At 39.2% G+C, this 56,796-nt stretch carries 72 protein-coding genes and 2 other annotated features (1 of these 74 only partly in view); of the genes, 2 read left to right on the forward strand and 70 right to left on the reverse strand.

What is annotated here, in order from left to right; all coding sequences use genetic code 11:
* Positions 1-169 precede the first annotated feature (169 nt).
* Entirely contained in the window at positions 170-388 is a 219-nt protein-coding gene (locus tag COO03_RS20385) for a hypothetical protein (protein ID WP_097898913.1), read from the reverse strand.
* Positions 389-595: 207 nt separating this feature from the next.
* Between COO03_RS20385 and pdaB the strand changes: the two genes are divergently transcribed.
* A complete protein-coding gene (pdaB, locus tag COO03_RS20390) occupies positions 596-1,360 on the forward strand; it encodes a polysaccharide deacetylase family sporulation protein PdaB (RefSeq protein WP_097898914.1) in 765 nt (254 codons plus the stop codon).
* 154 nt (positions 1,361-1,514) lie between these two features.
* On the opposite strand, the gene COO03_RS20395 is transcribed toward pdaB, so the two are convergent.
* Positions 1,515-2,129: a KinB-signaling pathway activation protein gene (locus tag COO03_RS20395; protein ID WP_097898915.1), complete on the reverse strand. Its 615-nt coding sequence runs from the start codon at positions 2,127-2,129 to the stop codon at positions 1,515-1,517.
* 138 nt (positions 2,130-2,267) lie between these two features.
* Here COO03_RS20395 and gerD point away from each other — a divergent pair, with 138 nt between their 5' ends.
* Positions 2,268-2,879, forward strand: a complete 612-nt coding sequence (gene gerD, locus COO03_RS20400) for a spore germination lipoprotein GerD (protein WP_097898916.1) — start codon at positions 2,268-2,270, stop codon at positions 2,877-2,879.
* 194 nt (positions 2,880-3,073) lie between these two features.
* Here gerD and COO03_RS20405 read toward each other — a convergent pair whose 3' ends face one another.
* The 68 genes from COO03_RS20405 to COO03_RS20740 form a co-directional block, all read right to left on the reverse strand.
* Positions 3,074-4,141, reverse strand: coding sequence for an Mrp/NBP35 family ATP-binding protein (locus COO03_RS20405; protein WP_097898917.1), 1,068 nt, complete (start codon positions 4,139-4,141; stop codon positions 3,074-3,076).
* 149 nt (positions 4,142-4,290) lie between these two features.
* Positions 4,291-5,004 (reverse strand): N-acetylmuramoyl-L-alanine amidase CwlD, encoded by a 714-nt coding sequence (gene cwlD / locus COO03_RS20410; protein WP_097898918.1) that lies wholly within the window; start codon positions 5,002-5,004, stop codon positions 4,291-4,293.
* 66 nt (positions 5,005-5,070) lie between these two features.
* Complete coding sequence (locus tag COO03_RS20415) at positions 5,071-5,499, reverse strand: DUF2521 family protein (RefSeq protein WP_097898919.1); 429 nt, start codon at positions 5,497-5,499, stop codon at positions 5,071-5,073.
* Between the two features lie 391 nt (positions 5,500-5,890).
* Positions 5,891-6,283, reverse strand: coding sequence for a 30S ribosomal protein S9 (gene rpsI / locus COO03_RS20420; protein ID WP_000079986.1), 393 nt, complete (start codon positions 6,281-6,283; stop codon positions 5,891-5,893).
* Between the two features lie 21 nt (positions 6,284-6,304).
* On the reverse strand, positions 6,305-6,742 hold the full coding sequence (rplM, locus tag COO03_RS20425; protein WP_001260793.1) for a 50S ribosomal protein L13: 438 nt from the start codon (positions 6,740-6,742) through the stop codon (positions 6,305-6,307).
* Positions 6,743-6,894: 152 nt separating this feature from the next.
* A complete protein-coding gene (gene truA, locus COO03_RS20430; protein ID WP_097898920.1) occupies positions 6,895-7,638 on the reverse strand; it encodes a tRNA pseudouridine(38-40) synthase TruA in 744 nt (247 codons plus the stop codon).
* Between the two features lie 14 nt (positions 7,639-7,652).
* Positions 7,653-8,447, reverse strand: coding sequence for an energy-coupling factor transporter transmembrane component T family protein (locus COO03_RS20435; protein ID WP_097898921.1), 795 nt, complete (start codon positions 8,445-8,447; stop codon positions 7,653-7,655).
* The gene (locus tag COO03_RS20440; RefSeq protein ID WP_097898922.1) at positions 8,435-9,316 is read right to left on the reverse strand and encodes an energy-coupling factor ABC transporter ATP-binding protein; all 882 of its coding nucleotides are present in this window, start codon (positions 9,314-9,316) and stop codon (positions 8,435-8,437) included. Before COO03_RS20440 ends, COO03_RS20435 begins: the two co-directional genes overlap by 13 nt.
* A complete protein-coding gene (locus tag COO03_RS20445; RefSeq protein WP_097898923.1) occupies positions 9,292-10,134 on the reverse strand; it encodes an energy-coupling factor ABC transporter ATP-binding protein in 843 nt (280 codons plus the stop codon). The genes COO03_RS20440 and COO03_RS20445 overlap by 25 nt, the downstream gene beginning before the upstream one ends.
* A 110-nt stretch (positions 10,135-10,244) precedes the next feature.
* Positions 10,245-10,607, reverse strand: a complete 363-nt coding sequence (rplQ, locus tag COO03_RS20450; RefSeq protein WP_000331491.1) for a 50S ribosomal protein L17 — start codon at positions 10,605-10,607, stop codon at positions 10,245-10,247.
* Positions 10,608-10,642: 35 nt separating this feature from the next.
* Entirely contained in the window at positions 10,643-11,587 is a 945-nt protein-coding gene (locus COO03_RS20455) for a DNA-directed RNA polymerase subunit alpha (protein WP_097898924.1), read from the reverse strand.
* A gap of 180 nt (positions 11,588-11,767) precedes the next feature.
* Positions 11,768-12,157 carry a 30S ribosomal protein S11 gene (rpsK, locus tag COO03_RS20460; protein ID WP_000101799.1) on the reverse strand — a complete coding sequence of 130 codons (390 nt, stop codon included), beginning with the start codon at positions 12,155-12,157 and terminating at the stop codon, positions 11,768-11,770.
* 24 nt (positions 12,158-12,181) lie between these two features.
* Complete coding sequence (rpsM, locus tag COO03_RS20465; protein ID WP_000090789.1) at positions 12,182-12,547, reverse strand: 30S ribosomal protein S13; 366 nt, start codon at positions 12,545-12,547, stop codon at positions 12,182-12,184.
* A gap of 21 nt (positions 12,548-12,568) precedes the next feature.
* On the reverse strand, positions 12,569-12,682 hold the full coding sequence (rpmJ, locus tag COO03_RS20470; RefSeq protein ID WP_000868344.1) for a 50S ribosomal protein L36: 114 nt from the start codon (positions 12,680-12,682) through the stop codon (positions 12,569-12,571).
* A 35-nt stretch (positions 12,683-12,717) separates the two neighbouring features.
* On the reverse strand, positions 12,718-12,936 hold the full coding sequence (gene infA / locus COO03_RS20475; protein ID WP_001029884.1) for a translation initiation factor IF-1: 219 nt from the start codon (positions 12,934-12,936) through the stop codon (positions 12,718-12,720).
* Between the two features lie 68 nt (positions 12,937-13,004).
* Positions 13,005-13,751 carry a type I methionyl aminopeptidase gene (map, locus tag COO03_RS20480; protein WP_097898925.1) on the reverse strand — a complete coding sequence of 249 codons (747 nt, stop codon included), beginning with the start codon at positions 13,749-13,751 and terminating at the stop codon, positions 13,005-13,007.
* A complete protein-coding gene (locus COO03_RS20485; RefSeq protein WP_097898926.1) occupies positions 13,751-14,401 on the reverse strand; it encodes an adenylate kinase in 651 nt (216 codons plus the stop codon). The genes map and COO03_RS20485 overlap by 1 nt, the downstream gene beginning before the upstream one ends.
* A 52-nt stretch (positions 14,402-14,453) precedes the next feature.
* Positions 14,454-15,755 carry a preprotein translocase subunit SecY gene (secY, locus tag COO03_RS20490; RefSeq protein WP_097898927.1) on the reverse strand — a complete coding sequence of 434 codons (1,302 nt, stop codon included), beginning with the start codon at positions 15,753-15,755 and terminating at the stop codon, positions 14,454-14,456.
* Complete coding sequence (gene rplO, locus COO03_RS20495) at positions 15,755-16,195, reverse strand: 50S ribosomal protein L15 (RefSeq protein WP_017150138.1); 441 nt, start codon at positions 16,193-16,195, stop codon at positions 15,755-15,757. Before rplO ends, secY begins: the two co-directional genes overlap by 1 nt.
* 33 nt (positions 16,196-16,228) lie before the next feature.
* Entirely contained in the window at positions 16,229-16,411 is a 183-nt protein-coding gene (gene rpmD / locus COO03_RS20500; protein WP_001085234.1) for a 50S ribosomal protein L30, read from the reverse strand.
* 16 nt (positions 16,412-16,427) lie between these two features.
* On the reverse strand, positions 16,428-16,928 hold the full coding sequence (gene rpsE / locus COO03_RS20505; protein WP_003194373.1) for a 30S ribosomal protein S5: 501 nt from the start codon (positions 16,926-16,928) through the stop codon (positions 16,428-16,430).
* A gap of 21 nt (positions 16,929-16,949) precedes the next feature.
* A complete protein-coding gene (gene rplR / locus COO03_RS20510; RefSeq protein ID WP_000628816.1) occupies positions 16,950-17,312 on the reverse strand; it encodes a 50S ribosomal protein L18 in 363 nt (120 codons plus the stop codon).
* A 31-nt stretch (positions 17,313-17,343) separates the two neighbouring features.
* Positions 17,344-17,883: a 50S ribosomal protein L6 gene (rplF, locus tag COO03_RS20515; RefSeq protein ID WP_003194369.1), complete on the reverse strand. Its 540-nt coding sequence runs from the start codon at positions 17,881-17,883 to the stop codon at positions 17,344-17,346.
* Between the two features lie 32 nt (positions 17,884-17,915).
* Complete coding sequence (gene rpsH, locus COO03_RS20520; RefSeq protein WP_000245511.1) at positions 17,916-18,314, reverse strand: 30S ribosomal protein S8; 399 nt, start codon at positions 18,312-18,314, stop codon at positions 17,916-17,918.
* A 29-nt stretch (positions 18,315-18,343) separates the two neighbouring features.
* A complete protein-coding gene (gene rpsN / locus COO03_RS20525) occupies positions 18,344-18,529 on the reverse strand; it encodes a 30S ribosomal protein S14 (protein WP_001085700.1) in 186 nt (61 codons plus the stop codon).
* A 33-nt stretch (positions 18,530-18,562) separates the two neighbouring features.
* Complete coding sequence (gene rplE, locus COO03_RS20530; RefSeq protein ID WP_097898928.1) at positions 18,563-19,102, reverse strand: 50S ribosomal protein L5; 540 nt, start codon at positions 19,100-19,102, stop codon at positions 18,563-18,565.
* Between the two features lie 26 nt (positions 19,103-19,128).
* Positions 19,129-19,440: a 50S ribosomal protein L24 gene (rplX, locus tag COO03_RS20535; RefSeq protein WP_017150133.1), complete on the reverse strand. Its 312-nt coding sequence runs from the start codon at positions 19,438-19,440 to the stop codon at positions 19,129-19,131.
* A 38-nt stretch (positions 19,441-19,478) separates the two neighbouring features.
* Complete coding sequence (rplN, locus tag COO03_RS20540) at positions 19,479-19,847, reverse strand: 50S ribosomal protein L14 (RefSeq protein WP_061129083.1); 369 nt, start codon at positions 19,845-19,847, stop codon at positions 19,479-19,481.
* Between the two features lie 43 nt (positions 19,848-19,890).
* On the reverse strand, positions 19,891-20,154 hold the full coding sequence (gene rpsQ, locus COO03_RS20545) for a 30S ribosomal protein S17 (RefSeq protein ID WP_011983253.1): 264 nt from the start codon (positions 20,152-20,154) through the stop codon (positions 19,891-19,893).
* A 20-nt stretch (positions 20,155-20,174) separates the two neighbouring features.
* Positions 20,175-20,375, reverse strand: a complete 201-nt coding sequence (gene rpmC / locus COO03_RS20550; RefSeq protein WP_000855718.1) for a 50S ribosomal protein L29 — start codon at positions 20,373-20,375, stop codon at positions 20,175-20,177.
* On the reverse strand, positions 20,365-20,799 hold the full coding sequence (gene rplP, locus COO03_RS20555) for a 50S ribosomal protein L16 (protein WP_097898929.1): 435 nt from the start codon (positions 20,797-20,799) through the stop codon (positions 20,365-20,367). Before rplP ends, rpmC begins: the two co-directional genes overlap by 11 nt.
* 1 nt (position 20,800) lies before the next feature.
* Positions 20,801-21,460 carry a 30S ribosomal protein S3 gene (rpsC, locus tag COO03_RS20560; RefSeq protein WP_097898930.1) on the reverse strand — a complete coding sequence of 220 codons (660 nt, stop codon included), beginning with the start codon at positions 21,458-21,460 and terminating at the stop codon, positions 20,801-20,803.
* Positions 21,461-21,463: 3 nt separating this feature from the next.
* Positions 21,464-21,805: a 50S ribosomal protein L22 gene (rplV, locus tag COO03_RS20565; protein WP_097898931.1), complete on the reverse strand. Its 342-nt coding sequence runs from the start codon at positions 21,803-21,805 to the stop codon at positions 21,464-21,466.
* A gap of 17 nt (positions 21,806-21,822) precedes the next feature.
* Positions 21,823-22,101 carry a 30S ribosomal protein S19 gene (gene rpsS, locus COO03_RS20570; RefSeq protein WP_000124454.1) on the reverse strand — a complete coding sequence of 93 codons (279 nt, stop codon included), beginning with the start codon at positions 22,099-22,101 and terminating at the stop codon, positions 21,823-21,825.
* A gap of 60 nt (positions 22,102-22,161) precedes the next feature.
* Positions 22,162-22,992 carry a 50S ribosomal protein L2 gene (gene rplB / locus COO03_RS20575; protein ID WP_097898932.1) on the reverse strand — a complete coding sequence of 277 codons (831 nt, stop codon included), beginning with the start codon at positions 22,990-22,992 and terminating at the stop codon, positions 22,162-22,164.
* Between the two features lie 28 nt (positions 22,993-23,020).
* Positions 23,021-23,311, reverse strand: coding sequence for a 50S ribosomal protein L23 (gene rplW, locus COO03_RS20580; RefSeq protein WP_097898933.1), 291 nt, complete (start codon positions 23,309-23,311; stop codon positions 23,021-23,023).
* Positions 23,311-23,934, reverse strand: coding sequence for a 50S ribosomal protein L4 (gene rplD / locus COO03_RS20585; protein ID WP_097898934.1), 624 nt, complete (start codon positions 23,932-23,934; stop codon positions 23,311-23,313). Before rplD ends, rplW begins: the two co-directional genes overlap by 1 nt.
* Before the next feature lie 25 nt (positions 23,935-23,959).
* A complete protein-coding gene (rplC, locus tag COO03_RS20590) occupies positions 23,960-24,592 on the reverse strand; it encodes a 50S ribosomal protein L3 (protein WP_097898935.1) in 633 nt (210 codons plus the stop codon).
* Positions 24,593-24,626: 34 nt separating this feature from the next.
* Positions 24,627-24,935 (reverse strand): 30S ribosomal protein S10, encoded by a 309-nt coding sequence (rpsJ, locus tag COO03_RS20595; RefSeq protein ID WP_001040596.1) that lies wholly within the window; start codon positions 24,933-24,935, stop codon positions 24,627-24,629.
* A 394-nt stretch (positions 24,936-25,329) separates the two neighbouring features.
* On the reverse strand, positions 25,330-26,517 hold the full coding sequence (gene tuf, locus COO03_RS20600; RefSeq protein WP_097898936.1) for an elongation factor Tu: 1,188 nt from the start codon (positions 26,515-26,517) through the stop codon (positions 25,330-25,332).
* Between the two features lie 117 nt (positions 26,518-26,634).
* A complete protein-coding gene (gene fusA / locus COO03_RS20605; protein ID WP_097898937.1) occupies positions 26,635-28,713 on the reverse strand; it encodes an elongation factor G in 2,079 nt (692 codons plus the stop codon).
* Between the two features lie 210 nt (positions 28,714-28,923).
* On the reverse strand, positions 28,924-29,394 hold the full coding sequence (gene rpsG, locus COO03_RS20610; RefSeq protein ID WP_003194344.1) for a 30S ribosomal protein S7: 471 nt from the start codon (positions 29,392-29,394) through the stop codon (positions 28,924-28,926).
* Between the two features lie 29 nt (positions 29,395-29,423).
* A complete protein-coding gene (rpsL, locus tag COO03_RS20615) occupies positions 29,424-29,846 on the reverse strand; it encodes a 30S ribosomal protein S12 (protein WP_001142341.1) in 423 nt (140 codons plus the stop codon).
* Between the two features lie 115 nt (positions 29,847-29,961).
* Entirely contained in the window at positions 29,962-30,210 is a 249-nt protein-coding gene (locus COO03_RS20620; RefSeq protein WP_097898938.1) for a ribosomal L7Ae/L30e/S12e/Gadd45 family protein, read from the reverse strand.
* Positions 30,211-30,323: 113 nt separating this feature from the next.
* Positions 30,324-33,938, reverse strand: coding sequence for a DNA-directed RNA polymerase subunit beta' (gene rpoC / locus COO03_RS20625; protein WP_097898939.1), 3,615 nt, complete (start codon positions 33,936-33,938; stop codon positions 30,324-30,326).
* Positions 33,939-33,975: 37 nt separating this feature from the next.
* A complete protein-coding gene (rpoB, locus tag COO03_RS20630; RefSeq protein WP_097898940.1) occupies positions 33,976-37,506 on the reverse strand; it encodes a DNA-directed RNA polymerase subunit beta in 3,531 nt (1,176 codons plus the stop codon).
* A 289-nt stretch (positions 37,507-37,795) separates the two neighbouring features.
* On the reverse strand, positions 37,796-38,395 hold the full coding sequence (locus COO03_RS20635) for a class I SAM-dependent methyltransferase (protein ID WP_097898941.1): 600 nt from the start codon (positions 38,393-38,395) through the stop codon (positions 37,796-37,798).
* 76 nt (positions 38,396-38,471) lie between these two features.
* Positions 38,472-38,831, reverse strand: coding sequence for a 50S ribosomal protein L7/L12 (gene rplL / locus COO03_RS20640; RefSeq protein WP_000159736.1), 360 nt, complete (start codon positions 38,829-38,831; stop codon positions 38,472-38,474).
* Between the two features lie 67 nt (positions 38,832-38,898).
* Entirely contained in the window at positions 38,899-39,399 is a 501-nt protein-coding gene (rplJ, locus tag COO03_RS20645) for a 50S ribosomal protein L10 (protein ID WP_097898942.1), read from the reverse strand.
* Between the two features lie 40 nt (positions 39,400-39,439).
* Positions 39,440-39,583, reverse strand: a sequence feature (ribosomal protein L10 leader region).
* Between the two features lie 49 nt (positions 39,584-39,632).
* On the reverse strand, positions 39,633-40,325 hold the full coding sequence (gene rplA, locus COO03_RS20650; RefSeq protein ID WP_003205496.1) for a 50S ribosomal protein L1: 693 nt from the start codon (positions 40,323-40,325) through the stop codon (positions 39,633-39,635).
* 181 nt (positions 40,326-40,506) lie between these two features.
* Positions 40,507-40,932, reverse strand: a complete 426-nt coding sequence (gene rplK / locus COO03_RS20655) for a 50S ribosomal protein L11 (protein WP_001085872.1) — start codon at positions 40,930-40,932, stop codon at positions 40,507-40,509.
* Between the two features lie 169 nt (positions 40,933-41,101).
* Positions 41,102-41,635 (reverse strand): transcription termination/antitermination protein NusG, encoded by a 534-nt coding sequence (nusG, locus tag COO03_RS20660; protein WP_000415795.1) that lies wholly within the window; start codon positions 41,633-41,635, stop codon positions 41,102-41,104.
* Positions 41,636-41,755: 120 nt separating this feature from the next.
* Positions 41,756-41,935 carry a preprotein translocase subunit SecE gene (secE, locus tag COO03_RS20665; protein WP_097898943.1) on the reverse strand — a complete coding sequence of 60 codons (180 nt, stop codon included), beginning with the start codon at positions 41,933-41,935 and terminating at the stop codon, positions 41,756-41,758.
* A 32-nt stretch (positions 41,936-41,967) separates the two neighbouring features.
* Entirely contained in the window at positions 41,968-42,114 is a 147-nt protein-coding gene (gene rpmG, locus COO03_RS20670) for a 50S ribosomal protein L33 (protein WP_002070160.1), read from the reverse strand.
* A 129-nt stretch (positions 42,115-42,243) separates the two neighbouring features.
* Positions 42,244-42,903, reverse strand: coding sequence for an RNA polymerase factor sigma-70 (locus COO03_RS20675; protein WP_097898944.1), 660 nt, complete (start codon positions 42,901-42,903; stop codon positions 42,244-42,246).
* A gap of 67 nt (positions 42,904-42,970) precedes the next feature.
* On the reverse strand, positions 42,971-43,483 hold the full coding sequence (locus tag COO03_RS20680) for an NYN domain-containing protein (RefSeq protein WP_097898945.1): 513 nt from the start codon (positions 43,481-43,483) through the stop codon (positions 42,971-42,973).
* A 2-nt stretch (positions 43,484-43,485) separates the two neighbouring features.
* Entirely contained in the window at positions 43,486-44,229 is a 744-nt protein-coding gene (gene rlmB, locus COO03_RS20685) for a 23S rRNA (guanosine(2251)-2'-O)-methyltransferase RlmB (protein ID WP_097898946.1), read from the reverse strand.
* Entirely contained in the window at positions 44,226-44,633 is a 408-nt protein-coding gene (locus tag COO03_RS20690; RefSeq protein WP_097898947.1) for a Mini-ribonuclease 3, read from the reverse strand. The genes rlmB and COO03_RS20690 overlap by 4 nt, the downstream gene beginning before the upstream one ends.
* Positions 44,634-44,635: 2 nt before the next feature.
* Positions 44,636-46,033: a cysteine--tRNA ligase gene (cysS, locus tag COO03_RS20695; protein WP_097898948.1), complete on the reverse strand. Its 1,398-nt coding sequence runs from the start codon at positions 46,031-46,033 to the stop codon at positions 44,636-44,638.
* Positions 46,014-46,679: a serine O-acetyltransferase gene (cysE, locus tag COO03_RS20700; RefSeq protein WP_097898949.1), complete on the reverse strand. Its 666-nt coding sequence runs from the start codon at positions 46,677-46,679 to the stop codon at positions 46,014-46,016. The genes cysS and cysE overlap by 20 nt, the downstream gene beginning before the upstream one ends.
* Before the next feature lie 135 nt (positions 46,680-46,814).
* Positions 46,815-47,061: a binding site (T-box leader), on the reverse strand.
* Between the two features lie 47 nt (positions 47,062-47,108).
* On the reverse strand, positions 47,109-48,566 hold the full coding sequence (gltX, locus tag COO03_RS20705) for a glutamate--tRNA ligase (protein WP_097898950.1): 1,458 nt from the start codon (positions 48,564-48,566) through the stop codon (positions 47,109-47,111).
* A 79-nt stretch (positions 48,567-48,645) separates the two neighbouring features.
* The gene (gene ispF / locus COO03_RS20710) at positions 48,646-49,131 is read right to left on the reverse strand and encodes a 2-C-methyl-D-erythritol 2,4-cyclodiphosphate synthase (protein WP_097898951.1); all 486 of its coding nucleotides are present in this window, start codon (positions 49,129-49,131) and stop codon (positions 48,646-48,648) included.
* Between the two features lie 116 nt (positions 49,132-49,247).
* On the reverse strand, positions 49,248-49,928 hold the full coding sequence (gene ispD, locus COO03_RS20715; RefSeq protein ID WP_097898952.1) for a 2-C-methyl-D-erythritol 4-phosphate cytidylyltransferase: 681 nt from the start codon (positions 49,926-49,928) through the stop codon (positions 49,248-49,250).
* A 16-nt stretch (positions 49,929-49,944) separates the two neighbouring features.
* The gene (locus COO03_RS20720; protein WP_097898953.1) at positions 49,945-51,051 is read right to left on the reverse strand and encodes a PIN/TRAM domain-containing protein; all 1,107 of its coding nucleotides are present in this window, start codon (positions 51,049-51,051) and stop codon (positions 49,945-49,947) included.
* 160 nt (positions 51,052-51,211) lie between these two features.
* Positions 51,212-52,285 (reverse strand): DNA integrity scanning diadenylate cyclase DisA, encoded by a 1,074-nt coding sequence (disA, locus tag COO03_RS20725; protein WP_097898954.1) that lies wholly within the window; start codon positions 52,283-52,285, stop codon positions 51,212-51,214.
* 3 nt (positions 52,286-52,288) lie between these two features.
* Positions 52,289-53,665, reverse strand: a complete 1,377-nt coding sequence (radA, locus tag COO03_RS20730; protein WP_097898955.1) for a DNA repair protein RadA — start codon at positions 53,663-53,665, stop codon at positions 52,289-52,291.
* A gap of 95 nt (positions 53,666-53,760) precedes the next feature.
* Positions 53,761-56,196: an ATP-dependent protease ATP-binding subunit ClpC gene (clpC, locus tag COO03_RS20735; protein WP_097898956.1), complete on the reverse strand. Its 2,436-nt coding sequence runs from the start codon at positions 56,194-56,196 to the stop codon at positions 53,761-53,763.
* A gap of 22 nt (positions 56,197-56,218) precedes the next feature.
* Positions 56,219-56,796: the 3' portion of a protein arginine kinase gene (locus COO03_RS20740; protein WP_097898957.1), read on the reverse strand. Its footprint extends 487 nt past the window's final position; the window shows 578 of its 1,065 coding nt (coding positions 488-1,065); its start codon lies beyond the right edge, outside the window; the stop codon is at positions 56,219-56,221.

A 56,796-nucleotide genomic window follows, 5' to 3' on the forward strand; every position in this document is an offset into this window, starting at 1 on the left:
CGTTCAGTTTTCAGAGAACTCGTTTGTCGCTCATTTGCGACTTCCTTATGTTAACATTTCTATGTTTCAATGTCAACTAAGTTTTTTATTTCGTTTGTCGCGTTTTGCTTTGTTGCTATCAGCGACGTTTATTAATTTACCATACGTTAAACACTATAGTCAACACTTTTTAATAAAAAATTCTTTTTCTTACATAACTAATACATTCTTCTGCATTCGCTACTTTTCGAAACAAACAAAAAATGATTTTATATCGTTCTTCCATCGTCTTTTTCACAACATTATGTATACGTTCATCCTCAAAATCAAATAAAAGTTCATCAAGCTCTCTCTTTAATATACATTGCATTTCTTTCTGTTCTTCTCTTGTCATCATAATCCCAATCAAATAATCACCCCAACAATTACTTACATAAAAATAACACTCTCATCGATTTTAATCTTTATTATCCAAGACCGTTGAAAGCAATCTTTGTAGAATTTCAATCGTATTGTCTATTATATCCACTACTTACGATATTAATTCTTTAGTTCTCTTTTCAAATCTTCATGCATATAAGTAACTGAAAAGGATTGGACAAAGGGGCGGAATATTATGTTTTTCTTTTTTATCACGAGTAAGCGCAGATTTAAGCACATTAGTTTAATAATTGTACTTTCCTTATTTACAGCATGGTTGCTTTTCTTAAAAACGTATTCTCATGAATCTGCTTTCTCCACTGCTACTGGGCCAAAAGTTATTTATAAAGGCGATACCACTAAGAAACAAGTTGCATTAACGTTTGATATTAGTTGGGGAGACAAAAAAGCAATTCCAATCCTTGATACATTAAAAGAAAGAGAAATTAAGAACGCAACATTCTTCCTCTCTGCAGCATGGGCCGAAAGACATCCTGATATTGTCGAACGCATCCTAAAAGATGGCCATGAAATTGGCAGCATGGGCTACAATTACACATCCTACACTTCACTAGAAGCGAACGAAATGCGAAGGGATCTTTTACGTGCACAAGATGTATTCACAAAGCTTGGTGTGAAACAAGTCAAGCTCTTACGCCCTCCTAGTGGTGACTTTAATAAAACAACGCTCAAGGTGGCAGAATCTCTTGGTTACACCGTTGTTCACTGGAGCAATAATTCAAACGACTGGAAAAATCCTGGTGTAAATAAAATTGTATCAGCCATTTCTAACAATTTACGAGGCGGAGATATCGTTCTATTACACGCTTCTGACTCCGCACTTCAAACAAACAAAGCTCTACCATTGCTCCTGCAAAAATTAAAAAGCGATGGTTATGAACAGATATCCGTATCGCAACTAATCTCTAACACAAGTGCAAAGAGTAAAGATATCAATTAAACCACTCAACTCTCACTTATCCTGTATTAGCAATCATCAATAAGAACCCAAACCCATTGAATGAAGTTTCACGGTATGTTATCTAATATTTCTCTACACAAAAAGGATGTACCACCTCATATAAAAGGTGTTACATCCTTTTTTATTTTCCCCCTTAACTAGCTGCTTTACTTCTTTGTCCTATTAAACGATGTAATATAAGTAACTGATATGCATTGCACAATAAAAGTGGTATAACCATTAAATATAGCCAATCTGTATCATTAACCCGAAGCGCTGGCACCCATTCGAGAATCGTTACAACAACCATAAAGAATAAAGCAGGTATAAACGCCTTTTTATTCGTTTCTTTACTCTTTATATACGCTACAATGGCACCAAATATAAATAAAACCCCAGCCACAAGAATATTATTACCTAATGAAACATCTCCATTTGCAATAAGCACAGATCTTAAATAAACGAAGTCAAACAAGACAAACGCAATAAAAAAAAGCTGAACCGCGTTCCAAAGAGAAGACGAACGAAACATTCCTAACCCAAAACGATGAACTGTTAAATAAGCAAAGAAACCCATCTGACTTATAACACTAAAAATAAAACCGACACCCATTAACCAAAAAGAAACTGCTAAAATCTCTCTTCCGTCGAAATTTTGAAAAAATTTAGCGTACTTGTCCCAACCTAGAATAAAGCCGATAAAGATTGTGCTAATCCCACCAAGAAACAACGTCGTAAAAAATAATCGTACCCACTTTCGACTATTCACAACCCATCCCCCATTATTCATATATTTCTAATTAAATTGTATCAATGACAATTTCAAAAAGCTAGCCATGAACATGTATAAATTCCTTAAAGATATTTATATTAAAAAAGAGAACTGTGTTGAAAGGAGCTCCCACTTATGAAACGGATGCTGCTCGTTTTGGTTTCTTCGATTCTGTTTACTCTACTTGTCGCATGTGCACAAGGAAAAGAAGCGAAATCCGAATTAGATTACGATCAAACAAAAAAAATGATTGTCGATATTTTAAAAACTGATCAAGGGAAGAAAGCGATCCAAGATGTATTAACCGATGAAAAAATGAAACAAGCACTTATATTAGATGAAACTGTAGTAAAGAAAACAATTGAAGATGCAATGGTATCCGAAAAGGGACAACAGTTTTGGGGGAAATTATTTAAAGACCCTGAGTTTTCAGCGAAGTTCGCTAAAAGTATGGGGAAGGAACAAACAAGCTTAATGAAAACCCTATTAAAAGACCCTGAATACCAAGCAGGCGTTATAGAAATTATGAAAAATCCCGAAGTAGAAAAAATGATGCTGCAAACTATGAAAAGTAAAGAGTATCGCCAATATTTGCAGCAAGTATTAACCGAGACTACGGAAAGCCCACTCTTCCAAGCTAAGATGATTGATATCATTGGCAAAGGTGTTCAAAAAGCCGAAAAAGGTGGAGGTTCTGAGAAAAAAGAATCTGGTGGTGGCTCACAAGGTGGGGACAAAGGACAATAATAAGGAAAATGACTATATATTGTAAATTCCCCATCACTATATACTAGGATGGGGAATTTTCTACTTCTTTTATTTACCTCGCTATATGCAGCCAGTAATGCTCTCACCTCAAACTTCAGCGAAAATAATGAAGTTTGAGGTGAGAGTTAATAATCAGCGAGAGTTAAAAAAACTCCACTAATTAAAGTTTCACTTTATTTCTGTTTCACAGATGTTCTATCAATAACTTGTTCAGCTATTGTTCGATAGATAATTCCTGTTTTATGTGTATCTTCGTATACTGATGGTGCAAAGTCTTCTTTATTCCAATCCGGTTGCTGAAGTGGAATTCTGCCTAGCACATCAGTTTGTAGTTCTGTGGCTAATTTATCTCCTCCACCTTTTCCGAATACATATTCTTTTTCACCAGTTACTTTACTTTCGAAGTATGCCATATTTTCAATAACGCCAAGAATGCTATGTTCAGTGCGCAGTGCCATTGCACCCGCACGAGCCGCTACAAATGCAGCAGTTGGATGAGGCGTTGTTACAATAATCTCTTTACAAGATGGGAGCATTGAGTGAACATCTAATGCTACATCCCCTGTACCCGGTGGTAAATCTAATACTAAATAATCTAAATCACCCCACTCCACTTCTGTGAAAAAGTGATTTAGCATTTTACCAAGCATTGGTCCTCTCCAAATAACTGGTGCATTATCCTCAACAAAGAAGCCCATTGAAATTACTTTAACACCTAATCGCTCCACTGGGATAATTTTATCCCCTCTTACAATTGGACGTTTTTCTATGCCCATCATATCTGGCACACTAAAACCATAAATATCCGCATCAATAATACCGACTTTTTTCCCTAAACGAGCTAGTGAAATTGCAAGGTTAACCGAAACTGTTGATTTACCCACGCCGCCTTTTCCACTTGCAACCGCTAAAAATGTTGTTTTAGAATGCGAAGATAGTAGCGATTCACTTCCCTGCTCTTCTTGCGGTGGTGCAAACTGCGCTAGTTCTTCCTCCGTAAATTCAGCAAAACGTAAACCAACTGTTGCTGCTCCAAGTTCTTTTACAAGTTTAACAATAGCAGCCTGCAACTGCATTTGTTCAGCAGTCCCTGTTTTTACAATCGCAATTTTCACGCTCACATGCTCTTTCTCAGGCTTAACAGTTACCTCTTGAATTGCATTTGTTTCTTTTAATGTTTTATGTAGAAATGGATCAGTAATCCCTTCAAGTGCCTCGACCACTTGCTCTTTCGTTACCATAATTACCCCAGCCCCCTGTATGAAAAATAAAGTAATGTTAAATGAATTGGGTTTGTTCATTTTTATTTTCAAAATAAATGCGTTTACATTTCCAGTATAACATATTTTCCGAAAACTTCGTTAACGAGAGGTCCTCAAAAAAATCCTCCTTACTCAGGAGGATTTCCTTTTTCCGTAAAGTAACGCAGTATCCCCCGGTATATCGCAGCTGCAACCTTTTGCTGATACTTCTCTGAATTTAACATATATCGTTCATTTACATTCGATAAAAAGCCGGCTTCAACTAAAGCACCTGGTGTTTTTGCATACTTAAGTAAATAGACATGAGAGATTGTTTTAGCTGAACGATTTGTGTTTTCTAGACTCGTTCGCAATTCAGCTTGTATATACTTTGCTGCACGTTCATTCTCAATTAAAGAGCGATAATAAAACGTTTGTGCTCCCTTCGAGCTACTGCTAGGCAAAGCATTTAAGTGAATGCTCACAAAAAAATCTACATCAGGCTTATTAATGATCTCTACACGTTTTTTGAGATCCTCTGCTTTGCGCCTACTATATGACTTTGTGTCTTTATCAGCTAAATCATAATCTCCCTCTCGCGTTAAAATAACTAAAGCACCTTGTTCTTGTAAATAATCTTGTACCATTTTGGTAATTTCCAGTGTAATGTTTTTTTCTACAATATCTTCCCCACCAACCGCCCCTCCATCTGGTCCCCCATGCCCAGCATCTAGCACAATTACTTTCCCAGATAAGGGTAAATTCCAAGCTCGCCACGATTTTGTAATTTGAAATTCTTGTTTCACCAGGAAAAACAATACAATAGCAGCCAGCACAAAAGAGATAATTCGAATTCTCTTCATACCTTTCCTCCTCCAGCTAGTCCCTCTAATTACTTATATGGGACAAGAGGAAAGTTTATGCTTCTCTTAATGCAGCTTTAAACGATATCTTCTTTCACCCTTTTCGTATCCTTCGCGCCACCATACGCTAATAAATTGCTGGCATGATTCATAAAGTTGTTCCTCATCTTTTGATCCTATCTCTCGCGCGGTCATACTCGTTAAAAAATGAAATAACATTTCCGTTAATTGTTGCTCTTCTTCTAAAGCTCTATATTTCACATCGAAAAAAGATTCGCCATAATAGCCAAATTTACTATATCTTGCTCCTAGTAAGTACGATTCAATTCCTAGTTCAATACAATAATCTTCGTACTGACGATGCAATTCCTTCATATCAAAAGCATCACGGATATTTGAACGCAATGTTTTTAATGACAATTCACGGAGCATCTTCCGTTCATACTTCAATTGCTTTTCTTTTTGTTTTTCTTGTAAGGTGACAATGACATTCATAGTACTTATAAACCTCCCTAATACGTATTAGTCTAAACTTCTAAAGACGAAGCATACGTAAGAAGATGGCACTAAAATATTCCAAGCTATAATACAAAAAATAAAAAAAACGGTGCAAAACCTTTCTTTTTAGATGAGAGAGCGCATCCGGCCATGCAAGAAGCGGTCAGACCTTTTTTCTGCTCCATGCCGTGTGAAAACAAAAGGAATATACAGATAGATGCAGGTTGTCTTTTATTCTTCGTAGCAGCAACCTAGATAGTGAAAAGTCAAAATAGATTTATCCTGTAAACTCACGGTCGATGATGAAAGGTTTAATTTATATAGTTCCATTAATTAAGACATAATAAAAAACCCCAGCCGAGTGGCTGGGGTTTGAAGTTCGCAAAAATTAACGTTTTGAGAACTGAGGTGCACGACGTGCGCCTTTAAGACCGTATTTTTTACGCTCTTTCATACGTGCGTCACGAGTTAATAGACCTGCACGTTTTAATGTTAGACGGTATTCTGGGTCAGCTTTTAATAAAGCGCGAGAGATACCGTGACGAATAGCACCAGCTTGACCAGTGTATCCACCACCATTTACGTTTACAAGTACATCGTAGTTACCTAAAGTTTCTGTTGCAACTAGAGGTTGTTTCACTACTTCACGTAATGCAGCAAATGGGATATAGTTTTCAAAATCACGACCGTTAATGATAACGCGTCCTTCGCCTGGAACTAGGCGTACGCGTGCTACTGAACTCTTACGACGTCCAGTACCATAGTATTGTACCTGTGCCAAAGTAAGCCCTCCTTTAATTAATTATCCGCGAAGTTCGTAAACTTCTGGTTTTTGTGCTTGGTGTGGATGCTCAGCTCCAGCATACACATTTAATTTTTTAGACACTTGACGTCCTAAACGTCCTTTTGGAAGCATGCCTTTAATTGCAAGCTCTAACATTTGTACAGGGTAGTTTGTACGCATTTCTAGAGCTGTTCTTTGTTTAAGACCACCTGGGTGGTTAGTGTGACGGTAGTAAATTTTATCGTTTAATTTATTACCTGTTAAATGAATTTTCTCAGCGTTAATAATAATTACATGATCACCCGTGTCAACGTGTGGTGTAAATGTTGGTTTGTTTTTACCACGTAAAATGGATGCTACTTCACTAGCAAGGCGACCTAAAGTTTGACCTTCAGCGTCAACCACATACCATTTACGCTCAACTTCGTTAGCTTTTGCCATAAAAGTCGTACGCATTTGTTTCCCTCCTCGTTATCTTTTCCATAGAAAAAATCTATTGTTTATCTTAAACACGATTTCCTTCCGGGGCTAATCGTGGTTTTAGAAACAATACCATATGTTATGATATCCTTTTGAGATTCTAATGTCAAGCAAATGTTACACCAGGATTAGTTGTTATAGTTTACCTGCCATAAATAAAGCCCTTGCCCTGGCACCATCTTCCCAGCAAAACGACGATCTTGTTTTTCTAAAATCTCTGGAATGCTGTCAGGAGCTATCTTTCCTTGTCCTACGCTAAGTAGCGTACCGACAATAATTCTAACCATATTATATAAAAATCCATTGCCTACAAAACGAAAAATTAATTCATCATCTTGTTCAATTACATCTATTTCATAAATTGTTCGCACTTTATCTTTTTTATCAGTTTTTGCCGAACAAAATGAAGTGAAATCATGTGTTCCCATAAAATAAGGGATTGCTTTTCTTATAGATTCTATCTCTAGTGGATACGGATACTGATATACATAATTTCTACGGAATACATCAGCTGTTTTAGATAATAATACACGGTAACGATACTCTTTTCTCTCCACACCGTAGCGTGCATGAAAATCTTCTGTTTTTTTCTCTACTTGCAAGACAACAATATCATCTGGCAACATTGTATTTAAAGCATTCATCCATTGCCATTCTTCAAGAGATAACGGTGTATCAAAATGAATCACCTGTCCTCTTGCATGAACAGTAGAATCTGTTCGCCCTGATGCCTGAACACGAACAAGCTCTCCTTTATGCAATTTTTGCAGAGCTTTCTCTATTTCTTGTTGAACAGTACGATGCTGTGGTTGAATTTGATACCCACAAAAATTGATGCCATCATATGCAACTGTACATTTTATTCTTTCCATCTCTCTATTCTCCATTACGATCGCACCCATGCTAGAATACACGCTAAACAAAGTAAACTCACTATTGTTAACGTATCGCTTGTTTTCCAGCGTAGCTGCCTAAATTTAGTACGTCCTTCACCGCTTTGATACCCGCGTGCTTCCATTGCAATTGCTAAGTCCTCAGCACGCTTAAAAGCACTAATAAACAGAGGGACGAGTAAAGAGATAACAGCTTTCAGCCGATCCTTTATCGGTCCACCAGCAAAATCAATACCACGGGATGCTTGTGCTTTCATAATTTTACTTGTCTCATCCATTAATGTTGGAATAAAACGAAGAGAAATAGACATCATTAATGCGATTTCGTGAACAGGAACTTTTAAACGCTTTAATGGTTTTAATAACGTTTCCATACCATCCGTAATCTCGATTGGTGTTGTCGTTAACGTTAATAATGTTGTCATTAAAATAATGACAAAGAAGCGTATTGAAATATATATCCCTTGCTCTAATCCTTTTTCATGTATCGAAAACCAACCAAGCTGGAACAGTACATCCCCTTCTTTATTCGTAAAAATATGCAGGAAAAATGTAAAAAGGAAAATCCATAAAATTGGTTTTAAGCCCGAAAGTACATAACGAATCGGCACTTTTGCAAAAAATAAAGCAATGAGTGCATATAAAAATAAAAATCCATATGAAATCGCATTATTTGCTAAAAAGACAACAAATACATATAAAAAGACAATCAACAGCTTCGTACGAGGATCAAGTTGATGAATGAGTGACTGACCTGGAATATATCTCCCAATAATCAACTGCTGCATGATTCATGACCACCTTTTCGTAACACCTGTACAACTTCATGAGTAAGGTCCTCTAAAGATAAGGTAGCCTTTGGAATCGAAATACCAAACTTCTCTTCAATTGCACGTTTATACTTTAAAGACATTGGAAGATCCACACCGATTTGTTCTAGCTCATCCGCATGTGAAAATACTTCCTCTGCTGTTCCTTGCAAAAAGACCGTTCCTTTATGCATAACCACAATTTGATCCGCATATTTAGCAGCATCCTCCATATTATGGGTAACAAGGATTACTGTAAGCCCCTGCTCCTTATGAAGCTTATAAAACATCTCCATAAGCTCATGGTGTCCCTTTGGATCAAGCCCTGCTGTGGGTTCATCTAATACAAGCACTTCCGGTTCCATCGCAAGTACGCCTGCTATTGCAACACGTCTCATTTGTCCACCGCTTAACTCGAACGGAGAACGTGATAATAATTCTGGATCCAATCCAACAAGCCTGATTGCATCTCTCGCCTTTTGCTTTGCCTTTTCTTCAGGTACACCGAAATTCGAGGGTCCAAAACAAATATCCTTCTCAACTGTTTCTTCAAATAGCTGATGTTCTGGAAATTGAAAGACAACCCCTACCTTTTTTCGCAGCGGCTTTAACTTCTTCGCTTTCTTTTGTGCGGAAATTAAATGTTCTCCAATTTGGACTGTACCATGTGTTGGCTGCAATAAGCCATTTAAATGTTGAATCATCGTCGATTTGCCGGAACCAGTATGACCGATAATGGCATAATAGCCCCCACTTGGAAACGACACGTCTACATCATAAAGCGCGCGTCTTTCAAATGGAGTCTTATATTGATAACGATGCTCTACCTTTTGGAATGTAATCTCCAAAGTTCGTTCACCAAGCTTTCCATTGTAAGATGCGTATTTTGCAGCGGAATTTCATTTCTTTTTAATAATTCTGCTATTTTCACTGAAAAAGGTACATCTAAACCAATTTCTCTGAGCATATGAGAGGACTTAAAAATTTGCTGTGGTGTCCCTTCCTCTAATATTTCTCCCTTATTCAAAATAATGATGCGATCTGACTGCGCAGCTTCTTCTAGATCATGCGTAATTGATAAGACAGTAATCCCTTTCTTACCAACAAGCTGTCTAACTGTTTCAACTACTTCACGTCTTCCCTGTGGATCTAACATTGATGTTGCCTCATCCAATATTAAAATAGATGGTTGGAGAGCTAAAACACCCGCTATCGCAACACGTTGCTTTTGTCCACCAGATAATGAATGCGGTTCTTCATTTAAAAACTCCTCCATCCGAACAAGCTGCAACGCTTGATTCAGCCGTTCTACCATCTGTTCCCGGGGCATTCCAATATTCTCAAGCCCAAATACAACGTCGTCTTGTACTGTTGTACCTACAAATTGATTATCTGGATTTTGAAATACCATACCAATTTGCTTTCGAATATCCCATACCGTTTCCTCAGATAGAATCATTGTGTCGTTTACAGTAATCGTACCTGATTCTGGTAGAAATAAACCATTTAATAATTTTGCAAGGGTAGACTTTCCTGAACCATTTTGTCCAATAACAGATATCCACTCTCCCTCATATAAAGAGAATGATACATCTTTTAACGCATAAGAAGTTGCCCCGGGATATTGAAATGATATATTTTGTGTGCGAAGCTTCTCTTTTTTCAATACAAGGCACCCTCTCTCGTTACTTCGCCAAGTTAGCCTATTTTCTTATATTAAAAAAAAGGGCCATGACCAGTTACTTGAAAAGAACTGTCCTGCCCTTTTAATTATCATTATACTAACTCGATAATTACCATTGGTGCTGCGTCTCCGCGACGTGGACCAATTTTTGCAATACGAGTGTATCCGCCTTGACGCTCAGCATAGCGTGGAGCTACATCAGCGAATAATTTTTGAAGTGCATCTTGACCAGTCTCAGCGTTAGCAACTTCATTGCGGATGAAAGATGCTGCTTGACGACGAGCATGAAGATCTCCGCGTTTACCTAAAGTGATCATTTTTTCCACTACAGAACGAAGTTCTTTTGCACGAGTTTCTGTCGTTTGAATGCGCTCGTTGATAATTAAATCAGTAGCTAAGTCACGTAACATAGCTTTACGTTGCGCACTTGTACGGCCTAATTTTCTGTATGCCATTCGTAGTTCCCTCCTTTGTTGATGAATTTAAATCCTCAGTCGTCTTTGCGTAAACCTAAGCCTAATTCCTCAAGCTTATGTTTAACTTCTTCTAAAGATTTACGTCCTAAGTTACGAACTTTCATCATATCTTCTTCTGTTTTGTTCGCAAGCTCTTGTACAGTATTAATTCCTGCACGTTTTAAGCAATTATAAGAACGAACAGAAAGATCAAGTTCTTCAATAGTCATCTCTAGAACTTTTTCTTTTTGATCTTCTTCCTTCTCGACCATAATCTCAGCATTTTGTGCTTCATCAGTTAAACCAACGAAGATGTTTAAATGCTCAGTTAAGATTTTGGCACCCAAAGAGATAGCTTCTTTTGGCCCGATGCTTCCATCCGTCCATACATCAAGCGTAAGCTTATCATAATTTGCCACTTGTCCGACACGTGTCTTTTCCACTTGGTAAGTGACACGTGATACTGGAGTATAAATAGAATCAATAGGAATAACTCCTATTGGTTGATCCTCGCTTTTATTTGCATCAGCTGGCGTATACCCACGGCCACGCTTTGCAGTTAAACGCACGCGGAAATGCGCATCTTTTGCTAACGTCGCAATGTATAAATCTGGATTTAAGATTTCAACATCACTATCGTGAGTAATATCACCAGCTGTGACAATACCTTCGCCCTGTACATCGATTTCCAACGTCTTCTCTTCTTCAGAGTAGATTTTAAGAGCTAACTTTTTCAAGTTTAAGATGATCGTTGTAACGTCCTCTACTACGCCCTCTACTGTTGAAAATTCGTGTAATACGCCATCGATTTGGATGGCAGTTACAGCGGCACCAGGGAGTGAGGATAAAAGAATACGACGTAAGGAGTTACCCAAAGTAGTACCATATCCACGCTCAAGCGGTTCAATCACGAATTTACCATACTTAGCATCTTCGTTAAGTTCAACCGTTTCGATTTTCGGTTTTTCAATCTCAATCATTAACTAAACCCTCCTTCAAAACGTCGAAACCCCGGCTAAACAAAGGAAAAACCTCTGTCTAACCGAAAGTCCCCCTTAGGCAGTTCCCGATTGTGCACAACAAGCGATGTTTCTGTACGAAATTTCTCGATAATGCATCATATCCATTATAGACAAAAGGGAAAATTCTATACAGAAAAATTACACACGACGACGTTTTGGTGGACGACATCCATTATGAGGAACTGGAGTAACATCTCTAATTGCTGTTACTTCTAGACCTGCAGCTTGAAGAGCACGAATTGCAGCTTCACGACCAGCACCAGGACCTTTTACAGTAACCTCTAAAGTTTTTAAACCGTGCTCCATTGCAGCTTTAGCAGCAGTTTCAGCAGCCATTTGCGCAGCGAATGGAGTAGATTTACGAGATCCACGGAAACCAAGTGCACCAGCACTAGACCAAGAAAGCGCGTTACCGTGAGTATCTGTAAGTGTTACGATTGTGTTGTTGAAAGTAGAACGAATATGAGCTACACCAGCTTCAATATTCTTTTTCACACGTTTTTTACGAGTGTTTGTTTTACGTGCCATTGTTAGTTCAACCTCCTTTACTTATTATTTCTTTTTATTTGCTACTGTACGACGTGGACCTTTACGCGTACGAGCATTGTTTTTAGAGTTTTGACCACGAACTGGTAAACCACGACGGTGACGAAGACCACGGTAAGAACCGATCTCCATTAGACGTTTAATGTTAAGAGATACTTCACGACGAAGGTCTCCCTCAACTTTAATACGATCGATGATATCACGGATACGTCCTAATTCGTCTTCCGTTAAATCACGAACTCGTGTTTCTTCAGAAACACCAGCTTCAGCAAGAATTTTTTCAGCAGTAGTACGACCAATGCCGAATACGTAAGTTAAAGAAATAACAACGCGTTTGTCACGAGGAATATCTACACCTGCGATACGTGCCATTACGAATGCACCTCCTTCTGATTAACCTTGTTTTTGTTTATGTTTAGGGTTTTCACAAATAACCATTACTTTTCCACGTCTACGAATAACTTTACATTTTTCGCAGATTGGTTTAACTGACGGTCTTACTTTCATGTCTCGAACCTCCTTAAAGATTACGGAGTGCTATATTATTTAAAACGGTACGTAATACGACCACGATTTAAATCGTACGGAGATAATTCTACCGTAACTTTGTCTCCTGGTAAAATACGAATGAAGTTCATACGGATTTTACCAGAAACGTGAGCCAATACGACATGCCCATTCTCTAATTCTACTTTGAACATAGCATTTGGCAACGTTTCAAGAACGGTACCTTCGACTTCAATTACATCATCTTTAGCCATTCAATAGTTCTCCCTTCTTCAAATCAGTAACATTTTACACTGTTCTGAAATCCCGGAGAGCCAGCTACTTATAAAGTGGTAAGGATTTCGTATCCTGCTTCTGTAAGAGCAATCGTGTGCTCAAAGTGGGCACACCATTTACCATCTACCGTTACCACTGTCCAGTCATCAGATAGTGTTTTTACATATCGTCTTCCTTGGTTCACCATCGGCTCAACACAGATGACCATTCCCGGCTTTAATCTAGGACCTTTATTTGGTGGACCATAGTGCGGGATTTGTGGGTCTTCATGTAAGTCTTGCCCGATTCCGTGACCAACATACTCCCTAACGATCGAGAACCCATTATCTTCAGCATACGTTTGAACCGCATGTGAGATATTTGATAATCTCTCGCCTGGTTTTACTTGTTCTAGACCAAGATACAACGATTTTTCTGTGACATCAAGTAGCTTTTGAACAGATTCAGAAATGTTTCCTACTGGATACGTCCATGCAGAATCTCCATGGTACCCATTGTATTTCGCACCAATATCGATACTGATGATATCGCCTTCTTGGAGCTTGCGCTTTCCTGGAATCCCATGTACAAGCTCTTCATTTACAGAAGCACAGATGCTTCCCGGAAATCCGTTGTATCCTTTAAAAGATGGCGTGGCACCATATTTTCGAATCGTCTTTTCCGCTATTTGATCGAGCTCTTTCGTTGTAATTCCTGGAGCAATATGCTTTTTCAACTCTTGATGAGTTAAAGCAACGATCTTGCCAGCTTCTCGCATGATTTCTATCTCGCGAGGAGTTTTGCAAATGATCATTACGCTAAGCCTCCGATGAGAACATCGATATCAGCAAATACTTTATTGATATCTTGCTCACCATTAATGCTTTGTAAGTAACCAAGCTCCTCGTAGAAATCAAGCAAAGGTTTTGTTTGCTTAATATTTACTTCTAAACGATTTGCTACAGTCTCTTCATTGTCATCAGAGCGTTGATATAATTCGCCACCACATTTATCACACACGTCAGCTTTTGCTGGCGGATTGAATTCTAAATGGTAAGTCGCACCGCACTCTTTACAAATGCGACGGCCTGTAAGACGTTTTAATAGCAATCCTGAATCCACATTAATGTTTAAAACATAGTCGATTTTTTTGCCAAGATCTTTCATAATCTCTTCAAGCGCAGATGCTTGTGCAACTGTTCGTGGGAAACCATCTAGTAAGAAGCCTTTAACGCAGTCTTCTTGACTTAGACGTTCACGAACGATTCCGATTGTAACTTCATCTGGAACAAGCGCACCTTTATCAATAAAGGACTTAGCTTGTAAACCAAGTTCAGTTTCAGCCTTCATAGCTGCACGGAACATATCACCTGTTGAGATGTGAGGGATGTTATACTTGGCAACAATCTGCTCGGCTTGTGTACCTTTACCGGCACCAGGAAGCCCCATTAAAATTAAGTTCATCTTTGTTCCCCCTCATAATGAGCATGTAGGGAAGACACCTCTTCCCACTTACTCACTGCTTGATAAACCCTTTGTAATGGCGTTTTACCAGTTGGCTTTCTAGCTGCTTCATTGTTTCTAAAGCAACGCCGACAACGATTAACATACTCGTTCCACCAATCTGTGCAGATGGAGGAAGGTTCCCCAGCTTGGTAAATATAACTGGAAGAATTGCAATCGCTGCTAGGAAAATAGATCCTACAAAGGTCAAACGATACAAGATTTTTGTTAGATATTGTTCTGTATTCTTACCCGGACGAATACCAGGAACATATCCACCTTGTTTGTTTAGATTCTCTGCCATTTGCTCTGGATTAACCTGAACAAATGCATAGAAATATGCGAAAGCTACAATGAGCGCTACATATATAATCATTCCCACAGGGTGAGAATAGTTAAAGTTTTTGATAATCCACTGCGATATATCATGATTCGGGAAGAACTGTGCAATAGTTGGAGGTGTAATTAAGAATGAAACAGCAAAAATTACTGGAATAACACCCGCACTATTTACCTTAAGCGGTAAATGTGTGTTTTGTGCTCCAGTATAACTACCATTTCCTCCTGTTACACGCTTCGCATATTGAATTGGGATCTTTCTAACAGCTTGTTGGATGAAAATAACACCCACTACAACTGCTAGCACAGCTAGTAAAACCAATACGACTTTAACGATACTCATGAACAGTTGATCTCCGACATTTTGAAACTGTTGTAAGTATACTTGATGTAATACATTTGGGATCGCCGCGGCAATACCACCAAAGATAATAATAGAAATACCATTTCCTACACCTTTAGCGGTAATCTGTTCACCTAACCACATTAAAAATGCAGTACCAGCAGTCAGTACCGTTGCAATGTATAAATAAGTGCTCCAACCTGGATTCAAAATTAACTGGCCACCTGCCATACCGTTAAAACCGATTGACATACCAAACGCCTGAATAAACGCAAGAACAATCGTAAAGTAACGCGTGAATTGTGTTAACTTACGACGGCCCATTTCGCCTTGCTTCGACCATTCCGAAAATTTAGGAACAACATCCATCTGCAATAATTGCACGATGATGGATGCTGTAATATACGGCATGATTCCCATCGCGAAGATGGAGAAGTTTTTCAAAGCGCCACCGCCAAATGTATTTAGGATTCCTAATGCATTTAACTGATCTTGTGCTTTCAGTACATCTCCATTTGTAAATGGCACTGGGATAAACGTGCCAATCCTGAATACGATTAACATCGCTAAAGTGAATAATATTTTACGTCTTATCTCAGCAACGCGCATAAAGTTGGAGATTGTACGAAACATTAGATCACCTCAACTGTTCCGCCAGCTGCTTCAATTGCTTCTTTAGCACTTGAAGAGAACTTGTGCGCTTTAACAGTAAGTTTTTTCTCAACTGCTCCGCTTGCAAGAACTTTAACACCGTCGTTTAATTTGCTGATAACGCCAGTTTCCAGCAATAATTCAGGTGTTACTTCTGTACCATCTTCAAAACGATTTAACGTTGCTAAGTTTACGATAGCAAACTCTTTACGGTTAATGTTTGTGAAGCCGCGTTTTGGTAAACGACGGAATAGTGGAGTTTGACCACCTTCAAAGCCAAGACGAACACCGCCGCCAGAACGTGCGTTTTGTCCTTTATGACCTTTACCAGCAGTTTTACCGTTACCAGAACCGATACCGCGACCGACACGGTTACGTACTTTACGAGAACCTTCTGCAGGTTTTAATTCATGAAGTTTCATTCCCAGGCACCTCCTTATATTAATGAGTTATCCTTAAGCTTCTTTTACAGTTACAAGGTGAGAAACTTTGTTGATCATACCAAGAATAGCAGGAGTTTCTTCCTTAACTACAGTTGAATTCAACTTTTTAAGACCTAAAGCTTCTACCGTCGCACGTTGATCTTGTGGACGACCAATTACACTACGAGTGAGGGTAATTTCTAACTTTTTCGCCATTTGTTTTCCCTCCTTCTTAACCTAGTAGCTCTTCTACAGATTTACCGCGTAATTTTGCAACATCTTCAGCACGCTTAAGTTCGCTTAATCCGTTCACAGTAGCGCGAATCATGTTAATTGGTGTGTTAGAACCAAGAGATTTCGAAAGAATATCTTGTACACCAGCTAATTCAAGAACCGCACGAACTGGTCCACCAGCAATAACTCCAGTACCTTCAGCAGCAGGTTTTAAGAATACTTCACCAGCTCCAAAATGACCGTTGATTGTGTGTGGAATTGTTGTACCAACTAATGGTACTGTGATTAAGTTTTTCTTAGCGTCTTCGATAGCTTTGCGAATTGCGTCTGGTACCTCTTGTGCTTTACCCGTACCGAATCCAACATGACCGTTTTTATCGCCAACTACAACTAGTGCAGCAAAGCGGAAACGACGACCACCCTTAACAACTTTCGCGACACGATTTATCGTAACTACACGTTCTTCAAGTTCTAATTTACTTGGGTCAATGCGATGCATCAATTTTCCCTCCTTTGACCATTAAAATTGTAATCCAGCCTCACGAGCAGCTTCAGCTAGAGCTTTAACACGGCCATGGTATAAGTAACCACCGCGATCAAATACTACTTCTTTAACGCCTTTCTCTACAGCACGCTTAGCAACTGATTCTCCAACTTTCGTAGCAGCCTCAATATTGCTAGTACCGTTAAGAGCAAGGTCTTTATCAAGAGTAGATGCACTTACTAATGTTACACCATTTACATCATCAATAACTTGAGCGTAAATATGTTGATTAGAACGAAATACGTTTAAACGTGGACGTTCTGCAGTACCAGTAAGTTTAGCACGTACGCGTGCATGTCTTTTCTTACGAGTCGCATTTTTATCAGCTTTAGTGATCATTCTTGTCACTCCTTTCTCTCACCTAACGGGTTTACTTAGCAGTTTTACCTTCTTTACGACGAACAACTTCGCCTTCGTAACGAATACCTTTGCCTTTATATGGCTCTGGAGCACGTACAGCACGGATGTTAGCAGCAAATTCGCCAACACGTTGCTTGTCGATACCTTTAATTACGATTTTAGTTGGTGCAGGTACTTCAACTTCAAGTCCTGCTTCCGGAGTCATTTCTACTGGATGAGAATAACCTACGCTTAATACAAGTTTATCACCTTGTTTTTGAGCACGGTAACCAACACCGACTAATTCAAGTCCGCGTGCGAAACCTGTAGTTACACCTTCAACCATGTTTCCGATTAAAGCACGAGTTGTACCGTGTAATGCACGGTGTTCCTTCTGTTCAGATGGACGCTCAACTGTTAGTGTATTTTCTTCAATTTTGATAGACATATCAGCATTGAAAGTACGAGTTAATTCACCTTTAGGGCCTTTTACTGTTACAGTATTGTCTTCTGCAACTGTGATAGTAACACCTGCAGGGATTTCAAGAATCTTTTTACCAATACGAGACATGTGGTCACACCTCCGTTCGTTTTAAATATATATTACCAAACGTATGCTACTACTTCTCCACCAGTTTGTAATTGACGAGCATCTTTGTCTGTCATTACTCCCTTAGATGTAGAAACAAGAGCGATACCTAATCCGTTAAGTACACGTGGTACTTCGTCAGCTTTAGCGTAAACGCGTAAGCCAGGTTTACTGATACGTTTTAATCCAGTGATTACACGTTCATTGTTTGCACCATATTTCAGGAAAATACGAAGGATACCTTGTTTGTTATCCTCGATGTATTCTACATCACGAATGAAACCTTCACGTTTTAAAAGTTCAGCGATCTCTTTTTTGATTTTAGAAGCAGGAACCTCTAATTTCTCATGACGTACCATGTTCGCATTACGGATGCGAGTAAGCATATCTGCAATTGGATCTGTCATCACCATGTGTTTTACCTCCTTCCCATTTGTGGGTTTTACCAACTAGCTTTTTTAACACCAGGAATTTGACCTTTATATGCAAGTTCACGGAAACAAATACGGCAAAGTTTAAATTTGCGGTATACAGAATGCGGACGACCGCAGCGTTCGCAACGTGTATACTCTTGTACTTTAAACTTAGGAGTACGCTTTTGTTTCGCAATCATAGATTTTTTAGCCACGTTTTCGCCTCCTCTACTTAGCGTTGGCTTCCATTATTTTTGGAATGGCATACCGAATTGTGTTAAAAGTTCACGAGCTTCTTCATCAGTTTTCGCTGTAGTAACGATTACGATGTCCATACCGCGGACTTTGCTTACTTTATCATAATCAATCTCAGGGAAGATAAGTTGCTCTTTAACACCTAACGTATAGTTACCACGACCATCAAAAGATTTCTTAGATACACCACGGAAATCACGTACACGTGGTAAAGAAACAGCTACTAATTTGTCGAAGAACTCATACATTTGCTCACCGCGTAAAGTAACTTTCGCACCGATAGGCATACCTTCACGAAGACGGAAACCTGCGATAGATTTCTTCGCGCGAGTGATAACAGGTTTTTGACCTGTGATTTGAGTTAATTCCTCTACAGCATTGTCTAATGCTTTAGAGTTTGCTACCGCATCACCAACACCAGTGTTGATAACGATCTTTTCGATCTTCGGTACTTGCATTACAGATTTATAGTTAAACTTGCTCACTAGAGCAGGAGTAATTTCCTTTTGGAACTTCTCTTTAAGGCGATTCAATGAAGTGACCTCCTTTCTTAAGAAAATTATTTATCTAATAATTCACCAGATTTTTTTGCAATACGAACTTTTTTACCATCTTCCACTTTGAAGCCTACGCGAGTAGGTTCACCTGTTTTCGGATCTAATGGCATAACATTAGATACGTGAATAGGTGCTTCTTTCGTGATGATTCCACCTTGTGGATTTAATTGAGATGGCTTAGAGTGTTTCTTTACGATGTTAACACCCTCAACGATAACACGGTTTTCTTTTGGGAAAGCTACTAGGATAACACCTTGTTTTCCTTTGTCTTTACCAGTGATTACCTGTACTTTATCACCTTTTTTTACATGCATCTTAATTCTGCACCTCCTTAGCAAGGCAATACCTTAAATTATAGAACTTCTGGAGCTAAAGAAACGATCTTCATGAAATTGCTATCACGTAATTCACGAGCTACTGGTCCGAAGATACGAGTACCACGTGGGCTCTTATCGTCTTTAATGATAACCGCTGCGTTTTCATCAAATTTAATGTAAGAACCGTCCGTACGACGAGCTCCGCTCTTCGTACGTACCACTACTGCTTTAACAACGTCACCTTTTTTAACAACGCCACCTGGTGTTGCTTGTTTTACCGTAGCAACGATAATATCACCGATGTTAGCATATTTACGACCAGAGCCGCCTAATACTTTAATTGTTAAAAGTTCACGTGCACCAGAGTTGTCAGCAACTTTCAAACGAGATTCTTGTTGGATCATGTTATGAAACCTCCCTTCGGACTAAAAATTCCGATTCGTCTATTTAGATAATAACCGCTTCTTCAACGATTTCAACTAAACGGAAACGCTTAGTAGCAGAAAGCGGGCGAGTTTCCATGATTTTAACGATATCGCCAACTTTTGCTTGGTTTTGCTCATCATGCGCTTTGTACTTCTTAGAATACTTAACGCGTTTTCCGTACAAGGAATGAGTTTTGTAAGTTTCAACTAAAACTGTAATCGTTTTGTCCATTTTGTCAGATACAACACGACCAGTATAAACTTTGCGTTGGTTACGTTCGCTCACTTTGCAAACCTCCCCTCAATTTATCGATTAATTCCGATCTCTCTTTCACGAACTACAGTTTTCATACGAGCGATTGCTTTACGCACTTCACGAATGCGAGTTGGATTCTCTAATTGTCCTGTAGCAAGTTGGAAGCGAAGATTAAACAACTCTTCCTTTAAAGCTTTAACTTTTGTTTCGATTTCGGCAGTGGTTAATTCACGAATATCATTAGTTTTCATTAGATTCACCACCATTTTCTTCACGTTTTACGAATTTACATTTCACTGGTAATTTGTGAGCTGCAAGACGTAATGCTTCGCGTGCTACCTCTTCAGATACACCCGCGATTTCGAACATAATTTTCCCAGGTTTTACTACTGCTACCCAGCCTTCTGGTGCCCCTTTACCGGAACCCATACGTACTTCAAGAGGTTTTGCAGTGTAAGGTTTAGAAGGGAAAATTTTAATCCATACTTTACCGCCACGTTTCATATAACGAGTCATTGCACGACGAGCTGCTTCGATTTGACGGTTAGTGATCCATGAAGCGTTTTGCGCTTGAAGACCGAATTCACCGAAAGCAATTTCAGCTCCACCTTTTGCACGACCACGCATTTTACCACGATGCTCTCTACGATATTTTACGCGTTTAGGCATTAACATATTATTTTCCTCCTTCCTCAGAAGCTTTCTTTTTTGTAGGAAGGACTTCTCCACGGTAGATCCATACTTTTACGCCTAATTTACCGTATGTTGTATCAGCTTCAACTGCTGCATAGTCAATATCAGCGCGAAGTGTATGAAGTGGAACAGTTCCTTCACTGTAAGATTCTGCACGAGCGATATCAGCTCCGCCAAGACGACCAGAAACCTGTGTTTTGATACCTTTAGCTCCTGCACGCATAGCACGTTGAATTACTTGCTTCTGTGCACGACGGAAAGATACACGGTTTTCTAATTGACGAGCGATGTTTTCCCCTACTAATTTAGCGTTAAGATCAGCTCTCTTAACTTCTAAAATGTTGATGTGTACACGCTTGCCTGTAAGTTGGTTAAGAGCTTTACGAAGTGCTTCAACTTCAGTACCACCTTTACCAATTACCATACCAGGTTTTGCAGTGTGAATTGTAACATTTACACGATTTGCTGCACGTTCGATTTCTACTTTAGCAACAGCAGAATCTTTTAAGCGAGCTGTGATGTATTCACGGATTTTGATGTCTTCATGTAAAAGTGTAGCGTAATCTTTTTCAGCGAACCAACGAGATTCCCAGTCACGAATAACACCGACACGAAGACCAATTGGATTAACCTTCTGACCCATCGATTATCCCTCCTTTTTTTCTGATACCACAACTGTAATGTGGCTTGTGCGTTTGTTAATTTGGCTTGCACGACCCATTGCACGTGGACGGAAACGTTTTAACGTAGGACCTTCGTCAACGAAAACTGTTTCAACAACTAGGTTGTTAACATCCATTTCATAATTATGTTCTGCATTTGCGATTGCAGATTTTAAAACTTTCTCTACAACTGGAGAAGCAGTTTTTGGTGTGTGGTTAAGGATAGCAATCGCTTCACCCACTTGCTTACCTCGGATTAAGTCTACTACTAAACGAACTTTACGAGGGGCAATACGAACTGTTCTCGCTACTGCTTTAGCTTGCATTGAAATGCCTCCTCTCATTATCTTCTAGTTTTCTTATCGTCAGCAAGGTGACCTTTGTACGTACGAGTTGGTGCGAATTCACCTAACTTATGGCCAACCATATCCTCAGTGATGTACACAGGTACGTGTTTACGACCGTCATATACAGCAATTGTATGACCGATGAACTGAGGGAAGATTGTTGAACGGCGAGACCAAGTTTTAACAACTTGTTTTTGCTCAGATGCAACTAATTTTTCCATTTTACTCATTAAGTGATCATCGACAAATGGTCCTTTTTTTAAGCTACGAGCCATTTTGGTGCCTCCCTTCGTGATTGGCGTACGGTTCTAGAAATGAACCGTACTACAATCCCATTATTTTTTACGACGACGAACGATAAATTTATCAGACGCTTTATTTTTCTTACGAGTCTTGAATCCAAGAGTTGGTTTACCCCATGGAGACATTGGAGACTTACGTCCGATTGGTGAGCGACCTTCACCACCACCGTGTGGGTGATCAACTGGGTTCATTACAGAACCACGAACAGTTGGGCGCTTGCCTAACCAGCGAGAGCGACCTGCTTTACCGATTTTGATAAGTTCATGTTGTTCGTTACCTACTTGACCTACTGTAGCACGACAAGCAGATAATACTAGACGTACTTCACCAGAAGTTAAACGTACAAGTACGTATTTTCCTTCTTTACCAAGTACTTGAGCAGAAGTTCCTGCAGAACGAACTAATTGTCCGCCGCGTCCAGGCTTAAGCTCGATATTATGAACAACAGTACCTACTGGAATGTTGATTAATGGTAATGCGTTACCGATTTTAATGTCAGCATCAGCGCCAGACATAATTTCCATACCTACTTCTAAGTTCTTAGGAGCAAGAATGTAACGTTTTTCACCGTCAACGTAGTTAATTAATGCGATATTCGCAGAGCGGTTTGGATCGTATTCGATCGTAGCAACGCGTCCTGGAATTCCATCTTTGTTACGTTTGAAGTCGATGATACGGTATTGACGCTTATGTCCGCCACCTTGGTGACGTACAGTGATTTTACCTTGGTTATTACGACCAGCCTTTTTGCTTAAAGGCGCAAGTAAAGATTTTTCCGGTCTGTCAGTCGTAATTTCAGCGAAATCATTCGTTGTCATGTTACGACGACCATTAGTAGTTGGATTATACTTTTTAATTGCCATCTCAATTTCCCTCCTTCTTTAGTAAGAATTAAACGCCTTGGAAGATTTCGATTTCTTTGCTGTCAGCAGTTAGCTTAACGATTGCTTTACGACGACGGTTAGTAAAACCAGCGTGACGACCAACGCGTTTTGCTTTCGGCTTGTAGTTCATGATGTTCACTTTTTCTACTTTAACACCAAAGATCGCTTCTACAGCATCTTTAACTTCTGTTTTATTAGATTTAACGTCCACATCGAACGTGTATTTTTTTTCAGCCATCATTTCCATAGAACGTTCAGTGATAACTGGGCGCTTAATGATATCACGAGGATCTCTCATTATGCAAGCACCTCCTCTACTTTTTCCACTGCCGCTTTTGTCATGATTAGCTTATCATGATGAAGCACGTCTAAAACGTTTACGCCATCAGCAGTGATTACTGTTACTCCAGGAATATTGCGAGCAGATAACTCTACAGATTCGTTTGCATCAGCAGTTACGATAAGAGCTTTCTTTTCAACAGTTAATCCTTTAAGTACTGCTACCATGTCTTTTGTTTTTGGTGCATTTAACACTAGGTCTTCAAGAACTACAATGTTGTTCTCTACTACTTTAGTAGCTAATGCAGATTTAATAGCTAAGCGACGAACTTTCTTAGGAAGTTTGTAAGCATAGCTTCTTGGTGTAGGTCCGAATACCGTACCACCACCACGCCATTGAGGAGAGCGGATAGAACCTTGACGAGCACGTCCAGTTCCTTTTTGACGCCATGGTTTACGACCTCCACCGCGCACTTCAGAGCGAGTTTTTACTTTGTGTGTACCTTGACGTAAAGACGCACGTTGCATCATTACAGCTTCAAAAAGTACAGCTTCATTTGGTTCGATACCGAAAATAGCTTCAGCTAATTCGATTTCACCAACCTGTGAACCAGTTTGGTTATATAAAGTAACTTTTGGCATTGGAATTCCTCCTTCCTATTGTGAATTATTTGCTAGCCTTCACAGCGCCTTGAACAACTACAAGAGATTTCTTAGCACCTGGAACGTTACCTTTTACTAACAATAAGTTGCGCTCAGCGTCAACTTGAACGATTTCTAAGTTTTGAACCGTAACTTGGTCTCCACCCATACGTCCAGCAAGTTTTTTGCCTTTGAATACGCGGTTCGGAGCAACTGGGCCCATTGAACCTGGACGACGGTGATAACGAGAACCGTGAGACATAGGTCCGCGAGATTGTCCGTGGCGTTTAATAGCACCTTGGAAACCTTTACCTTTAGAAATTCCTGTTACGTCAACGATTTCACCTGCAGTGAAAACTTCAACTTTTACCTCTTGACCAACCTCTAATCCGTCCACGTCTGCATCGCGGATTTCGCGAATGAAGCGCTTAGGAGCAGTAGTTGCTTTAGCAACGTGACCTTGTTCAGGCTTGTTAGCTAATTTTTCACGTTTATCGTCAAATCCTAACTGGATCGCATTGTAGCCATCAGTTTCAGTTGTTTTCTTTTGAAGAACAACGTTTGGAGTTGATTCGATTACTGTTACAGGGATTAGCTCACCGTTTTCAGCAAATACTTGAGTCATACCGATCTTTCTTCCTAAGATTCCTTTGGTCATGAGTTACACCTCCTACATTTTTAAGTTATATAAATTATAGTTTGATTTCGATATCTACACCAGATGGTAAGTCTAAACGCATTAATGAGTCTACTGTTTGTGGAGTAGGGCTCACGATGTCGATTAGACGTTTGTGCGTGCGCATTTCGAATTGCTCACGAGAATCTTTGTACTTATGAACAGCACGAAGAATTGTGTAAACAGTTTTCTCAGTTGGTAATGGGATCGGACCAGAAACTGTTGCCCCAGAACGCTTAGCTGTTTCTACAATTTTCTCAGCTGACTGATCAAGAATACGGTGATCGTAAGCTTTTAAACGGATACGAATTTTTTCTTTTGCCATTATTTTCCCTCCTTCGTTCGCCTATTTCTAAAATAGACCTTCTCCATGGAAATTTCCTCACACCATGCCATGGCAAAGCGGCCGGGTGTGTCAGCAACCTTCCACTTCATCGCAGTCAAAGACCAACATTGTCTATTATACAATGTTATTCGTCTAGATGCAAGCATCTTTTTGTTTGCATCTGCTTTTCTCTACTTTTGCTATTATACATGGCACTTTAAAGAATTTCAAGTTTTCATCTATCGTAATTCTTTTTACAGTTTTTGGATTATCTATTTTTACGATTTATATACTATAGAAGAAACTCATCAAAATTAAAAAAACCTTTCTTCTATATAAATAAACATAAAAAGACCCAAGGGAAAATCCCTTGGGTCTTATATATCAGTTAAGATTACTCAACGATAGTTGCAACTACGCCGTAACCTACTGTACGTCCACCTTCACGAATAGAGAACTTAGTTCCCTCTTCGATTGCGATTGGAGCGATAAGTTCGATAGTCATTTCAACGTTGTCACCAGGCATTACCATTTCAGTACCTTCTGGTAATTGGATGATACCAGTTACGTCAGTTGTACGGAAATAGAATTGCGGACGGTAGTTAGCGAAGAATGGAGTGTGACGTCCACCTTCTTCTTTAGATAATACGAAAACTTCAGCTTTGAATTTAGCGTGAGCTTTTACAGAGCCAGTTTTAGCAAGAACTTGTCCACGTTGGATATCTTCACGAGCAACCCCACGAAGTAAAGCACCGATGTTGTCTCCAGCTTCAGCTTGGTCAAGAAGCTTACGGAACATTTCTACACCAGTTACAGTTGTAGTAGCATTCTCTTCAGCAAGACCGATGATTTCTACTACGTCACCAACTTTAACTACACCGCGCTCTACGCGACCAGTAGCAACTGTACCACGACCTGTGATAGAGAATACATCCTCTACAGGCATTAAGAATGGTTTGTCAGTTTCACGTTCTGGAGTTGGGATGTAAGCATCAACTTCAGCCATTAACTCAACGATTTTAGCTTCCCACTCAGCATCTCCTTGAAGAGCTTTAAGAGCAGAACCTTTAACTACAGGAATGTCGTCGCCTGGGAATCCGTATTCAGATAATAGGTCGCGAACTTCCATTTCTACTAATTCTAATAGTTCTTCGTCGTCTACCATGTCGCATTTGTTTAAGAATACAACGATGTAAGGTACACCTACTTGACGAGAAAGAAGGATGTGCTCACGTGTTTGAGGCATTGGGCCATCAGCAGCAGATACTACTAAGATACCGCCGTCCATTTGAGCAGCACCAGTGATCATGTTTTTAACATAGTCAGCATGTCCTGGGCAGTCAACGTGTGCATAGTGACGAGTTTCAGTTTCGTACTCAACGTGTGCAGTTGAGATTGTGATACCGCGCTCTCTTTCTTCTGGAGCAGCATCGATTTGGTCGTATCCGCGTGCTTCAGCACCACCAGCTTTTGCAAGAACTGTAGTGATCGCAGCAGTTAATGTAGTTTTACCATGGTCAACGTGGCCAATTGTACCGATGTTAACATGGGGTTTAGAACGTTCGAATTTAGCTTTAGCCATTCTAAATTCCTCCTTAGTTTATATAGGTTATTTTATATTTAGACTAGAAAGCGAGACTTAAGCCTCACTTTCTAAGCTTACATAAGTAGTTATACTTGAACAATCGATAAAAATCAATTATTCACCTTTATTTTTTTTAATAATTTCTTCTGAAACAGACTTCGGTACTTCTTCATAATGATCAAATGTCATTGAGAATGTTCCGCGTCCTTGAGTGTTAGAACGTAATGACGTTGCATAACCGAACATTTCAGAAAGTGGAACCATAGCGCGAACAACTTGTGCGTTACCGCGAGCTTCCATACCTTCTACACGTCCACGACGAGATGTTACGTCACCCATAATGTCACCCATGTACTCTTCAGGAATTACAACTTCAACTTTCATCATTGGCTCAAGAATTACTGGGCTACATTTAGAAACCGCAGCTTTAAGCGCCATAGATGCAGCGATTTTGAACGCCATCTCAGAGGAGTCAACATCATGGTAAGATCCGTCAACTAATGCAGCTTTAATGTCAACTAGTGGATAACCCGCTAGTACACCATTTTTAAGTGCATCTTCAAGACCTGCTCCAACAGCTGGGATGTATTCACGTGGAACTACACCACCGACGATCTTGTTTTCGAATTCGAATCCTTTACCTTCTTCGTTAGGTTCAAACTCAATCCAAACGTGACCAAATTGTCCACGACCACCAGATTGACGAGCGAACTTACCTTCAACTTTCGCAGCAGCGCGGAAAGTCTCACGGTATGCTACCTGAGGAGCACCAACGTTTGCTTCTACTTTGAATTCACGGCGCATACGGTCAACGATGATATCAAGGTGAAGTTCACCCATACCAGCGATGATTGTTTGGCCAGTTTCTTGGTCAGTGTGAGCACGGAATGTTGGATCTTCTTCAGAAAGCTTAGATAATGCTGTACCCATTTTATCTTGGTCAGCTTTAGATTTTGGTTCGATAGCTACAGAAATTACTGGCTCTGGGAATTCCATAGACTCAAGGATAACAAGGCTCTTCTCGTCACAAAGAGTATCACCAGTAGTAGTATCTTTTAAACCTACAGCAGCAGCGATGTCACCAGCGTAAACTGTTGAAATCTCTTCACGGCTGTTTGCGTGCATTTGTAGGATACGACCTACACGCTCACGCTTACCTTTAGTTGAGTTTTTCACGTATGATCCAGAGTTTAACACACCAGAGTACACACGGAAGAATGTTAACTTACCAACATAAGGGTCAGTCATGATTTTGAATGCTAATGCTGCGAAAGGCTCTTCATCGCTAGAATGACGTTCTACTTCTTCGTCTGTATCTGGAAGAGTACCTTTAATAGCAGGTACGTCTAATGGAGACGGTAGGTAGTCGATAACTGCATCTAACAGAATTTGAACACCTTTATTTTTGAATGCAGAACCACAGATTACTGGGAAGAATTCTACAGAAGTTGTAGCCTTACGGATACCAGCTTTAAGCTCTTCTACAGTGATTTCTTCACCTTCTAGGTACTTCATCATCATTTCTTCATCAAGCTCAGCTACCGCTTCAATAAGTTTTCCACGGTATTCTTCAGCTAGCTCTTTATGTTCTTCAGGAATTTCGATACGTTGAATATCCGTTCCTAAATCGTTACCGTACATGTAAGCACACTCTTCAACAAGATCAATGATACCATTGAACTCATCTTCAGCACCGATTGGTAACTGAATTGGGTGTGCGTTTGCTTGTAAACGGTCATGGATTGTACCTACAGAGTATAAGAAGTCTGCACCGATTTTATCCATTTTGTTAACGAATACGATACGAGGTACGCCGTAAGTAGTAGCCTGACGCCAAACAGTTTCTGTTTGTGGTTCTACACCAGATTGTGCATCAAGTACTGCTACTGCGCCATCAAGTACGCGTAAAGAACGTTCTACTTCTACTGTGAAGTCTACGTGTCCTGGAGTGTCAATGATGTTTACACGGTGACCTTTCCATTGAGCTGTAGTTGCAGCAGAAGTAATTGTGATACCACGCTCTTGCTCTTGCTCCATCCAGTCCATCTGAGATGCACCTTCGTGAGTTTCACCGATTTTATGAATACGGCCTGTATAGTACAGGATACGTTCAGTTGCTGTTGTTTTACCAGCATCGATGTGAGCCATGATACCAATATTACGAGTGTTTTCTAAAGAGAACTCTCTTGCCATTTGGTGTCTTGCTCCTTCCATATATGGATTGGATTATTTTTATTTTAAGTAGCAAAAAAGCCACTTTATTTTGTTACATATGTCAGTATGTTCAGTACCCTCATTATGTAAAACGAGCGCCCATTGAAAGGGAGAGGCATTCTCCCTCTCCACACTTCCATAAGCGACAAATAAAGCGGTTTATGCTTACAATTTATTTTACGTTGAATCCTACCAACGGTAATGAGCAAATGCTTTGTTAGCTTCTGCCATTTTATGAGTGTCTTCACGTTTCTTAACAGATGCACCAGCATTGTTAGCTGCATCTAAGATTTCGTAAGCTAAACGCTCTTCCATAGTTTTTTCACCACGAAGACGAGCATAGTTTACTAACCAGCGAAGACCTAAAGTTGTACGGCGTTCTGGACGAACCTCAACTGGAACTTGGTAGTTAGCACCACCAACACGACGAGCGCGTACTTCAAGAACAGGCATGATGTTCTTAAGAGCTTGCTCGAATACTTCCATTGGTTCTTTACCAGCACGTTCACGAACGATATCGAACGCGTTATAAAGAATTGTTTGAGATTTACCTTTTTTACCGTCAACCATCATTTTGTTGATTAGGCGTGTTACAAGTTTAGAATTGTACATTGGATCTGGTAACACGTCACGTTTCGCAACAGGTCCTTTACGAGGCATATTGAGTTCCTCCTTTCATTTTAAGTTTATTATTTTTTAGCAGGTTTTGGTCTCTTAGTACCATATTTAGAACGTCCTTGCATACGTTTGTCAACACCAGCTGTGTCAAGCGCACCACGAACGATGTGGTAACGTACCCCCGGTAAATCCTTTACACGACCACCGCGAATTAATACTACGCTATGCTCTTGTAGATTATGACCGATACCTGGGATGTAAGCAGTAACCTCGATACCGTTTGTTAAACGTACACGAGCGTATTTACGTAACGCTGAGTTCGGTTTCTTTGGAGTCATTGTACCAACACGAGTACATACACCACGTTTTTGAGGTGCAGAGATATCAGTTGATTTTTTCTTTAAAGAGTTGAAACCTTTGTTTAACGCAGGTGATTTAGATTTCCATACTTTATCAGTACGACCATTTCTCACTAATTGGTTAATAGTAGGCATTTGATTTATCCTCCCTTCGCATGTTTGTATGACCACATATCCAGGTGGTTCATTATTAGTTGAAAACAAAGTTTTTGCAAGGGAGAGCAAATGCTCTCTCCTCACAAAAACAGTTTTAACTTATTATTCCTATTGCTGAAGCTCCTACTTGAATCCCCGAAGCTTTTCCAAGCTTACGAACTGATTCAACTTTGGTTATGGGCACGTTATGTTGTAACGCAGTGCGAGCAATAATATGGGTTAACCGCATATCAGCATCTTCTGCAATGACAACTTCTTTAACTGTACCATTTTTGATTGCTTCCAATGTCCGTTTATGACCAACGACTACATTTTCAGCATTTGATACTTTTTGATAAGACATATACATATCCTCCAAAGCATCGTTCAGGAGCAACCTTGCTTATAGTAACATTTTGACTCATACAATGTCAACTAGGATTATCTGTTTTTATACAAAATTTACGACGGAAAATTTTACTGTTCCACGTAAACTTCATCGTTTTCTACATTCATGTCGTCTTGTGTTGTTTTAACAAGATCGACTTTACGATAACGATTCATACCAGTTCCAGCAGGAACAAGTTTACCGATAATAACATTCTCTTTCAATCCTAGAAGTTCATCGCGCTTGCCTTTAATTGCTGCATCTGTTAGAACGCGAGTTGTTTCTTGGAACGACGCTGCAGATAAGAATGAATCTGTTTCAAGTGAAGCTTTTGTAATACCAAGAAGTACTGGTCTTGCTGTTGCTGGTTGTTTACCAGATAGTAACACCTTCGCATTCGCATCAGTAAACTGATGGATATCCAGTAATGTTCCTGGTAATACGTCTGTTTCACCCGCATCGCTTACACGAACTTTGCGAAGCATTTGACGTACCATTACCTCTACGTGCTTGTCACCAATTTCTACCCCTTGCATACGGTATACTTTTTGAACTTCACGTAGTAAGTATTCTTGAACTGATGTAATGTCTGTTACTTTTAGTAATTCTTTCGGATCAATAGAACCTTCTGTTAACTCTTTTCCGTGACTAATTTGTTGTCCTGGAGCTACTTTCAGACGAGCACCGTAAGGAATTGCATACGTGCGAGCTTCAACCTCACCCTGTACAACAACCTCTTGACGATCTTTAACATCGTTGATCGCCGCGATAACACCGTCGATTTCACTGATAACTGCCTGACCTTTCGGATTACGAGCTTCGAAGATCTCTTGGATACGAGGTAAACCTTGTGTGATATCATCTCCGGCAACCCCACCTGTATGGAATGTACGCATCGTTAACTGTGTACCTGGCTCACCGATAGATTGAGCCGCGATAATACCTACCGCTTCCCCTACTTCTACGTCTGTTCCAGTTGCTAAGTTACGACCGTAACATTTCTTACATACACCATGGCGAGTGTTACATGTAAACGCTGAACGGATGTTTACTGTTTCCACACCTGAGTTTTCAACGATGTGAGCGATATCTTCAGTAATTAATTCATTTTCACGAACTAATACTTCACCTGTTTCAGGATGTTTTACAGTTTTTCTTGCAAAACGTCCAACAAGACGATCATATAATGACTCGATAACTTCATTACCCTCTTTAATCGCACCAATTAGTAAACCACGATCTGTTCCACAATCATCTTCACGGACGATTACATCTTGTGCAACGTCTACAAGACGACGTGTTAAATAACCAGAATCGGCAGTCTTAAGTGCTGTATCAGCAAGACCTTTACGCGCACCATGCGTAGAGATGAAGTACTCAAGTACTGTTAAACCTTCACGGAAACTTGATTTGATTGGAAGTTCGATGATACGACCAGATGGGTTAGCCATCAAACCACGCATACCAGCAAGCTGAGTGAAGTTCGATGCGTTACCACGGGCACCAGAGTCACTCATCATAAAGATTGGGTTGCGCTTATTCAAGGATTTCATCAGTTTTCCTTGGATAACATCTTTCGCATTACTCCAAATAGAGATAACACGATCATAACGTTCTTCTTCCGTGATTAAACCGCGACGGAATTGTTTAATTACTTTATCTACTTTTGCTTGTGCTTCGTGGAGAATTTCATCTTTTTCACCTAATACAAGAATATCTGCTACCCCAACTGTAATACCAGCTTTTGTAGAATGTTTAAATCCTAAGTTTTTCATACGGTCAAGCATGCGAGACGTTTCTGTAATTTGGAAACGTTTAAACACTTCCGCAATGATGTTACCAAGGATTTTCTTGCTAAATGGTGCCACTTCTTCGCGACTAGCAATAATCTCTTTAATGTTCGCACCTTTTTCAACGAAATACTTCGCTGGTGTTTCTTTTTCAAGGTTTGAATTTGTTGGCTCGTTAATATAAGGGAACGACTTCGGTAAGATTTCGTTAAATATTAATTTACCAACTGTTGTTAATAGAAGCTTGCTCTTTTGCTCTTCAGTAAATGTTTCATTGTTATTCACTGAGCTTGCAGCAACTGCGACACGAGTATGAAGATGTACATATCCATTTTGGTACGCAAGCAATGCTTCATTTGTATCTTTGAACACCATACCTTCACCAATTGCACCCTCACGCTCAAGTGTTAGGTAGTAGTTACCTAATACCATATCCTGAGATGGTGTAACAACTGGTTTTCCGTCTTTCGGGTTCAAGATGTTTTGTGCCGCTAACATAAGAAGACGCGCTTCAGCTTGTGCTTCTGATGATAACGGAACGTGAACCGCCATTTGGTCACCGTCAAAGTCCGCGTTGTATGCAGTACATACAAGTGGATGAAGACGGATTGCACGTCCTTCTACTAATGTAGGTTCGAACGCTTGGATACCAAGACGGTGAAGTGTTGGAGCACGGTTTAGAAGTACTGGATGCTCTTTAATCACAGATTCTAAAACATCCCAAACTTCAGGTTGTACACGCTCGATTTTACGTTTCGCACTCTTAATGTTGTGTGCTAACCCTTTTTCCACTAACTCTTTCATAACGAAAGGTTTGAACAGTTCAAGCGCCATTTCTTTTGGTAATCCACATTGGTACATCTTTAAGTTCGGTCCTACAACGATTACAGAACGACCAGAGTAGTCAACACGTTTACCTAATAAGTTTTGACGGAAACGTCCTTGTTTACCTTTCAGCATGTGAGATAGTGATTTTAACGGACGGTTACCTGGTCCAGTAACTGGACGACCACGGCGGCCGTTATCGATTAACGCATCTACAGCTTCTTGTAACATACGTTTTTCGTTTTGAACGATAATGCTTGGTGCACCTAAGTCCAATAGACGTTTTAAACGGTTGTTACGATTAATTACACGACGGTATAGGTCGTTTAAGTCAGAAGTTGCAAAACGTCCACCATCTAACTGTACCATTGGGCGTAGTTCTGGTGGGATAACTGGAAGAACATCTAAGATCATCCAAGATGGCTCATTTCCAGAGTTACGGAATGCTTCTAATACTTCTAGACGTTTAATAGCACGAGTACGACGTTGTCCTTGTGCTGTTTTTAATTCTTCTTTTAAGAAGTCTACTTCTTTATCTAAATCGATGTCTTGTAATAGCTTCTTAATCGCTTCTGCGCCCATAGCAGCTTGGAATGTGCTGCCATATCGATCACGATATGCACGGTATTCTTTTTCAGAAAGCAATTGCTTCTTATCAAGTGGTGTATCGCCACTTTCTGTTACAACATAAGAAGCGAAATAAATTACTTCTTCAAGCGCGCGAGGGGACATGTCTAAGACAAGTCCCATGCGGCTCGGGATACCTTTGAAATACCAAATATGAGATACAGGAGCAGCTAATTCGATATGACCCATACGTTCACGACGTACTTTCGCACGCGTTACTTCAACACCACATCGATCACAAACTACACCTTTATAACGTACACGTTTATATTTTCCGCAATGACATTCCCAGTCCTTTTGTGGTCCGAAAATACGCTCACAGAACAAGCCGTCTTTTTCAGGCTTCAACGTACGATAGTTAATTGTTTCTGGTTTCTTAACTTCACCATATGACCAAGAGCGAATCTTGTCAGGTGAAGCAAGTCCAATCTTCATATATTCAAAGTTATTTACATCTATCAAGGGGCCTACCTCCCTTTTAGTCTACAGGTTATCCCAATTATTCCTTAGTTGCCTCAACTTCGATATTTAATTTGTCTGCGGATTGCTGTTCATCATCTTCCGTATCACGCATTTCAATTTCTGTATCGTCGCTAGACATCATTTTAACGTCCATACCTAAACTTTGCAGTTCTTTAATCAATACTTTGAATGATTCTGGAACGCCTGGTTCTGGAACATTTTCGCCTTTAACAATTGCTTCGTATGTCTTAACGCGGCCGACAACATCGTCAGACTTCACTGTTAAGATTTCTTGAAGAGTATAAGCAGCACCGTAAGCTTCAAGTGCCCAAACCTCCATCTCACCGAAACGTTGTCCACCGAACTGTGCTTTACCTCCAAGAGGTTGTTGCGTTACAAGTGAGTATGGTCCAGTAGAACGAGCATGAAGTTTATCGTCAACCATGTGCGCAAGTTTAATCATGTACATGACACCAACTGATACACGGTTGTCGAATGGTTCACCAGAACGTCCATCATATAGAATCGTCTTCGCGTCATTCGCCATACCAGCTTCCTCAATTGTGCCCCATACATCTTCCTCACGAGCACCATCGAATACTGGTGTTGCAACATGGATGCCAAGGTATCTTGCTGCCATACCAAGGTGAAGCTCTAATACCTGACCGATATTCATACGAGATGGTACCCCTAATGGGTTCAACATGATATCGATTGGTGTGCCATCTGGTAAGTACGGCATATCTTCTTCCGGTAAAATACGGGAGATAACACCTTTGTTACCGTGACGACCGGCCATCTTGTCACCTTCAGAAATTTTACGTTTTTGAACGATATATGCACGTACAAGTTGATTTACACCTGGTGGCAACTCATCGCCATCTTCACGGTTAAATACTTTTACGTCTAAGATAATACCGCCACCACCATGTGGTACACGTAGTGATGTATCACGTACTTCACGCGCTTTCTCACCGAAGATTGCATGTAATAAACGTTCTTCTGCTGTTAATTCTGTTACACCTTTTGGTGTTACTTTACCAACAAGTAGATCCCCGTCTTTTACTTCAGCACCGACACGAATAATACCGCGCTCGTCAAGGTTGCGAAGTGCATCTTCCCCAACGTTCGGAATATCACGTGTGATTTCTTCTGGTCCAAGCTTCGTATCACGAGCTTCTGATTCATATTCTTCAATATGGATAGAAGTGTACACATCATCCTTTACAAGGCGCTCACTCATAATGATCGCATCCTCGTAGTTATAACCGTCCCATGTCATAAAGCCAACAAGCACGTTACGTCCAAGTGCTAGTTCACCTTTTTCCATAGAAGGACCATCCGCAAGGATTTCACCTTTTACAACTTGATCGCCAACACTTACGATTGGACGTTGGTTGTAACATGTTCCTTGGTTAGAACGAATGAATTTCAACATTTTGTAACGATCTAAATCGCCTTTTACTTTTTGACCGTCAACTTCTACATAGCGACGTACCCAAACTTCACGTGCTTCTACGCGTTCAACAACACCAGGGTGTTTACAAATTACTGCAGCACCTGAGTCTTTTGCTGATACGTACTCCATACCTGTACCTACAATCGGAGATTCCGGATTCATTAACGGAACCGCCTGACGTTGCATGTTCGCACCCATAAGTGCACGGTTGGAGTCATCGTTTTCTAAGAACGGAATACAAGCTGTCGCTGCGGACACTACTTGTTTTGGAGATACATCCATGTAGTCGATACGTTCTTTATTTGTGACAATGTTTTCACCACGGAAACGAGCTACGATATCTTCATCAAGGAATTCTCCTTCTTCAGATAACTTCATGTTCGCTTGGGCTACAACATAATTATCTTCTTCATCTGCTGTTAAGTAATCAACATGGCCCGTTACACGACCAGTTTCTGGATCAACACGACGGTATGGTGTTTCAATGAAACCAAACTCATTTACTTTCGCGAAGGAAGATAACGAGTTAATCAAACCGATGTTTGGTCCCTCTGGCGTTTCAATCGGACACATACGACCATAGTGAGAATAGTGAACGTCACGTACTTCAAAGCCTGCACGCTCACGTGTTAAACCACCGGGTCCTAATGCAGATAGTCTTCGTTTATGTGTTAACTCTGCTAATGGATTCGTTTGATCCATGAACTGAGATAACTGAGAACTTCCGAAGAACTCTTTAATAGATGCAATAACCGGACGAATGTTAATTAACGCCTGCGGTGTAATTGCATTTGTATCCTGGATCGACATTCTCTCACGAACAACACGTTCCATACGAGAAAGACCGATACGGAATTGGTTTTGTAATAGTTCCCCTACAGAACGCAGACGACGATTTCCTAAATGGTCAATATCATCTGTATCCCCTACTTTGTATAGCAGGTTAAAGAAGTAACTAATAGAAGCAAGAATATCACCTGGTGTGATGTGTTTTATGTCACGAGTGATGTTTGCATTCCCAATTACATTGATAGAACGTTCACCGTCTGACTCTGGAGCATAAATCTTAATAGATTGCAGCTCAACATCGCCTTCTACCACTCCACCCATTGGTTTCGCTGTTTTGAATCCAATGTTTTTCTCTAAGTAAGGTAAAATGCGATCTAGTGTACGGCGATCTAAGACTGTTCCTTCTGCCGCTAAAATCTCTCCAGTTTCTGGATCTACTAATGTTTCAGCTAAGCGTTGGTTAAACAATCTGTTTTTAATGTGTAGCTTTTTGTTGATCTTATAGCGACCTACATTTGCTAAATCATAGCGCTTTGGATCAAAGAAACGCGAAACAAGCAAGCTTTTTGCATTTTCTACTGTTGGTGGTTCACCTGGACGTAGACGCTCATAAATTTCAAGCAATGCTTTTTCTGTGCTGTCTGTGTTGTCTTTTTCTAGCGTATTGCTTAAGTATTCGTTATCACCTAAAAGCTCGGTGATTTCTTGATCAGAGCCAAACCCTAATGCGCGTAACAAAACAGTTACAGGAAGTTTACGCGTACGGTCGATACGCACATATACAACATCCTTAGCATCTGTTTCATACTCTAACCAAGCTCCGCGGTTTGGAATTACAGTAGCAGTAAAACCACGCTTTCCGTTTTTATCCACTTTGCCACTATAGTATACGCTTGGAGAGCGAACTAACTGGGAAACGATAACACGTTCTGCACCGTTAATTACGAATGTTCCAGTCTCTGTCATGAGTGGGAAATCTCCCATGAACACATCTTGTTCTTTTACTTCACCAGTTTCTTTGTTGATTAGACGAACTTTCACACGAAGTGGTGCTGCGTACGTCACATCACGCTCTTTGCATTCTTCTACAGAGTATTTCGGTTCACCTAAACTGTAGTCGATAAATTCAAGCGATAGATTTCCCGTAAAGTCTTCAATCGGAGAAATGTCTTGGAACATTTCTCGCAAACCCTCATCAAGAAACCACTGATAAGAAGAGGTTTGAATTTCGATAAGATTTGGTAACTCTAATACTTCACTAATACGGGCATAACTTCTTCGTTGGCGGTGGCGTCCGTATTGAACTAGTTGACCTGTCAACTGCTTCACCCCTCAAATCATGAGTATTATAAATGCACAAAAAAATTGTGCAAAATCACAAATAAATACAGCTAACGCTAGTAGCGTAGCTTTTTCTCTCAAAGATAGATACGTTGAGTCTTTCTACCTGTTCAAAAAAGAAAAATGGCTTCTATAAGAAAACCATCATTCTGTTTCATAATCTGCTGATTTTACTATCTTTTCCAAGAGAAGCAAAAATATACATCTTTCTCAACGCAGAAAATCATATATTGGCATTTTATAATGGTAACATAGCCAAAAAAAACCGTCAACGTTTTTTTGATTTTATGATATAATATCCTTTTTTCTTTTCTACAACTTCGACTTCAGAAAATGTTTCCTCTAGTTTTTTAAGTGCAGATGGTGCACCTTGTTTCTTTTGAATAACAATCCAAAGTTCTCCACCCGGTACTAGATGATGGGCAGCTTCTTCTAAAATCTCATGTACGATATGCTTACCAGCACGAATCGGCGGATTAGATAGAATAGCAGCATACTTGCCATCTACATTTTCATAGACGCTACTTTGAAAAATACGAACGTTTTCAACTTTGTTATTAACCGCATTTTCTTTCGCAAGCCCAAGTGCCCTTTCATTCACATCCACCATGTGAACACTACGCTCCTGAAACTCTTTCGCCAATGATAAGCCGATTGGACCGTATCCACATCCGACATCTAATACATCGCCTTTGATATCCGGCATTTGAAACGCTTCAATTAAAAGACGAGAACCAAAGTCCACCTCGTTTTTCGAAAACACCCCATGGTCAGATAAAAAAACAAACCGCGATCCTCTCAATGTATATTCCCACCGTTTACGATCACTTTTGCTCGAAGGGTCGTTAGAAAAATAATGGTCTGCCATATGGCCACCTCTTTTCTTTACAGTTAAAAAAAAAGCTCGCATGAGAGCGAGCTTTTTTTAAAGCATCAAAAGTTAATTACTTAACTTCTACAGCAGCGCCAACTTCTTCAAGTTTAGCTTTGATTTCTTCAGCTTCTTCTTTAGCAGCAGCTTCTTTGATTACTTTTGGAGTGTTGTCAACTAATTCTTTAGCTTCTTTTAAGCCAAGACCAGTGATTTCACGAACAACTTTGATAACTTTGATTTTTTGTGCACCAGCGCTAGTTAGTTCCACATCAAATTCAGTTTTCTCAGCAGCAGCTTCTCCAGCGCCACCAGCAACAGCTACAGGAGCAGCAGCAGTTACGCCGAATTCTTCCTCGATAGCTTTTACTAAGTCGTTAAGTTCTAATACAGTCATAGATTTAACTGCTTCAATGATTTGTTCTTTAGTCATTGTAAATATCCTCCCTTAAATAGGTTTGTATTGTTTTATCGATAACACGTAATTATCTTTTAAAAAATTAAGCGCCTTGCTCTTCCTTTTGATCTGCAACTGCTTTAGTAGCAAGTGCCAGGTTACGGATTGGAGCTTGAAGAACGCTAAGAAGCATAGAAAGTAAGCCTTCACGAGATGGAAGAGTAGCGATAGCTTTAACTTCATCAAGTGTTACAAGTTTACCTTCGATTACGCCCGCTTTAATTTCTAAAGCTTCATGATCTTTAGCGAAGTCATTTAATACTTTCGCAGGAGCAACTACATCCTCGTTACTGAACGCGATTGCGTTTGGTCCTGTTAAGAATTCGTTTAACTCAGCCATTTCAACAGATTCTGCAGCACGACGAGTTAAAGAGTTTTTGTAAACTTTGAACTCAACGCCAGCTTCACGTAAGTTTTTACGTAATTCTGTTGCTTCAGATACTGTTAAACCACGGTAGTCAACAACGATTGTAGATTTACTTTCGCGAAGTTTTTCAGCGATTTCAGTCACAACTTGTTGTTTAGTTTCGATTGCTTTGCTCATGTTATTACACCTCCTGTAGATTATATAGAAGATGTACCGAAAGTGCACTAAAAAACCTCCATGCCCAGTTGTAGACATGGAGGCATATAGTCACAGAAAAAAATTCCGTTTCGTATATTAACACCTAGGTAGGAAATTAAGCCAAATTGGCACCTACTGTCTACGGTACACTATTTAAATTCACAACATAAATGATTATATTAAAACTTCTTTATGAAGTCAACTTCCAATTTTTACGCGATTGTAGAAACGTCTACACGTACGCCAGGTCCCATTGTAGAAGCAACAGTTGCGTTCTTCATGTAAGTACCTTTTGCAGCAGCTGGCTTAGCTTTTAATAGCGTGTCAGCAATTGTTTTGAAGTTTTCTACTAATTTTGCATCTTCGAAAGATACTTTACCGATTGGAACATGGATGTTACCAGCTTTATCAACGCGGTATTCAACTTTACCAGCTTTGATTTCGTTAACAGCTTTTGTTACATCGAAAGTAACTGTTCCAGTTTTAGGGTTTGGCATTAAACCTTTAGGTCCTAATACGCGACCAAGTTTACCAACTTCACCCATCATGTCTGGAGTTGCTACTACTACATCGAAATCGAACCAACCTTGTTGGATTTTACCGATGTAATCAGTATCGCCTACGAAGTCAGCACCAGCAGCTTCAGCTTCTTTTGCTTTTTCACCTTTAGCGAATACTAATACACGTTGTACTTTACCAGTACCGTGCGGAAGAACAACTGCACCACGAATTTGTTGGTCAGCTTTCTTAGGATCAACACCTAAACGGAATGCAGCTTCTACAGTTGCATCAAATTTAGCTGTGTTTGTTTTCTTTACTAATTCTACTGCTTCTGTTGCAGAGTAAGCAGTTGCACGATCAACAAGCTTCGCAGCTTCTACGTACTTTTTACCTCTTTTAGCCATGTTTATTTCCTCCTTGAATGTGGTTTTAGCGGAATAACCTCCCACGTTTACGCCTTCATTCCGGGAAAACCCCGAGGATGCGCGCCCATCCATTTATTTAAAAACGATACTCATTTACGATAATAAAGGTTGCGAATTGGAATTCCAGACCCGCAACCTTCTTTACAAAAAACAAATCGAATTAGTCTTCGATAACGATGCCCATACTGCGTGCAGTACCTTCAACCATACGCATTGCAGCTTCTACGCTAGCAGCGTTAAGGTCAGGCATTTTAGTTTCAGCGATTTCGCGTACTTTATCACGCTTAACAGTTGCCACTTTATTACGATTTGGTTCACCAGAACCAGACTCGATACCAGCTACTTTCTTAAGAAGAACAGCAGCAGGAGGAGTTTTAGTAATGAAAGTGAATGAACGGTCTTCGAATACCGTAATTTCAACAGGAATGATAAGACCAGCTTGATCTGCTGTACGAGCGTTGAACTCTTTACAGAAGCCCATGATGTTAACACCCGCTTGTCCTAATGCTGGACCAACTGGTGGAGCTGGGTTAGCTTTACCTGCAGGAATTTGAAGTTTTACCATTTTAATTACCTTTTTAGCCACGAGACACACCTCCTTAAGTCCGTGATGTGGTCAATTGGACAATGATTTGTCCTCCCACTTCATATTTTATCTATAACGATAAAATCTTTTTCAAAAAACGTCTCCGTTACCGAAGACGTACTGACTTAAAAGATATTATCACTTTTTACAATTCATTTCAAGTTTCATTTTATAATTTTTCAATTTGATGGAAGTCCAGCTCGACCGGTGTTTCACGACCAAACATATCTACAAGCACTCGTACTTTTTGTTTTTCCATATCAATTTCTTCGATTGCACCTGTATAGTTTGCGAACGGACCTTCATTTACACGCACTGTTTCATGAAGTTCAAAGTCAAAATCAACAACTTCATTGTCCATTCCCATATGCTTCATAATGGTAACAACTTCCTCTTCTAATAGAGGAGATGGTTTTGAACCTGATCCAGAAGATCCAACAAAACCTGTCACGCCTGGTGTATTACGGACAACATACCAAGAATCGTCAGTCATAATTAGTTCAACTAACACATAACCTGGGAATACTTTTCTTTTTGTTAATTTTTCTTTTCCGTTTTTCATTTCTACTTCTACTTCTTCTGGGACAACAACACGGAAAATTTTATCTTGCATTCCCATTGATTCTACACGTTTCTCTAGGTTTGCTTTTACTTTATTTTCATATCCAGAATAAGTATGGACAACATACCAACTTTTTTCCATTCATTTAGGACGAGCGTCCTTCCCTCCCTGACGTACATTTTTTTGTGCAAATGAAAAAACCCGTTCACCGGGCTTTTACACAGTTCGTATAAATAACATTATATCATGGATAAGTACTTCTTATTCAAGAATTAACCGAATTAAAGAAGAAATACCCATATCAACCACTGCGAAGAAAATCGCAAAGAATACAACTGTTGCAATAACAGTAGTTGTTGAACGGAGTAATTCGTCTTTCTTAGGCCAACTTACTTTTTTCATTTCGCGACCTACATCGCCGAAAAAGTTCGTCAAACGCATTTACGGGACCTCCAGTGTATTATTTCGATTATTTATTTTGTTTCCTTATGAACTGTATGCTGATTGCATGTTTTACAAAACTTCTTTATCTCAAGTCGCTCCACTGAGCTCGTATCTTTCATTGTAGAGTAGTTTCGATTTTTACACTCTTCACATGAGAGTACAACTTTTTTTCTCATTTGTTACACCAACCTTGTAACGTTATGTCCCTAAAAATGTATCATACAATAAAAGGTAATGTCAATGACATGCCGCTTACTCTCTTACAAAAAGAAAGCAGGAGATTCACTTCACTCCTGCAGCATATACTATGAGTTTAAAGTTGTATTTTCTCTCATTTCCATATATCGTTCCAATTTTCTTTTTACACGTTGCAGAGCATTATCAATCGATTTCACATGCCTATTTAGTTGCTCTGAGATTTCTTGATAAGAACGACCATCCAAATATAAAGAAAGAACTTTTCTTTCTAAATCGCTTAATAATTCAGATATTTTTAGTTCTATGTCGGTATATTCTTCCTGACTGATGATCATCTCTTCAGGATCAGTCACCTTTGCTTCCGAAATAACATCTAATAGCGTACGATCAGATTCCTCATCGTAAATCGGTTTATCTAAAGAAACATACGAATTTAAAGGAATATGTTTTTGTCTCGTTGCTGTCTTAATAGCAGTAATAATTTGACGAGTAATACACAATTCAGCAAATGCTTTAAAAGAAGATAGCTTGTCCTCTTTATAATCACGAATTGCTTTAAACAATCCAATCATACCCTCTTGAACAATATCCTCTCGATCGGCCCCTACTAAAAAATACGATCTTGATTTTGCACGAACAAAGTTCTTATACTTGTGAATTAAATATTCAAGAGCATCAATATTACCTTTTCGAACTAACTCAACTATCGCCTCATCCTCTAAATCGCGAAACGTAACGTTGTTGGTACTTACGAAGCCTGCTTCCACTCTGATCCCTCCGACCGCTATTTATTTAGAAATATTATACAGTAAGCGTTTGAAGAGCGTCAATGTTTCAACGCTCTCCTCGCCTTAATTTTTCTAATTTTTCTGTAATATCTTTACTAAATATCGTTCGCATAGTAGGCTGTTTCTCTTTTGTAACTTGCGTCTGCTGGCGCACTTGTTGTTCCATCGCCTGCACTTCTATCTCTAGTTCGCGAGCTGATTTCCTAAGTGCTCCTTGCGCAAAGATGACCCACTGCTCCGTATAATCAGAAGTCGCAACATAAATTTGTGTATTAATGTTACGAAGCTCAATCGCGAGCTGTTCAATTTTTTCATCGGCCGTTTGATTTTTCCTTGTGAAAATAACTTCAACACGCGATTGTTTCATCTTCTTCTCAATACCGTGAACTGTATAAGCATCAAATACAATTATTACTCTCGTTCCTGTGTAACCTTGATAATCCGCCATTTTATCAATTAGCGCGTCCCTTGATGCCTGTAAATCTACATCCTTCAATTTTTTTAAGTCTCTCCAAGCCCCAATAATGTTGTAACCATCAACGATTAAAATATCGTTCATTTTCACTCACCGATTTGTTGACGTTTACGATATACCTCATACATTAACAGACTTGCAGCTACCGAAGCATTTAAGGATGTAACTTTACCAACCATCGGTAAGTGAATTAGGAAATCACATTTTTCGCCAATAATACGGCTCATACCTTTCCCTTCGCTACCAATTACTAATCCGATTGGCATATTACCATCTAGGTTACGGTAATCCGTTTTTCCTTTTGCATCTGTACCCGCAATCCAAAGACCGCGTTCCTTCAATTCATCAATTGTACGAGATAAATTTGTCACACGCACAACAGGAATGTATTCAATTGCTCCTGTAGAAGCTTTTGCAACTGATGCTGTAAGACCTACAGCCCTTCTTTTCGGAATAATAATCCCATGAGCCCCAGTCGCATCCGCCGTACGCATAATAGAGCCTAAATTATGTGGATCCTCAATTTCATCTAAGATTAAGAAGAAAGGATCCTCATTACGCTTAGCAGCCACGTCAAATAAATCCTCTAACTCTGCATATTGATATGCCGCCACTTGCGCAATTACACCTTGATGGTTCCCTTCAACAAGTTGATCTAACTTTTTCTTTGGTGCATGCTGCAAAATAATTTTATTTTCTTTTGCTAACGCTAATACAATTTGTACTTGTCCTTTGGCAGCACCTTCTGCAATCCAAATCTTATTAATATCTCTTCCAGATCGTAACGCTTCAATTACAGGGTTACGTCCAATAATGTATTCACTACTCATGATGATGTGCCCCCTTCCTTCGCTTCTAAAACATCAATTGCCTTATATACAAGTTCTTCTAATCTTTCTCGATTGTTCAATAAATAATGATAACCAAGCAGTGCCTCAAAGGCCGTGCTATAACGATATGTTTGTACATCCGTATTTTTCGGCACAGTACCCGAATTTGCATTACGCCCTCTTCTTAGTACCGCTTCTTCTTCCTCTGTTAAGAATGCCGTTTCTAATAAATGATAAACCACTTTCGCCTGCGCTTTCGCTGAAACAAAGCTTGTCCCTAAACGATGTAGCTGGTTAGGACGAACCGTTCCTTTTTGAAGAAGGTGATAGCGGATATATTGTTCATATACCGCATCACCCATATATGCTAACGCCAAGCTATTTAATTGCTTTGCATCGATCATACTTATCCTCTTTTCCATCTTGTACCTTGAGCGGTATCTTCTAAAATAATATTACGCTCTTTTAAATTATCACGAATTTGATCAGATAATGCAAAATCACGATTTTTACGAGCCTCGATACGTTTTTGGATGAGTGCTTCAATCTCTTCATCAAGCAACTCTTCTTTTGCTAATTCTAAACCTAAAATGCCAAACAATGTTTCAAATTGTTTTACATATGCTTCAATGACAATTTTTGACGTATGCTCTTCTAATAAATATTGATTCGCATGATTTGCTAAATTATATAACTCAGTTATCGCATTTGCTGTATTGAAGTCATCATCCATCGCTTCTTCAAATGCCACTTGGAATTTATCCATTTCAGCTAACCATTTCTCATTATGGTCCGTTAAATCCGCACTGCTTTCCATGCGATGTTTTAAGTTTCCATAAGCCGTTTTAATTCTCTCTAATCCATTATTCGTACTTTGCAATAACTCTTCACTAAAGTTGATTGGATGACGATAATGTACAGATAACATAAAGAATCGGATTAACTGTGGATCATACTGTTTAATAATATCGTGAACTAAAATGAAGTTTCCTAATGACTTAGACATCTTTTCATTGTTAATATTAATATATCCATTATGCATCCAGTAACGTGCAAATGTTTTTCCAGTCAAAGCTTCTGATTGTGCAATCTCATTTTCATGATGTGGGAATGTTAAATCTTGACCACCAGCATGAATATCGATTGTATCCCCTAAATATTTACGTGCCATTGCCGAGCATTCGATATGCCATCCTGGACGACCTTTCCCCCAAGGGCTCTCCCAGAAGATTTCTCCTTCTTTCGCTGCTTTCCATAATGCAAAGTCAAGTGGATCGTGTTTCTTTTCTCCAACTTCAATACGCGCCCCATGACGCAGGTCTGCAATTGGTTGATGTGATAATTTACCGTAACCTTCAAATTCCTTTGTTCTGTAATAAACATCACCTTCAGATTCATATGCATAACCTTTATTCACAAGTTCCTGAATAAACTCAATAATGATATCCATATTTTCTGTTACACGAGGATGAACTGTCGCATGTTTGCAACCTAGCGCCGTTACATCTTCAAAGTACGCTTCAACAAAGCGATCTGCAATTGTTGGAACATCTTCTCCTAGCTCATTCGCCGCTTTAATTAATTTATCATCTACATCAGTAAAGTTAGAAACATATTGTACATCGTACCCTTTATATTCTAAATAACGACGTACTGTATCGAATACCATAGGTGGTCTTGCATTCCCAATATGGATATAGTTGTATACTGTAGGACCGCACACATACATTTTCACCTTATTTTCTTCCAATGGAACAAACGCTTCCTTTTGACGCGTTAACGTATTATAAATGTGAATAGTCATTTTTATCCTTCCTCTCTACTTTTAATGCAAGTTGCTTCTTTAATGCCTCAAGCTCTGCTTCCATCACTTTCAATTTATCAAAAATTGGATCTGGAAGATCTGAATGATTTAATTCCTGACCAATCTTTACTCCATTTTGAATTACGACACGACCAGGTATACCTACAACTGTAGAATGTGCAGGAACTTCTTTTAATACGACAGACCCTGCCCCAATTTTAGAATTTTCTCCAACGGTAATGGATCCAAGTACTTTTGCACCTGTTGCAATTAATACATTATCTTGAATTGTTGGGTGCCTTTTCCCTTTTTCTTTCCCCGTACCACCAAGAGTAACTCCTTGATAAATTGTTACATTATCTCCAATTTCACATGTCTCGCCAATAACAACTCCCATACCATGGTCAATGAAAAAGCGTCGACCAATTGTTGCTCCTGGATGAATCTCAATACCAGTAAAAAAACGACTAACTTGTGAAATCCAACGTGCAATAAAGAAAAAATTCTTTTTATAAAAAGCATGTGCAATTCGATGTGCCCAAACTGCATGTAATCCAGAATACGTTAAAATGACTTCGAAATAACCTCTTGCCGCTGGATCTTGTTCAAAAACGACTTCAATATCTTCTCGAAGCCTCTTAAACATCGATGTCCCCTCCCCTTTATGGGTTGCTTTTCCGAGTGAACTGATTTCTCCCTCACTTATCCCCCAGTCTTTATTCAAATACATAAAGACTTATAATCATTTACATGGTATAAAAAAAGACGCCTCTGTCAAATTGACAGAGACGCCTTATAAGCGCGGTTCCACTCTGTTTAGGCTAAAAAAAGCCTCAAACTCATCCATGATAACGGTTTACACCGCTTCTGCTTACTTTGCGTCATTAGACGTTTCCCGAAATGATTCGTTGTTGGGCAGAAGACTCGAAGGGGCATTTCGAAAATCCGCTTATAAACCACTTCCAGCCAAAAGGTGGTTCTCTCTGTAAAAAGCCTGACTTTCTACTTCTCCTTCTCGTCGCTTTTCCTTATTCGTTTTTTAGTACTCTTATTATATTTCTAAATTCGTTAAATGTTAACCAATTACTTTACGAATACGATTTAAAACTGTCTCTTTTCCAAGAAGCGCAATTGCATTTGGAAGTTCTGGGCCATGTGTTTGTCCAGTTGTTGCAACACGAATTGGCATAAATAAGTTTTTACCTTTATGGCCTGTTTCCTTTTGAACAACCTTAATTGCCTTTTTAATTGCTGCCGGCTCTACTTCTTCTAAAGCTTCTAATTCCGCTGCGAATGCACGAAGTACTTCAGGTACTTGTTCACCTTTCAATACTTCTTGTCCTTCTTCTTCATAGTCTACATGATCTTTGAAGAACATTTCAGAAAGCTCTACAATTTCAGCTCCAAAGCTCATTTGTTCATGGTATAAAGCAATTACATCACGAACCCAAGCTTGTTCTTGTTCGCTTAAGCTTTCACTTACACGACCAGCTTTCACTAAATGCGGTAAGCTTAATGCCACAACAGCATCTAAATCTTGCTTTTTCATATATTGGTTGTTCATCCATTTTAGTTTTTGAGAATCGAATAATGCAGGCGATTTTGATAAACGAGCTGCATCAAACATTTCAATAAATTCATCTTTAGAGAAAATTTCTTCTTCTCCTACTGGTGACCAACCTAATAATGCGATAAAGTTAAAGATTGCTTCTGGAAGATATCCAAGCGCTTGATATTGTTCAATAAATTGAATAATAGATTCATCGCGTTTACTTAATTTTTTACGACTTTCATTTACGATTAATGTCATATGACCAAACTGCGGGATATCCCATCCTAGCGCTTCATAAATCATCATTTGTTTTGGTGTGTTAGAAATATGATCATCACCGCGAAGAACGTGCGTAATTTCCATTAAATGATCGTCTACTGCTACCGCAAAGTTATAAGTTGGAATGCCATCTTTTTTCACAATAACAAAGTCACCAAAGTCATTTGAATGGAAAGCAACTTCATCTTTTACGATGTCTTTAAATGTGTAGTCGCGATCAGCTGGTACACGGAAACGAATACTTGGAATGCGGCCTTCCGCTTCAAATTGTTTGATTTGTTCTTCTGTTAAATCACGGTGATTACCTGCATAACGAGGTGTTTCACCACGAGCAATTTGTCCCTCACGTTCTGCTTCTAATTCTTCTTCTGTCATATAACATTTATAAGCTAAACCACGCTCTAATAAATCTTCATATAACTTTTTATAAATATCTAAACGTTCTGTTTGACGATACGGTCCATATTCACCGCCAACATCAACACCCTCATCCCAGTCCATGCCGAGCCATTTCAAGTATTTTAATTGGCTTTCTTCACCACCAGCAACGTTACGTTTTACATCAGTATCTTCAATACGAATAATAAACTTGCCATCTTGATGACGAGCAAATAAATAATTAAATAATGCCGTACGCGCATTTCCGATATGTAAGTGTCCTGTTGGACTTGGCGCATAGCGCACTCTCACTTGCTTTTCCATAATTGGTACACCTTCCATTCTTAATGTCAACACATTCTATAATTGTACACCAAAAAAATACGATTATCCATCTTGCAAATCAAAAACCATTATTTTTCTGCAATAAGACCACTGCTTGAGAAGCAATTCCTTCTTCTCTACCTGTAAAACCTAATTTTTCTGTTGTTGTTGCCTTTACATTAATATTGTCAATAGAAGTTTCTAGCAACTCACTAATACGCTTTCGCATACTTTCAATATGTGGTGCCATCTTTGGCTTCTGTGCAATAATTGTACAGTCTAAGTTACCTAATTCATAGCCTTGTTCATGCACAAATTCCCAAACCTTTTGTAATAATACCGCCGAATCAGCATCCTTAAAGGCAGGATCTGTATCCGGAAAATGTTTTCCGATGTCACCTGCAGCAATCGCTCCTAAACATGCATCAGCAATTGTATGCAAAAGTACATCTGCGTCTGAGTGACCTAACAAACCTTTCTCATATGGAATTGTAATCCCACCGATAATCAGCGGTCTACCTTCTGCAAATTCATGTACATCAAAACCTTGCCCAATTCGAAACATTGTTTACATCCTCCTCAAGCTAAACTACTAAGCTTTATGACTCTATATTATATCGCTGTCCCTATAAAGAAAAGCCCGGCAGTGACCGAGCTTTTCTTTATATTATACCACTGCCGCTATCCCTTCTGAACCTGCAAGAAACTTTCAGCGATTAATAAATCTTCTGGTGTCGTTACTTTAATATTATAATAACTACCCTCTACTACGCCTACTTCCTTGCCAATGCGTTCTACAAGACTTGCATCATCTGTGCCAAGAAAACATCCCTGTTTTGCACTTTGATGCGCTTCTAGTAAAAGTGCAACAGAAAATCCTTGCGGTGTTTGTACAGCTCTAAGGTGAGAACGCTCAACTGTTTCAACAACTGTATTTTGTTCTACCCTCTTTACTGTATCCTTTACAGGTACTGCACAAATGGAAGCACCTTTTTGCTTCGCTGCATTTAAGACATCATGGGTCATTTTATTTGTTACAAATGGACGCGCTCCATCATGTACGAGAACATACTCAGTTTGCTTCACATGCTGAAGTGCATTATATACACTATCTTGTCTTTCAGCCCCACCTTGAATAAACTGCACACTTTTTTGAATCGGATATCTCTGCATTAACTCTTCAAAATAGGAACGTTCTTCTTCATTAATTGCCATAATAATACTTTCACATGCTTCATCTTTCTCAAAAGCACGTAATGTATGCACAATAATAGGCACTTCATCAATAAGCAAAAATAATTTATTTTTACCAGCACCCATTCGTTTCCCTTGGCCCGCTGCCGGAATAATTAATGTATACATGCTAATAATCCTCTACTTATAATGCTTTTTCTAATAATTTACGCTTTGCAAAAATCATGCGGCCAGCAGATGTTTGTAATACACTCGTAACAAGCACATCAAGTTGTGAACCGACATACTCCCTACCGTCTTCTACTACAATCATCGTACCATCATCTAAGTAAGCAACACCTTGATTTTGCTCTTTTCCATCTTTAACAACGTAAACACTTAATTCTTCACCAGGTAGCACAACCGGTTTAATCGCATTTGCTAAATCATTAATGTTCAGAACTGTTACTCCTTGTAGTTCGGAAACTTTATTTAAATTAAAATCATTTGTGACAACAGTACCACCAGTTACTTTCGCTAATTTCACAAGCTTGCTGTCCACTTCCTGAATGTCTTCGAAATCGCCTTCATAAATCTCTACCGGAATTGGTATCTCTTTTTGAATACGGTTTAAAATATCTAATCCTCTGCGACCTCGATTACGCTTTAATGCATCCGAAGAATCAGCAATATGTTGCAATTCCTCTAATACAAACTGCGGAATGACAATTGTTCCTTCTAAAAACTTAGTTTGGCAAATATCAGCAATGCGTCCATCAATAATTACACTTGTATCAAGGATTTTCCAATGTGAAGAAGATTCTTCTGTTTCTATTTCTTCACTTTCGCTATTATTATTTTTCTTCTTACCACCGCGCTGTGGTAATGTAAATAATCCTAACAGTTCATTTCTCTTTTTAAATCCTACTTGGAAACCTAAATAGCCAAGTAAAAGTGTAAAGAAGATTTGTAATACAGTGCTAATGACTGGAATTGTAAATTCACGAATTGGTATCAAAATTAAATATGCAACAATAAGACCAGAGATTAACCCTAACGTACCAAATAAAACATCTGCTACGGGCGCCTTTACAAGGGCTTCTTCAATGTGTTTAATAAGCTGAACAATATAATCTACAAGCCAAAATGTTGTTAAAAATAAAATAATTGCACCAATAATTGCACGAACATATGAACCTTCAAGAAAAGGGACTGCACCAATATCCAATACATCAATAATTTTTGGGATTAGAAAAATCCCCAACGCTCCCCCGATTACTAAAAAGAAGAGCTGTACGATCCGTTTTAACATCCAACCACCTCCTACTCATTATTAACCATTGTTTTGCTATTCAAAACGCCGAATGCAAAAGCGGACGTGTTTTTTCATAAATAGTTTTATTTACCAATATACCATATCATATACCAAAAATGTTCTAGTGTCGTTATATTGTAGAATCAATGTAATATTCTTAATTGTGTCTACTCATATAAAGATGCTCTTGAATTCGTTTTAAACCTTCTCGTATTTTCTTCGCTCGAACTTCTCCAATTCCTTCCACATCATCTAATTCATTAATCGTTGCACGGCAAACACCTTGCAATGTTTTAAATCGATTAATTAAATTTTCAATAATAAGGGGTGGTACTCTAGAAATTTTACTTGTAATTCGATACCCTCTCGGTGTCACACTTTCTTCTAAGTTCGTTTGTCCTGGGTAACCAAGCAATTTAACTAAATCGCTGTCTTCTAAAAGCTGTGCATTAGCAAGTTCCTGTAATTTTTTTAAAATTTGATAATGATCTTGCGTCTTCTCTTGATAATAGTCTTTAATTAACAATGCCGCTTCTGCTTCCAAATCTGCCAGTAATTCTGTCAGTTGTAAACGAATGAGTCTACCTTCTGTTCCTAGTTCATGAATATAACTTAGGATTTCATTCTTAATGCGAAGTACCATTTCAGCGCTATGTAAAACATGAACTACTTCGGACAACGTAACAACCTCTTCAAATTCTAGAATGCCCAAATTCGTAATACCATCATTCCATACTGCCTTATATTTTTCTAAAGTTTGAATTGCTTGATTGGCTTTTGTTAAAATAACACCTATATCCTTTAATGTATAACGTAGACTTCCCTGATATAGCGTAATTACATTACGTCTTTGTGAAATAGCAATAACAAGGCTACCCGTTTGTTTTGCTACACGTTCTGCCGTACGGTGACGCATCCCTGTTTCAATAGAATCAATAGATGATTCAGGAACTAATTGCGCATTTGCAATTAAAATTTTGCTTCCTGTCTCATTTAAAATAAGCGCCCCATCCATTTTCGCCAATTCATATAAACTAGCGGGTGAAAACGCACAATTAATGTGAAATCCTCCATCAACAATACTTTTAATTTGTTCATTATATCCAAGAACAATTAAGCCACCTGTCTGTGCACGAAGTACATTATCTATTCCATCACGCAGCGGTGTTCCTGGTGCAACAAGCTGTAAAATATTAATCATACTTTTGACACGTTGCTTGTTTTCCTCCATAGCCTAGCCTCCTAATGTCAAGCGAAGCGCCTCTCCTAAATTGGAAACACCAACTACTTCAATCCCATCAGGAATTGTCCATCCCCCCAAATTTTTTCGTGGGATAATAGCACGTTGAAATCCTAATTTAGCTGCTTCTTGTACACGTTGTTCAATTCTTGATACCCTTCTTACTTCTCCAGTTAACCCCACTTCTCCTATCACCACGTCAGTCGGTGCAGTTGATTTATCTCGAAAACTTGAAGCGATACTTAAAGCAACCGCTAAATCAATTGCTGGTTCGTCTAATTTCAAACCACCAGCAACCTTTAAATACGCATCTTGGTTTTGTAATAATAAACCAGACCTTTTTTCTAGCACTGCCATAATCAGTGATACTCGATTATGATCAATTCCTGTAGCCATTCTCCGAGGATTTCCAAAACTAGTAGGAGAGATTAATGCTTGTATTTCTACTAAAACAGGTCTTGTTCCTTCCATCGAAGCAACAACTGTAGATCCTGCAACTCCAACAGGCCTTTCTTCTAGAAAAATTTCAGAAGGATTCAATACTTCTGCAAGACCAAGTTCCTTCATTTCAAAAATACCCATTTCATTTGTAGAGCCAAACCGGTTTTTTACCGCTCGCAAAATACGATATGTATGATGACGATCCCCTTCAAAATAAAGGACCGCATCTACCATGTGTTCTAACATACGTGGCCCTGCAATGGCACCTTCTTTCGTCACATGCCCTACAATAAAAATTGGAATCCCTTTCGTTTTCGCAAGCTTCATCAGTTCTGCTGTACATTCACGTACTTGTGCCACACTTCCAGGTGCTGAAGTCACTTCTGGTAAATAAATCGTTTGAATGGAATCAATCACAACGAAGGACGGATTCATTTCCTCAATATGCGCTGCGATTCGCTGCAAATCTGTTTCCGACACAACAAATAAATTACCTCCATTTACATGGAGACGATCTGCGCGAAGTTTAATTTGCTTCGCTGATTCTTCACCCGATATATATAGTACATCATACGAAGAGTCTGCTAATTGTGATGATATTTGTAGTAACAACGTTGATTTCCCAATCCCAGGGTCTCCACCAATCAGTACAAGAGAACCATCAACAATCCCTCCACCTAGTACACGATTAAACTCTTGGAATTTCGTTTCAATACGGGCTTCAGACTTTGTTTCCACTTCTGTAAGACGCCGCGGCTTTGTTACTTCTGTTTGAATTGCATTTGCATAGTTAAGACGCCGTGATGATACAACTTGTTCCATTTCTTCAACAAGTGTATTCCATTGTCCGCACCCAGGGCATTTCCCCATATATTTTGGTGATTGATATCCGCATTCTTGACATATAAATTTTGTTTTCTTTTTAGCCATTTTGTTTTATACTTCACTTCACTTTCATCTATAGACATAAATTCTTCTCGTACAACAAAGAGGGCTACCTGATAGCCCTCTTTGTTTGTCTATACTTATTTTACCTTTTCTGCACTGTGAATGACAAATGATTCTCCTTCTGCATCAAAGATAACTTTTTGACCTTTCTCAATTGCTCCTTTTAGAAGTTCTTCTGATAATCGATCTTCCACATGCTTCTGGATTGCCCTACGAAGTGGTCGAGCACCATATTCACGATCAAATCCTTTATCAGCAATCGCTGCAATTGCTGCACTTGTTAATTCTAAGTCGATTTCTTGCTCTTTTAATCGTTTCACTAATTGATTTACCATGAGTGTTACAATTTCTTGAATATGTTTTTTCTCAAGCATATGAAACACAATGATTTCATCGATGCGGTTTAAGAATTCTGGACGGAATGCCTTTTTCAATTCATCCATTACTTTACCTTTCATATCTGAATAGTCGCGACTCTCATCTTGCACGTTAAATCCAAGATGCTTATTACGTTTTAATGCCTCAGCACCAACGTTAGAAGTCATAATAACAATTGTATTTCGGAAATCAACTGTGCGGCCTTTAGAATCTGTTAAACGACCGTCTTCTAACACTTGTAATAAAATGTTAAATACGTCTGGATGTGCTTTCTCTACTTCATCTAATAGAACAACAGAGTATGGTTTGCGACGAACTTTTTCTGTTAATTGACCACCTTCTTCGTACCCAACATATCCTGGAGGAGATCCAACTAAACGAGATGTAGAATGTTTCTCCATATACTCAGACATATCGATACGAATCATTGCATCCTCATCACCGAACATAGATTCTGCTAATGCTCGCGCTAGCTCTGTCTTACCTACACCAGTCGGTCCTAAGAAAATAAATGAACCAATTGGACGTTTTGGATCTTTTAACCCCGCTCTTGCACGTCGCACTGCTTTTGCTACAGCAACAACCGCTTCATCTTGACCAATTACACGATCATGTAAAATAGACTCTAAGTTCAGCAATTTATCTGTTTCTGTTTGTGCAAGTTTAGAAACCGGAATACGTGTCCATGTAGAAACAACATTTGCAATATCTTCTACTGTTACTTCTGAGTTTTCTTTTCCTTGCTGTTCTTTCCATTGACGTTTTGTATCTTCTAATTTTTCACGTAAACGTTGTTCCATATCTCGTAAAGAAGCGGCCTTTTCAAATTCTTGGCTTTGTACAGCTGCATCTTTTTCTTTACGAATTTCCTCAAGCTTCACTTCAAGTTCTTTTAAATTTGGTGGTGTTGTATATGAACGCAAACGAACTTTTGATGCAGCTTCGTCAATTAAATCAATTGCCTTATCAGGTAAGAAACGATCTGTAATATAGCGATCTGAAAGTTTTACCGCTGCGTCAATTGCATCGTCTGTAATGGATACGCGATGATGTGCCTCGTAGCGGTCACGGAGACCTTTTAAAATTTGAATAGACTCTTCTAGACTCGGTTCATCAACCTGGATTGGTTGGAAACGTCTTTCTAACGCTGCATCTTTTTCAATATACTTACGATACTCATCTAGCGTTGTAGCTCCAATACATTGTAATTCACCACGTGCTAAAGATGGTTTTAAAATATTAGATGCATCGATTGCACCCTCTGCACCACCTGCACCAATTAATGTATGAAGTTCATCAATAAATAAAATGATATTACCCGCTTGGCGAATCTCATCCATTACTTTCTTTAAACGATCTTCAAACTCACCGCGATATTTTGTACCAGCAACAACAGTACCCATATCTAATGTCATAACACGCTTATCACGTAATGTTTCCGGAACTTCATTATTTACGATTTGCTGCGCTAATCCTTCTGCGATTGCTGTTTTACCTACACCTGGTTCTCCAATTAACACTGGATTATTTTTCGTTCGACGGCTCAGTACTTCAATAACACGTTGTATTTCCTTACTACGGCCGATAACAGGGTCTAATCGATTTTCACGTGCAACAACTGTTAAATCACGCGCTAAGCTATCAAGTGTTGGTGTATTCGCATTTGTTGAAGAACCACCTTGGTGACCTGAAGTAGCTTCATTACTTCCAAGAAGCTGTAGTACTTGTTGTCTTGCTTTATTTAAACTTACGCCTAAGTTATTTAAAACACGTGCTGCAACGCCTTCACCTTCACGAATCAAACCTAGTAAAATATGTTCTGTTCCAACATAGGAATGACCTAATTTACGCGCTTCGTCCATAGATAATTCGATTACCTTTTTGGCACGAGGTGTATAATGAACCGTTTGAGATACCTCTGTTCCACGACCAATTAATGCTTCTACTTCCTTTTGTACCTTTTCTGGACTTAATCCAAGAGCAATTAACGCTTTAGCTGCAATTCCTTCCCCTTCGCGTACAAGCCCAAGTAAAATATGTTCTGTTCCAATATTATTATGCCCAATGCGAATTGCTTCTTCTTGAGATAAAGCTAATACTTTCTGTGCTCGCTCTGTAAATCTTCCAAACATCATAGAAATCGCCTCCTACTTGCGCTCAATTTTGTTCAATTCGTAATCGTTCACGGATTAACGTTGCTCTTCGATAATCTCTTTCCTCTGGCCCTAAAGGACCACCTGCATATTGCTGTAAAATCCCTGGCTGGGTCAGGACCATTATCTCTGTTAAAATATTTCTCGATATATTTTTTATATAACCAAGATCAATGCCAAGTCGTACATCGGATAAGCAAGTAGCTGCCTCCGCTGATTCAATTAAACGACTATTGGCCAAAACACCGTAAGAACGATACACCTTATCTTCAAGCTCAATACTTGAATTTTTCACAATTAATTCTCGGGCTAATCTTTCTTGCTGTATAAGTTGATGAATGACACTCTTTAAATCTGCTATAATATCTTCTTCTGACTTTCCTAGTGTCATCTGATTAGAGACTTGAAATATATTCCCTAACGCTTCGCTACCTTCACCATATATTCCCCTTACTACCAATCCTAATTTTTGAATTGCCTGTATAATACGGTTTATTTGCTTCGTTAAAACAAGTGCAGGTAAATGAATCATTACAGAAGCTCTTAACCCCGTACCTACATTTGTAGGACAACTGGTAATAT

The sequence above is a fragment of the Bacillus sp. AFS098217 genome (genome assembly GCF_002551815.1).
Taxonomy (GTDB): domain Bacteria; phylum Bacillota; class Bacilli; order Bacillales; family Bacillaceae_G; genus Bacillus_A.

What these genes read in the sequence shown, in the direction of transcription:
- pdaB (WP_097898914.1), top strand. Translation starts at nt 596, where the DNA reads ATGTTTTTCTTTTTTATCACGAGTAAGCGCAGATTTAAGCACATTAGT.
- gerD (WP_097898916.1), top strand. Translation starts at nt 2,268, where the DNA reads ATGAAACGGATGCTGCTCGTTTTGGTTTCTTCGATTCTGTTTACTCTA.
- COO03_RS20405 (WP_097898917.1), bottom strand. Translation starts at nt 4,141, where the DNA reads ATGGTAACGAAAGAGCAAGTGGTCGAGGCACTTGAAGGGATTACTGAT.
- cwlD (WP_097898918.1), bottom strand. Translation starts at nt 5,004, where the DNA reads ATGAAGAGAATTCGAATTATCTCTTTTGTGCTGGCTGCTATTGTATTG.
- COO03_RS20415 (WP_097898919.1), bottom strand. Translation starts at nt 5,499, where the DNA reads ATGAATGTCATTGTCACCTTACAAGAAAAACAAAAAGAAAAGCAATTG.
- rplM (WP_001260793.1), bottom strand. Translation starts at nt 6,742, where the DNA reads ATGCGTACGACTTTTATGGCAAAAGCTAACGAAGTTGAGCGTAAATGG.
- truA (WP_097898920.1), bottom strand. Translation starts at nt 7,638, where the DNA reads ATGGAAAGAATAAAATGTACAGTTGCATATGATGGCATCAATTTTTGT.
- COO03_RS20435 (WP_097898921.1), bottom strand. Translation starts at nt 8,447, where the DNA reads ATGCAGCAGTTGATTATTGGGAGATATATTCCAGGTCAGTCACTCATT.
- rplQ (WP_000331491.1), bottom strand. Translation starts at nt 10,607, where the DNA reads ATGGCATACAGAAAATTAGGCCGTACAAGTGCGCAACGTAAAGCTATG.
- COO03_RS20455 (WP_097898924.1), bottom strand. Translation starts at nt 11,587, where the DNA reads ATGATTGAGATTGAAAAACCGAAAATCGAAACGGTTGAACTTAACGAA.
- rpsK (WP_000101799.1), bottom strand. Translation starts at nt 12,157, where the DNA reads ATGGCACGTAAAACAAACACTCGTAAAAAACGTGTGAAAAAGAATATT.
- rpsM (WP_000090789.1), bottom strand. Translation starts at nt 12,547, where the DNA reads ATGGCACGTATCGCAGGTGTAGATATTCCTCGTGACAAACGCGTTGTT.
- rpmJ (WP_000868344.1), bottom strand. Translation starts at nt 12,682, where the DNA reads ATGAAAGTAAGACCGTCAGTTAAACCAATCTGCGAAAAATGTAAAGTT.
- infA (WP_001029884.1), bottom strand. Translation starts at nt 12,936, where the DNA reads ATGGCTAAAGATGATGTAATTGAAGTCGAAGGTACCGTTCTTGAAACG.
- map (WP_097898925.1), bottom strand. Translation starts at nt 13,751, where the DNA reads ATGATCATTTGCAAAACTCCTCGCGAGATAGAAATCATGCGAGAAGCT.
- COO03_RS20485 (WP_097898926.1), bottom strand. Translation starts at nt 14,401, where the DNA reads ATGAACTTAATTTTAATGGGGCTTCCTGGTGCCGGTAAAGGTACACAA.
- secY (WP_097898927.1), bottom strand. Translation starts at nt 15,755, where the DNA reads ATGTTTCGTACAATCTCCAACTTTATGCGCGTTGCTGAGATAAGACGT.
- rplO (WP_017150138.1), bottom strand. Translation starts at nt 16,195, where the DNA reads ATGAAACTTCATGAATTAAAACCTGCAGAAGGTTCTCGTAAAGTACGT.
- rpmD (WP_001085234.1), bottom strand. Translation starts at nt 16,411, where the DNA reads ATGGCGAAAAAGTTAGAAATTACCCTCACTCGTAGTGTAATTGGTCGT.
- rpsE (WP_003194373.1), bottom strand. Translation starts at nt 16,928, where the DNA reads ATGCATCGCATTGACCCAAGTAAATTAGAACTTGAAGAACGTGTAGTT.
- rplR (WP_000628816.1), bottom strand. Translation starts at nt 17,312, where the DNA reads ATGATCACTAAAGCTGATAAAAATGCGACTCGTAAGAAAAGACATGCA.
- rplF (WP_003194369.1), bottom strand. Translation starts at nt 17,883, where the DNA reads ATGTCTCGTATTGGTAAAAAGATTCTTGAAATCCCTGCAGGTGTTACT.
- rpsH (WP_000245511.1), bottom strand. Translation starts at nt 18,314, where the DNA reads ATGGTGATGACAGATCCAATTGCAGATATGCTTACTCGCATCCGTAAT.
- rplX (WP_017150133.1), bottom strand. Translation starts at nt 19,440, where the DNA reads ATGCATGTAAAAAAAGGTGATAAAGTACAGGTAATCACTGGTAAAGAC.
- rplN (WP_061129083.1), bottom strand. Translation starts at nt 19,847, where the DNA reads ATGATCCAACAAGAATCTCGTTTGAAAGTTGCTGACAACTCTGGTGCA.
- rpmC (WP_000855718.1), bottom strand. Translation starts at nt 20,375, where the DNA reads ATGAAAACTAATGATATTCGTGAATTAACCACTGCCGAAATCGAAACA.
- rplP (WP_097898929.1), bottom strand. Translation starts at nt 20,799, where the DNA reads ATGTTAATGCCTAAACGCGTAAAATATCGTAGAGAGCATCGTGGTAAA.
- rpsC (WP_097898930.1), bottom strand. Translation starts at nt 21,460, where the DNA reads ATGGGTCAGAAGGTTAATCCAATTGGTCTTCGTGTCGGTGTTATTCGT.
- rplV (WP_097898931.1), bottom strand. Translation starts at nt 21,805, where the DNA reads ATGCAAGCTAAAGCAGTAGCGAGAACAGTTCGTATTGCCCCTCGTAAA.
- rpsS (WP_000124454.1), bottom strand. Translation starts at nt 22,101, where the DNA reads ATGGCTCGTAGCTTAAAAAAAGGACCATTTGTCGATGATCACTTAATG.
- rplB (WP_097898932.1), bottom strand. Translation starts at nt 22,992, where the DNA reads ATGGCAATTAAAAAGTATAATCCAACTACTAATGGTCGTCGTAACATG.
- rplW (WP_097898933.1), bottom strand. Translation starts at nt 23,311, where the DNA reads ATGAGAGATCCTCGTGATATCATTAAGCGCCCAGTTATCACTGAACGT.
- rplD (WP_097898934.1), bottom strand. Translation starts at nt 23,934, where the DNA reads ATGCCAAAAGTTACTTTATATAACCAAACTGGTTCACAGGTTGGTGAA.
- rplC (WP_097898935.1), bottom strand. Translation starts at nt 24,592, where the DNA reads ATGACCAAAGGAATCTTAGGAAGAAAGATCGGTATGACTCAAGTATTT.
- rpsJ (WP_001040596.1), bottom strand. Translation starts at nt 24,935, where the DNA reads ATGGCAAAAGAAAAAATTCGTATCCGTTTAAAAGCTTACGATCACCGT.
- tuf (WP_097898936.1), bottom strand. Translation starts at nt 26,517, where the DNA reads ATGGCTAAAGCTAAATTCGAACGTTCTAAACCCCATGTTAACATCGGT.
- fusA (WP_097898937.1), bottom strand. Translation starts at nt 28,713, where the DNA reads ATGGCAAGAGAGTTCTCTTTAGAAAACACTCGTAATATTGGTATCATG.
- rpsG (WP_003194344.1), bottom strand. Translation starts at nt 29,394, where the DNA reads ATGCCTCGTAAAGGACCTGTTGCGAAACGTGACGTGTTACCAGATCCA.
- rpsL (WP_001142341.1), bottom strand. Translation starts at nt 29,846, where the DNA reads ATGCCTACTATTAACCAATTAGTGAGAAATGGTCGTACTGATAAAGTA.
- COO03_RS20620 (WP_097898938.1), bottom strand. Translation starts at nt 30,210, where the DNA reads ATGTCTTATCAAAAAGTATCAAATGCTGAAAATGTAGTCGTTGGTCAT.
- COO03_RS20635 (WP_097898941.1), bottom strand. Translation starts at nt 38,395, where the DNA reads ATGGCAGACCATTATTTTTCTAACGACCCTTCGAGCAAAAGTGATCGT.
- rplL (WP_000159736.1), bottom strand. Translation starts at nt 38,831, where the DNA reads ATGACTAAAGAACAAATCATTGAAGCAGTTAAATCTATGACTGTATTA.
- rplJ (WP_097898942.1), bottom strand. Translation starts at nt 39,399, where the DNA reads ATGAGCAAAGCAATCGAAACTAAACAACAAGTTGTGACTGAAATCGCT.
- rplA (WP_003205496.1), bottom strand. Translation starts at nt 40,325, where the DNA reads ATGGCTAAAAGAGGTAAAAAGTACGTAGAAGCTGCGAAGCTTGTTGAT.
- nusG (WP_000415795.1), bottom strand. Translation starts at nt 41,635, where the DNA reads ATGGAAAAAAGTTGGTATGTTGTCCATACTTATTCTGGATATGAAAAT.
- secE (WP_097898943.1), bottom strand. Translation starts at nt 41,935, where the DNA reads ATGCGTTTGACGAACTTTTTCGGCGATGTAGGTCGCGAAATGAAAAAA.
- rpmG (WP_002070160.1), bottom strand. Translation starts at nt 42,114, where the DNA reads ATGAGAAAAAAAGTTGTACTCTCATGTGAAGAGTGTAAAAATCGAAAC.
- COO03_RS20680 (WP_097898945.1), bottom strand. Translation starts at nt 43,483, where the DNA reads ATGAACGATATTTTAATCGTTGATGGTTACAACATTATTGGGGCTTGG.
- rlmB (WP_097898946.1), bottom strand. Translation starts at nt 44,229, where the DNA reads ATGAGTAGTGAATACATTATTGGACGTAACCCTGTAATTGAAGCGTTA.
- COO03_RS20690 (WP_097898947.1), bottom strand. Translation starts at nt 44,633, where the DNA reads ATGATCGATGCAAAGCAATTAAATAGCTTGGCGTTAGCATATATGGGT.
- cysS (WP_097898948.1), bottom strand. Translation starts at nt 46,033, where the DNA reads ATGACTATTCACATTTATAATACGTTAACGCGTCAAAAGGAAGCGTTT.
- cysE (WP_097898949.1), bottom strand. Translation starts at nt 46,679, where the DNA reads ATGTTTAAGAGGCTTCGAGAAGATATTGAAGTCGTTTTTGAACAAGAT.
- gltX (WP_097898950.1), bottom strand. Translation starts at nt 48,566, where the DNA reads ATGGAAAAGCAAGTGAGAGTGCGCTATGCGCCAAGTCCAACAGGACAC.
- ispF (WP_097898951.1), bottom strand. Translation starts at nt 49,131, where the DNA reads ATGTTTCGAATTGGGCAAGGTTTTGATGTACATGAATTTGCAGAAGGT.
- ispD (WP_097898952.1), bottom strand. Translation starts at nt 49,928, where the DNA reads ATGTATACATTAATTATTCCGGCAGCGGGCCAAGGGAAACGAATGGGT.
- COO03_RS20720 (WP_097898953.1), bottom strand. Translation starts at nt 51,051, where the DNA reads ATGTTAAAACGGATCGTACAGCTCTTCTTTTTAGTAATCGGGGGAGCG.
- disA (WP_097898954.1), bottom strand. Translation starts at nt 52,285, where the DNA reads ATGGAGGAAAACAAGCAACGTGTCAAAAGTATGATTAATATTTTACAG.
- radA (WP_097898955.1), bottom strand. Translation starts at nt 53,665, where the DNA reads ATGGCTAAAAAGAAAACAAAATTTATATGTCAAGAATGCGGATATCAA.
- clpC (WP_097898956.1), bottom strand. Translation starts at nt 56,196, where the DNA reads ATGATGTTTGGAAGATTTACAGAGCGAGCACAGAAAGTATTAGCTTTA.